This window comes from Streptomyces sp. Ncost-T10-10d, assembly GCF_900091955.1.
Taxonomy (GTDB): Bacteria; Actinomycetota; Actinomycetes; order Streptomycetales; family Streptomycetaceae; genus Streptomyces.
In genome coordinates, this window is sequence record NZ_FMDF01000129.1 from 1 (window position 1) to 57181 (window position 57181).

The 57181-nt window shown below is 69.0% G+C and carries 49 protein-coding genes and 6 pseudogenes; 25 read left to right on the forward strand and 30 right to left on the reverse strand.

All coding sequences use genetic code 11. From position 1 onward, the window contains the following. Window positions 1–799 (forward strand): MGDG synthase family glycosyltransferase (locus GA0115254_RS20340; protein ID WP_107451360.1); only part of this gene is annotated, 799 nt, incomplete at its 5' end. A 561-nt stretch (window positions 800–1360) separates the two neighbouring features. Here GA0115254_RS20340 and GA0115254_RS20350 read toward each other — a convergent pair. After that, entirely contained in the window at window positions 1361–3664 is a 2304-nt protein-coding gene (locus GA0115254_RS20350) for an FUSC family protein (protein ID WP_093896709.1), read from the reverse strand. Window positions 3665–3681: 17 nt separating this feature from the next. Here GA0115254_RS20350 and GA0115254_RS44610 point away from each other — a divergent pair, with 17 nt between their 5' ends. Beyond that, window positions 3682–3831, forward strand: coding sequence for a hypothetical protein (locus tag GA0115254_RS44610; RefSeq protein ID WP_176740207.1), 150 nt, complete (start codon window positions 3682–3684; stop codon window positions 3829–3831). A gap of 745 nt (window positions 3832–4576) precedes the next feature. Here GA0115254_RS44610 and GA0115254_RS20355 read toward each other — a convergent pair. Then, window positions 4577–5143: a GNAT family N-acetyltransferase gene (locus GA0115254_RS20355; RefSeq protein WP_093896710.1), complete on the reverse strand. Its 567-nt coding sequence runs from the start codon at window positions 5141–5143 to the stop codon at window positions 4577–4579. A 299-nt stretch (window positions 5144–5442) separates the two neighbouring features. Between GA0115254_RS20355 and GA0115254_RS46290 the strand changes: the two genes are divergently transcribed. Continuing rightward, the gene (locus tag GA0115254_RS46290; RefSeq protein ID WP_093896711.1) at window positions 5443–5625 is read left to right on the forward strand and encodes a DUF6480 family protein; all 183 of its coding nucleotides are present in this window, start codon (window positions 5443–5445) and stop codon (window positions 5623–5625) included. A 303-nt stretch (window positions 5626–5928) separates the two neighbouring features. Here GA0115254_RS46290 and GA0115254_RS20365 read toward each other — a convergent pair whose 3' ends face one another. The 3 genes from GA0115254_RS20365 to GA0115254_RS20375 all read right to left on the reverse strand — a co-directional run bounded on the left by GA0115254_RS20365 (window position 5929) and on the right by GA0115254_RS20375 (window position 8296). After that, on the reverse strand, window positions 5929–7149 hold the full coding sequence (locus GA0115254_RS20365) for a cysteine desulfurase-like protein (protein ID WP_093896712.1): 1221 nt from the start codon (window positions 7147–7149) through the stop codon (window positions 5929–5931). Window positions 7150–7616: 467 nt separating this feature from the next. Next, complete coding sequence (locus GA0115254_RS20370; protein ID WP_093896713.1) at window positions 7617–8060, reverse strand: tail fiber domain-containing protein; 444 nt, start codon at window positions 8058–8060, stop codon at window positions 7617–7619. Next, window positions 8048–8296, reverse strand: a complete 249-nt coding sequence (locus GA0115254_RS20375) for a hypothetical protein (protein ID WP_093896714.1) — start codon at window positions 8294–8296, stop codon at window positions 8048–8050. The genes GA0115254_RS20370 and GA0115254_RS20375 overlap by 13 nt, the downstream gene beginning before the upstream one ends. Before the next feature lie 84 nt (window positions 8297–8380). Between GA0115254_RS20375 and GA0115254_RS20380 the strand changes: the two genes are divergently transcribed. After that, on the forward strand, window positions 8381–8632 hold the full coding sequence (locus GA0115254_RS20380) for a hypothetical protein (RefSeq protein WP_176740208.1): 252 nt from the start codon (window positions 8381–8383) through the stop codon (window positions 8630–8632). Window positions 8633–8704: 72 nt separating this feature from the next. Here GA0115254_RS20380 and GA0115254_RS20385 read toward each other — a convergent pair whose 3' ends face one another. Continuing rightward, window positions 8705–12934: a S8 family serine peptidase gene (locus GA0115254_RS20385; RefSeq protein ID WP_176740209.1), complete on the reverse strand. Its 4230-nt coding sequence runs from the start codon at window positions 12932–12934 to the stop codon at window positions 8705–8707. A gap of 91 nt (window positions 12935–13025) precedes the next feature. On the opposite strand from GA0115254_RS20385, the gene GA0115254_RS20390 reads away from it, so the two are divergent. Together GA0115254_RS20390 and GA0115254_RS20395 are read left to right on the forward strand one after the other, a co-directional pair. After that, the gene (locus GA0115254_RS20390) at window positions 13026–13988 is read left to right on the forward strand and encodes a helix-turn-helix domain-containing protein (protein ID WP_176740210.1); all 963 of its coding nucleotides are present in this window, start codon (window positions 13026–13028) and stop codon (window positions 13986–13988) included. 56 nt (window positions 13989–14044) lie between these two features. Then, window positions 14045–14671: a prolyl oligopeptidase family protein gene (locus GA0115254_RS20395; protein WP_141720875.1), complete on the forward strand. Its 627-nt coding sequence runs from the start codon at window positions 14045–14047 to the stop codon at window positions 14669–14671. A gap of 107 nt (window positions 14672–14778) precedes the next feature. On the opposite strand, the gene GA0115254_RS20400 is transcribed toward GA0115254_RS20395, so the two are convergent. From GA0115254_RS20400 to GA0115254_RS20420, 6 genes and pseudogenes are all read right to left on the reverse strand, one after another. Continuing rightward, entirely contained in the window at window positions 14779–15108 is a 330-nt protein-coding gene (locus tag GA0115254_RS20400; RefSeq protein ID WP_093896753.1) for an antibiotic biosynthesis monooxygenase family protein, read from the reverse strand. A gap of 396 nt (window positions 15109–15504) precedes the next feature. Beyond that, a pseudogene (locus GA0115254_RS47685) lies at window positions 15505–15729 on the reverse strand (SpoIIE family protein phosphatase); the annotation flags it as partial. Window positions 15730–15733: 4 nt separating this feature from the next. Next, window positions 15734–16579 carry a phosphotransferase family protein gene (locus GA0115254_RS20410; RefSeq protein ID WP_370740908.1) on the reverse strand — a complete coding sequence of 282 codons (846 nt, stop codon included), beginning with the start codon at window positions 16577–16579 and terminating at the stop codon, window positions 15734–15736. Window positions 16580–16766: 187 nt separating this feature from the next. After that, window positions 16767–16889, reverse strand: coding sequence for a hypothetical protein (locus GA0115254_RS46295; protein WP_256102698.1), 123 nt, complete (start codon window positions 16887–16889; stop codon window positions 16767–16769). Window positions 16890–17595: 706 nt separating this feature from the next. Beyond that, on the reverse strand, window positions 17596–18594 hold the full coding sequence (gene gap, locus GA0115254_RS20415) for a type I glyceraldehyde-3-phosphate dehydrogenase (RefSeq protein ID WP_093896718.1): 999 nt from the start codon (window positions 18592–18594) through the stop codon (window positions 17596–17598). Between the two features lie 101 nt (window positions 18595–18695). Continuing rightward, window positions 18696–19652: a GlxA family transcriptional regulator gene (locus GA0115254_RS20420; protein WP_093896719.1), complete on the reverse strand. Its 957-nt coding sequence runs from the start codon at window positions 19650–19652 to the stop codon at window positions 18696–18698. On the opposite strand from GA0115254_RS20420, the pseudogene GA0115254_RS47690 reads away from it, so the two are divergent. Beyond that, window positions 19582–19820, forward strand: a pseudogene (locus tag GA0115254_RS47690) (murein biosynthesis integral membrane protein MurJ); the annotation flags it as partial. The gene GA0115254_RS20420 and the pseudogene GA0115254_RS47690 sit on opposite strands and share 71 nt — an antisense overlap. A 573-nt stretch (window positions 19821–20393) precedes the next feature. Here GA0115254_RS47690 and GA0115254_RS20425 read toward each other — a convergent pair. The 3 genes from GA0115254_RS20425 to GA0115254_RS20435 form a co-directional block, all read right to left on the reverse strand. After that, window positions 20394–21137 (reverse strand): SAM-dependent methyltransferase, encoded by a 744-nt coding sequence (locus tag GA0115254_RS20425; RefSeq protein WP_093896720.1) that lies wholly within the window; start codon window positions 21135–21137, stop codon window positions 20394–20396. Window positions 21138–21303: 166 nt separating this feature from the next. Next, window positions 21304–22194 (reverse strand): GNAT family N-acetyltransferase, encoded by an 891-nt coding sequence (locus GA0115254_RS20430; protein WP_093896755.1) that lies wholly within the window; start codon window positions 22192–22194, stop codon window positions 21304–21306. A gap of 921 nt (window positions 22195–23115) precedes the next feature. Then, window positions 23116–26817 carry a S8 family serine peptidase gene (locus GA0115254_RS20435; RefSeq protein ID WP_093896721.1) on the reverse strand — a complete coding sequence of 1234 codons (3702 nt, stop codon included), beginning with the start codon at window positions 26815–26817 and terminating at the stop codon, window positions 23116–23118. A gap of 263 nt (window positions 26818–27080) precedes the next feature. On the opposite strand from GA0115254_RS20435, the pseudogene GA0115254_RS46300 reads away from it, so the two are divergent. Continuing rightward, window positions 27081–27200, forward strand: a pseudogene (locus GA0115254_RS46300) (TrmB family transcriptional regulator); the annotation flags it as partial. A gap of 71 nt (window positions 27201–27271) precedes the next feature. Continuing rightward, complete coding sequence (locus GA0115254_RS20440) at window positions 27272–28096, forward strand: helix-turn-helix transcriptional regulator (RefSeq protein ID WP_256102699.1); 825 nt, start codon at window positions 27272–27274, stop codon at window positions 28094–28096. 428 nt (window positions 28097–28524) lie between these two features. Here the strand turns inward: GA0115254_RS20440 and arsB are convergent, their stop codons facing one another. Beyond that, window positions 28525–29652 (reverse strand): ACR3 family arsenite efflux transporter, encoded by a 1128-nt coding sequence (gene arsB / locus GA0115254_RS20445; RefSeq protein WP_176740211.1) that lies wholly within the window; start codon window positions 29650–29652, stop codon window positions 28525–28527. Beyond that, window positions 29649–29957, reverse strand: a complete 309-nt coding sequence (locus GA0115254_RS20450) for an ArsR/SmtB family transcription factor (RefSeq protein WP_093896722.1) — start codon at window positions 29955–29957, stop codon at window positions 29649–29651. Before GA0115254_RS20450 ends, arsB begins: the two co-directional genes overlap by 4 nt. Window positions 29958–30051: 94 nt before the next feature. On the opposite strand from GA0115254_RS20450, the gene GA0115254_RS20455 reads away from it, so the two are divergent. Further along, the gene (locus tag GA0115254_RS20455; RefSeq protein WP_093896723.1) at window positions 30052–30474 is read left to right on the forward strand and encodes an arsenate reductase ArsC; all 423 of its coding nucleotides are present in this window, start codon (window positions 30052–30054) and stop codon (window positions 30472–30474) included. A gap of 223 nt (window positions 30475–30697) precedes the next feature. Here the strand turns inward: GA0115254_RS20455 and GA0115254_RS20460 are convergent, their stop codons facing one another. Beyond that, on the reverse strand, window positions 30698–31066 hold the full coding sequence (locus tag GA0115254_RS20460; protein WP_093896724.1) for a hypothetical protein: 369 nt from the start codon (window positions 31064–31066) through the stop codon (window positions 30698–30700). Window positions 31067–31673: 607 nt separating this feature from the next. Here GA0115254_RS20460 and GA0115254_RS20465 point away from each other — a divergent pair. Beyond that, on the forward strand, window positions 31674–33089 hold the full coding sequence (locus tag GA0115254_RS20465; RefSeq protein WP_093896757.1) for an FtsW/RodA/SpoVE family cell cycle protein: 1416 nt from the start codon (window positions 31674–31676) through the stop codon (window positions 33087–33089). Between the two features lie 198 nt (window positions 33090–33287). Continuing rightward, window positions 33288–33560, forward strand: coding sequence for a hypothetical protein (locus tag GA0115254_RS20470; RefSeq protein ID WP_141720877.1), 273 nt, complete (start codon window positions 33288–33290; stop codon window positions 33558–33560). A gap of 6 nt (window positions 33561–33566) precedes the next feature. On the opposite strand, the gene GA0115254_RS20475 is transcribed toward GA0115254_RS20470, so the two are convergent. The 5 genes from GA0115254_RS20475 to GA0115254_RS20495 form a co-directional block, all read right to left on the reverse strand. Next, window positions 33567–34349 (reverse strand): isoprenyl transferase, encoded by a 783-nt coding sequence (locus GA0115254_RS20475; RefSeq protein WP_093896726.1) that lies wholly within the window; start codon window positions 34347–34349, stop codon window positions 33567–33569. Between the two features lie 704 nt (window positions 34350–35053). Next, window positions 35054–36226 carry an ROK family transcriptional regulator gene (locus tag GA0115254_RS20480; protein ID WP_093896727.1) on the reverse strand — a complete coding sequence of 391 codons (1173 nt, stop codon included), beginning with the start codon at window positions 36224–36226 and terminating at the stop codon, window positions 35054–35056. A 288-nt stretch (window positions 36227–36514) separates the two neighbouring features. Next, window positions 36515–39814, reverse strand: coding sequence for a PQQ-dependent sugar dehydrogenase (locus GA0115254_RS20485; RefSeq protein WP_256102700.1), 3300 nt, complete (start codon window positions 39812–39814; stop codon window positions 36515–36517). 86 nt (window positions 39815–39900) lie between these two features. Next, entirely contained in the window at window positions 39901–40869 is a 969-nt protein-coding gene (locus tag GA0115254_RS20490) for a sugar phosphate isomerase/epimerase family protein (protein WP_093896728.1), read from the reverse strand. Between the two features lie 204 nt (window positions 40870–41073). Continuing rightward, the gene (locus GA0115254_RS20495) at window positions 41074–42027 is read right to left on the reverse strand and encodes a hypothetical protein (RefSeq protein WP_093896729.1); all 954 of its coding nucleotides are present in this window, start codon (window positions 42025–42027) and stop codon (window positions 41074–41076) included. Window positions 42028–42763: 736 nt separating this feature from the next. On the opposite strand from GA0115254_RS20495, the gene GA0115254_RS20500 reads away from it, so the two are divergent. From GA0115254_RS20500 to GA0115254_RS20515, 5 genes and pseudogenes are all read left to right on the forward strand, one after another. Next, window positions 42764–43072 (forward strand): hypothetical protein, encoded by a 309-nt coding sequence (locus tag GA0115254_RS20500; RefSeq protein ID WP_093896730.1) that lies wholly within the window; start codon window positions 42764–42766, stop codon window positions 43070–43072. Between the two features lie 151 nt (window positions 43073–43223). Beyond that, a pseudogene (locus GA0115254_RS20505) lies at window positions 43224–44762 on the forward strand (non-ribosomal peptide synthetase); the annotation flags it as partial. Window positions 44763–44873: 111 nt separating this feature from the next. Then, entirely contained in the window at window positions 44874–45482 is a 609-nt protein-coding gene (locus GA0115254_RS46305; protein WP_256102706.1) for a TOPRIM nucleotidyl transferase/hydrolase domain-containing protein, read from the forward strand. 370 nt (window positions 45483–45852) lie between these two features. Continuing rightward, window positions 45853–46167, forward strand: coding sequence for a MazG nucleotide pyrophosphohydrolase domain-containing protein (locus tag GA0115254_RS20510; RefSeq protein WP_093896732.1), 315 nt, complete (start codon window positions 45853–45855; stop codon window positions 46165–46167). 356 nt (window positions 46168–46523) lie between these two features. Continuing rightward, entirely contained in the window at window positions 46524–46814 is a 291-nt protein-coding gene (locus tag GA0115254_RS20515) for a hypothetical protein (RefSeq protein ID WP_093896733.1), read from the forward strand. Here GA0115254_RS20515 and GA0115254_RS20520 read toward each other — a convergent pair. Then, on the reverse strand, window positions 46772–47347 hold the full coding sequence (locus tag GA0115254_RS20520; RefSeq protein ID WP_093896734.1) for a hypothetical protein: 576 nt from the start codon (window positions 47345–47347) through the stop codon (window positions 46772–46774). The two genes, GA0115254_RS20515 and GA0115254_RS20520, sit on opposite strands and share 43 nt — an antisense overlap. A 172-nt stretch (window positions 47348–47519) precedes the next feature. Between GA0115254_RS20520 and GA0115254_RS20525 the strand changes: the two genes are divergently transcribed. Next, on the forward strand, window positions 47520–47699 hold the full coding sequence (locus GA0115254_RS20525; protein ID WP_093896735.1) for a hypothetical protein: 180 nt from the start codon (window positions 47520–47522) through the stop codon (window positions 47697–47699). Between the two features lie 187 nt (window positions 47700–47886). Continuing rightward, a complete protein-coding gene (locus tag GA0115254_RS46310; protein ID WP_093896736.1) occupies window positions 47887–48129 on the forward strand; it encodes a hypothetical protein in 243 nt (80 codons plus the stop codon). A gap of 842 nt (window positions 48130–48971) precedes the next feature. Here GA0115254_RS46310 and GA0115254_RS47695 read toward each other — a convergent pair. From GA0115254_RS47695 to GA0115254_RS47700, 4 genes and pseudogenes are all read right to left on the reverse strand, one after another. Then, window positions 48972–49217, reverse strand: a complete 246-nt coding sequence (locus tag GA0115254_RS47695) for an HNH endonuclease (RefSeq protein ID WP_370740909.1) — start codon at window positions 49215–49217, stop codon at window positions 48972–48974. A gap of 8 nt (window positions 49218–49225) precedes the next feature. Continuing rightward, a complete protein-coding gene (locus tag GA0115254_RS43915) occupies window positions 49226–49585 on the reverse strand; it encodes a hypothetical protein (protein WP_141720879.1) in 360 nt (119 codons plus the stop codon). Window positions 49586–49720: 135 nt separating this feature from the next. Next, window positions 49721–50380 (reverse strand): annotated as a pseudogene (gene istB / locus GA0115254_RS20540) (IS21-like element helper ATPase IstB); the annotation flags it as partial. A 35-nt stretch (window positions 50381–50415) separates the two neighbouring features. Continuing rightward, window positions 50416–51045 (reverse strand): annotated as a pseudogene (locus tag GA0115254_RS47700) (transposase family protein); the annotation flags it as partial. Here GA0115254_RS47700 and GA0115254_RS20550 point away from each other — a divergent pair. The 3 genes from GA0115254_RS20550 (at window position 50945) to GA0115254_RS20560 (ending at window position 54683) form a co-directional block, all read left to right on the forward strand. Then, window positions 50945–52648 (forward strand): amidohydrolase, encoded by a 1704-nt coding sequence (locus tag GA0115254_RS20550; protein ID WP_093896737.1) that lies wholly within the window; start codon window positions 50945–50947, stop codon window positions 52646–52648. The pseudogene GA0115254_RS47700 and the gene GA0115254_RS20550 sit on opposite strands and share 101 nt — an antisense overlap. 31 nt (window positions 52649–52679) lie before the next feature. Continuing rightward, window positions 52680–53453 carry a helix-turn-helix transcriptional regulator gene (locus tag GA0115254_RS20555; protein WP_093896738.1) on the forward strand — a complete coding sequence of 258 codons (774 nt, stop codon included), beginning with the start codon at window positions 52680–52682 and terminating at the stop codon, window positions 53451–53453. A 372-nt stretch (window positions 53454–53825) separates the two neighbouring features. Then, on the forward strand, window positions 53826–54683 hold the full coding sequence (locus GA0115254_RS20560; RefSeq protein ID WP_093896739.1) for an alpha/beta fold hydrolase: 858 nt from the start codon (window positions 53826–53828) through the stop codon (window positions 54681–54683). A gap of 81 nt (window positions 54684–54764) precedes the next feature. On the opposite strand, the gene GA0115254_RS20565 is transcribed toward GA0115254_RS20560, so the two are convergent. Together GA0115254_RS20565 and GA0115254_RS47705 are read right to left on the reverse strand one after the other, a co-directional pair. Then, window positions 54765–55190, reverse strand: coding sequence for a DUF2326 domain-containing protein (locus tag GA0115254_RS20565; protein ID WP_093896740.1), 426 nt, complete (start codon window positions 55188–55190; stop codon window positions 54765–54767). A 13-nt stretch (window positions 55191–55203) separates the two neighbouring features. Beyond that, window positions 55204–55680 (reverse strand): ABC-three component system protein, encoded by a 477-nt coding sequence (locus GA0115254_RS47705; RefSeq protein ID WP_370740910.1) that lies wholly within the window; start codon window positions 55678–55680, stop codon window positions 55204–55206. On the opposite strand from GA0115254_RS47705, the gene GA0115254_RS20575 reads away from it, so the two are divergent. The 3 genes from GA0115254_RS20575 to GA0115254_RS20585 all read left to right on the forward strand — a co-directional run bounded on the left by GA0115254_RS20575 (window position 55561) and on the right by GA0115254_RS20585 (window position 56896). Next, window positions 55561–55923 carry a hypothetical protein gene (locus GA0115254_RS20575; RefSeq protein WP_093896742.1) on the forward strand — a complete coding sequence of 121 codons (363 nt, stop codon included), beginning with the start codon at window positions 55561–55563 and terminating at the stop codon, window positions 55921–55923. The genes GA0115254_RS47705 and GA0115254_RS20575 overlap by 120 nt on opposite strands. Before the next feature lie 68 nt (window positions 55924–55991). Next, the gene (locus GA0115254_RS20580; RefSeq protein ID WP_176740213.1) at window positions 55992–56648 is read left to right on the forward strand and encodes a DUF2975 domain-containing protein; all 657 of its coding nucleotides are present in this window, start codon (window positions 55992–55994) and stop codon (window positions 56646–56648) included. Beyond that, entirely contained in the window at window positions 56648–56896 is a 249-nt protein-coding gene (locus GA0115254_RS20585; RefSeq protein WP_093896744.1) for a helix-turn-helix domain-containing protein, read from the forward strand. The genes GA0115254_RS20580 and GA0115254_RS20585 overlap by 1 nt, the downstream gene beginning before the upstream one ends. The last annotated feature ends 285 nt before the right edge of the window (window positions 56897–57181 follow it).

The following is a 57181-nucleotide window of genomic DNA, read 5'->3' on the forward strand; positions in this document are numbered from 1 at the left end:
GCTGAAGCTCGTCGCACAAAAACGACCAGACGTGGTCGTACCCGTCTTCCATCTCGCCGCCCAGCTCACCGGCGGGCTCCGCTCGCGCGGCGCACTCGCGGCCCCGAGCGCTGTTGTCATCACCGATTTCGCTGTTCATCGTCAATGGCTGCATCCGGGCAACGACCTCCATCTGTGTCTCACACCCGATCTCGCGCACCAGGTCCGGCGAGCGGTACGGCGCCCGGCTGTCACCTCCGGCGCTCTGGTGGCACCCCGGTTCCACGCCCCGGCGCCCACGGCGGCGGACTGGCGGCGGCTCGACTCGCCGGACCGTCCGCCGGTGCTGATCTCTACGGGGGCCTGGGGGGCAGGCGCCCACCTGGCACAGACCACGCGGCTGGTGGCTTCAGCGGGCTACAGACCAGTCGTGCTCTGCGGCACGAACACCCGCCTGCGCAGGGACCTGGCACGCATCGCCCATGCCGATGCCAGGGGCTGGGTCGACGACATGCCAGGACTCATGACGGCCGCCCGCGCGCTCATCGACAACGCGGCAGGCCAAACAGCGCTCGAAGCGATGGCCGTCGGATTGCCGGTGGTCAGCTATCGGCCCATTCCGGGGCATGGCAGAGAGGGCGCCCGACGAATGGCCGAGCACGGTCTCACCGACTACGCACCGGACCCTTGGGCGCTGATCCGGGCCCTGGACAACCTGACCGCTTCGGGCCCGGCGCGCGAGCGGCGCATCACCACAGCCCGCAGCCTGTTCTCCGGCGCGGGCGTGCTTCCTCTCGAAGCTCTGGTCCGACCGGGCTGAACGGCCCGTCGGGAAACAATGGCCCGCCCCTCGTTCGTGGCAGGGGCTCGTAGGTTTCCGGTCCGGTGTCAGGTGCCGTACCACGTGTGCGAAGCCCGGTTCGGCGTCGGCCAGGTCTTGGCGATCGTGCAGAGTCAGGAGACTGAACCAGGCGTCGAGATCGGCCGCGAGGTTGCAGGCGAGCATCCATCCGGTGTTGACCTGTCAGGACCTGGAGGGCAGGTTCGCCAGGCCCATCGCCTTGTTCGGCGGCCTTCAGCCGGACCTGCCGCCTCAGGCGGATGCGTCGCCCGCTCGGCCCGGACCGGGTCGCTTCGCCGTCCCGCCCAGTGTGTTCCTCGGACGCTCCCTCTCCTGCGAGGCCGCCTCCTCGAGTGCGGTCAAGGTCTCCTCCCTGACCCGCATTCCGGCCGCGTCGCGATGCGCCCTTGCCGTGGTGGGGTCCCCTCTGACCGGCGACATGTGGTGAAGGGGTCCGACAGGTCCAGTCGCTCCCGTACTTCGGGATCCACCCACCGGTTTCCGTGGAATGTGGGCTGAACGCCGCGACGCCGGTCCCGGCTACGCGCCTCCGCCCCGAGACGACGCCCGGTCGGGTGTCGCGACAGACATCCCGAGCGGGCGGGCCAGGCCGATCACCCCTTCGTCCAGGCGTTGCAGATGCCGCAGGACACGGTCCGTGACGCGGTCGTGCCGGGGGGAGCCGGGCTTGTCCGTCTCCAGCATGGAGGCCAGGCTCGCGCCGGTCTCCACCACGCCGTCGCTGTCGTCGCCCTCGACACGCGCGACGAGGACGTCGATGTTGTGGGCGATGCGCCGGCCTGCTCCCTTCAGGAGGGGGTCCGCGGCGACGCTCTTGCTGTGCGGCAGGAGTTCGGCCGTCGCCGCCAGAGAACGCGCGTGGTAGGCGCACGTCTCCAGCAGCGCCACGACATAGCGAGCGGTCTGGCGGCGGGTCCGCAGCGGGGTGATCGGGTGGGTCAACGGCTGTGTGGAGGACCGCAGATCGTCCAGTGCCGTATCGAGATCCCGGGCCATGTCCAGCAGATCGAGCGCGGGCCCGCCGCTCAGCTGCTCCACTGCGGCATCGGTGACGTCACCGAGCCGGGTCAGTACCGTGCCGAGGAGTTCGTCGGTACGGCGATCGGTGTGCACCGGCAGGACCACGGCGGCCGCGATCACACCGCAGGCGGCGCCGAGCGCGGTCTCCTCGATGCGCAGGACGAGCACCGTGGAGCTGTAGGTGTTGAGCAGGGTGTACAGCAGTCCCAGTGCCGCCGTGACGAAGAAGGACATCAGGGCGTACGACAGCGGCGCGGTGAAGAACATGGCGAAGATGAACAGCAGCACGAGTGCGAATGCCGTCCAGGTGTGGTGGCCGACCAGGCCCGCCAGGCCGACACCGGCGACGACGCCGAGAACCGTGCCCAGCAGCCGACGGTAGCTCTTGACCAGGATCTCCCCGGTGGACGCCGTGTTCAGGAAGACGACCCAGCAGGTCAGCACCGCCCAGTACCAGCGCTGACTGGAGAGGAACTCCCCGCCCACGATGGCCAGCGCCGAACCCACCGACACCTGGACCGCGGCACGGGTCGTGGGACGCTCCAGTCCCTTGCGGACATCCTTGACCGGCTCGGTCTCCTCGGCGTGCGCGATGGCGACGTCCTCGGCGTCCAGTTCCTCGCGGGAACGCGTGGTCGCAGGTGTGTCGTCGGACTCGTCCTGGGGCCCGTCGAGGGCCAGCCGCAGGCCCATGACCGCGCGCGCTGCCTCCCCGATGCCGCGGAAGACGTCCTGGACGGGGGCCGAGGCGCGCGGCAGATGCTCCTCGTCCCGATAGCCGAGCAGCCGGTTGCGCAGGTGGGCCACCGCGGCGCCGCGATTGTTCGAGGCCGGGCGGGCGACGAGCAGGCGCAACGCGTTGAGATCACGTCGCAGCGTCGCGGTGATGTCGCCCTGTTTCCGCAGCTGGTTGCCGGGCGTCGGCACGGGCGCGTGCGGCAGATGAAGCGTGAGCGTATCGGCGCGTTCGGAGCTGCGCGCGGTGAGGATGAGTACGCCGAGCCGCTCTGCGGCGATCTCGGCGTCGGCGACACGGCGCTGAACGAGCAAGGCGGTGGCGCTGTCGCTGGTGCCCTCCTCCAGCCGCCCCTGGATCATCATCGCGCTCTGGTGGAGGCGCGCGGTGTGCCGGCGTACGTCCTCCAGCGCCTTCTCGACGTGGTCCGGCCCGGCGTCGAGCAACTCGATCTGGGCGGACACCAATTGAGCGAGTCGGGCGCGGAAGGCCTCGCGCAGTCGCAGCAGAATGCGTTCGGGAGTCTCAACAACCAGGCCGAACCGTACGACCGCGCTGCAGATGAACGCGACGACCAGTGTTCCGCACAGCCCCGGCAGCGAGGAGACCGCGGCCCTGACGAACAGGGACACGAAGTAGATCTGAAACCCGATGAGTCCCAGGGCCGTACCGCGATCACCGAACCGGCGGCTGTAGACCGCGGCGAAGATCAAGGCGAGGAAGAAGAGGTCGCCCGCGACGACCTCGGTGCTCAACAGCGCTCCCAGCGACATCGCCACGAGCGCCACGGGCAGGCCGAGCGCGAGCGTGATGGCCTGTTCGCGCCGCTGCTTCTCCTTGATGGCGAAGGTCGCGACCATGGCCGCGATGGCACCGGCCACCATATGGCTCACATCGGCCTTGAGCAGCGCCAGGACCGCGAGCGTGAGTGCGATGGCGCCGACTGTCCGCAGGCCGGCCATCAGCCGCAACAGTCCGGGGTCGGAGGCCGAGAACCGGTCCCAGATCCTTGTCCGGCCGGCCCGTGTCACTGTCTTCACCCTGCCGCTTTCCCCGCTCGCCGCCATAAACCGGAAGTTCCAGCATGGCACGTGTCGACGCCCTGCCCTGCCCTGCCCTGACCCCGCCGTCCCGCGGGACAAACGCCACCCTGCACACGATCTACCGGTCCGTCGGCGACGTCCGGCCAACCACGGACGTCCTCGCGCTGATTGAGGACCGCGTGACCGACTGAGCTCGGTTCGGGGGTGGGCGGCTGTGTGAGGAGCTGGACCGGAGATCGATGACATATGCCCGCCGAACCGATCCGCCTCCCGTGTGACGGGCATCCGGGAAGAAAGTTCACCCGCTGCTCCCGCCAGGCGGGAGGCAGTACTGATCGGCCTTCCCTTGCAGATCAGAGCCGTGTGGCGTGGTCTCCACGATGGATGTCGCCAAGATCAGCGCCGGGCAGATGTACCGGTACCACGTGCGTCGGGCGGTTGTCGGTGACGGCTGCCGTCCGCTCCGCACGCCGCCGCCGGACGCCCAAGAGGAAGCCGGTGTCCTGCCAGGCGACGGATGGGCCGCGGACCGGCCGTAGTTGGTCCGGTGGCGGGGGAGGAGGTCACCGAGCAGCGGCTGCGGGACCCGTTTGGGGAGGTCCCTGGCGTGCTCCGGTCGTCCGCATCCGGCTCCGATCGCTCGCCTCTGGTGCTGATGGGCCACGGTGGCGGCACGCACAAGAAGGCACCGGAACTGGTGGGCCGTGCACAGCGCCTTGTGACCAGCCGCGGTTTCAACGTCGCCACCACCGACGCGCCCGGCCCCGGCGGCCGGCTGCGCACGGCGGACGACGAGCGGGAGATCGCCGCGCTCCAAAAGGCGATGGCGGCGGGCGAGCCGGTCGGCCCGATCGTCGGCCGGTACAACGCCCACCTGGCAGAGCGTGCCGCGCCGAAGTGGCAGGCGACCGCATGCTCCAGCTGCGCGGCTGACGGCTATCGACGCTGCTCCCAGTTGGCCCGGACAAGGGCGTATTCGACCTCGCCATGCTCGGAACCTGCGATTGCCTCCGGCCAGTCCCCGGTGAAGTTCCGGAGGAACGACAGGCCCGCCTTCTCCATCACACGCCGGGATCGCGTGTTCACTGCCATCGTGTTCGCGGTGACCCGTTCCACTCCGAGGTCTGTGAACCCTTTGCCGATCAGGGCCCGCGATCCCTCCGTGGCATGCCCCTTGCCCCAGGCGGCCTTGTTCAGCCGGTAGCCGAGTTCGACCACGAGCGGGCTGTGGTCGTCAAGGGGGCGGAACTCGAACCAGCCCAGGAAGGTCCCGGTGTCCTTCTCATCAGCGGCCCAGTAGCCACGGGTACCGAAGCACGGATAGTCGTGGAGGAGCCGCGGCAGGGTCTGCGCCTGGATCGTTCGGCGGCTTGTCGGCCGGCCGCCGTTGATGAAGCGCATGACGTCGGGGTCGTTGTCCAGTGCGAACAGGCGGTCGGCGTCGGCGTCGGTGTCGGCGAACGGGCGCAGCACAAGCTGTTCGGTTTCCAGGAAGACATGCATGCCGTGATCATCACCACCGGCAACTGCACCCGCCATCGAATATTCCGGGCAGGCCGGTGGGGGGGGGGCCGGTTCACGCAGCGAGGGTTTCGGGGCGTTTGGCGAGGTGCCCGCGTTCGAAGCGGGCTCAGGCGCCGACGAGGGCGACGAGGTGGGGTGCGTTCACGGCCCGGCACCGGTTGCTGGGCGGACTCGACGAGCTTGAAGACCACAGCCAGGGCCGCCGCGCGGCTACCGACGCCCTGATCCACAGTTCTGTGCGCAATGCGAACCGGATGCGGCCGAGAGAGAATTGATGTGTGGCTATAACACTGAATCCCCCAGGGGAGACACCACCTGCCGAGGGCTCCATCAGTGAAGCCCACCAGGAACGCGCGGACGGAGGCATTTGGGAACACCCCGCCCTATGGGCAGGACTCGTTTTGCTGGGATCGGTCATCTTTGCCGCATTCTTCATCGCGCGGATCTTCGGCTACGGATGACCATCCCCAGCGACGGCCTGTGACCTGGGCATCACCTGGACTCCCCGAGGACGGGTCGGTGGTTCCAGGTGGGGCCGGGCTGCGGCCCAGGGGCGTGAGGCGGCTTGTTTCATCAGGAATATCCGGACGAGAGTCAAACGCCTGTATCGTGCACCGGAATCCTGCCGGTCTGAACGTACGCAGACTGAACGTACGCAGAGAGCCGGTCCCGGCAGCAGTTCGCGGGCGGGGCCGGTGCGGGGTCCTGACGGGCCGCACCGGCCGGATACGAAGCGGGCCCGGTGTCCAGGGGCGTGGGCCGGGTCAGCCGACGGCGGGTGCGGTGCCGAGGAAGCCGGCGAGGGCCTCCAGCAGGCGGTCGACGTCCTCGTCGTTGTTGTAGGGGGCCAGGCCGATCCGCAGTCCGCCTTCGTCGCCGAGTCCGAGCCGGCGGGACGCCTCCAGTGCGTAGAAGGACCCGGCCGGGGCGTCGACGCCCCGCTCCGCCAAGTATCGCGATGCGGCGGCGGTGCTGCGGCCGGCCAAGGTCAGCAGCAGGGTGGGGGTGCGGTGTGCGGCCCGGGAATGCACAGTGATGCCCCCGAGACCGGCGAGTCCCTGTTCGATACGGGCTCGCAGGGCGTCCTCATGCGTCTCGATCGCCATGAAGGCGGCGAGCAACCGTTCCCGCCGGGTGCCGTCGGCCCCGGGGGCCAGTGAGGCGAGGAAGTCCACTGCCGCGCCGGCCCCGGCCAGGAGTTCGTACGGCAGAGTGCCCAGTTCGAAGCGCTCGGGAACGGCATCGGTGGAGGGTCGCAACTTGTCCGGCCGCAGCGTCTCCAGCAACTCCGGACGGCTCGCCAGCACGCCCAGATGCGGGCCGAGGAATTTGTACGGCGAACAGACCAGGAAGTCGGCGCCGAGGCCGGGCAGGTCGACGGCGGCGTGCGAGGCGTAGTGCACCGCGTCGACATGCAACAGGGCTCCTGCCCGGTGCACCAGGTCGGCGAAGGCGGGAATGTCGGGGCGGGTACCGATGAGGTTGGACGCCGCGGTGACGGCGACCAGACGGGTGTGCGCGGAGAGCACGGCGGCGATGTCATCAATGGTCAGCTCACCCGTGGCCGGGTCGAACTCCGCCCATCGGACCGTGGCGCCCACGGCCTCGGCCGCGTGGATCCAGGGCCGGATGTTGGAGTCGTGGTCGAGGCGACTGACGACCACCTCGTCGCCCGGGCCCCAGCTCTTCGCCACGGTGCGGGACAGGTCGAAGGCGAGCTGGGTGGAGCTGCGGCCGAACACGATGCCACGCGGATCGGCGCCCAGCAGGTCGGCCAGCGCTCGGCGGGCGCGGGTCACGACCGCCTCCGCGTTGCGCTCGCCCTCGGTGGTGACCCCCCGGTTGGCCAGCGGGTTGGCCAGCGCGTCCGCGATGGCGTCGATCACCGGTTGCGGTGTCTGGGTGCCGCCGGGGGCGTCAAAGCGGGCGGAGCCGGCCTTGAGGGCGGGGATCCGGGCACGGACGGCGCTGACGTCGAAGGTCATGCGTACTCCTGGAGGCGAGAGGACGACGTGGGCGCCACAGTACGGAAACCGGGAGTCCTGCCGAGCGCGGGGCTGCCGTACGCGGGTACGACGGGCTCACCGCCGCCGAGGCCGCGCCGTTGCCGGGCACAGCGGGTCGGGGCGGGTCGGGTCGCCTGAGTGGAGTCATGGCCGGGCCGGGTGGCGTCAGCTCAGTCCGGTTCGGCCGGGCGAGGTGGTGTCGGGCCGGGGCATGTCGAGCAGACCGGCGCGATGGTGTGTGCTTCCCACTGTGCCGGGAAGCTTCCCCGGGAAGCTCCCGAGCGCCGTACGGTGCGCCCGGCTCAAAACCAGCGGCATACGTGGAGCGCAGCGGCTTGCGTCTCGCGATCAGCAGACGCAGCGTCGACGCGGCCGCAGGGCGTACCCGCGTCGTCCCATCCGCAACCGCTGCACCTGGTCACAGCCAGGTGCAGCGGTTGGGAAGGTCAGATCCGTGTGGTCTCCGCACCAGGTGCGTGCGCTGTCGGTTCGAGCTTCTGCGCCCGGAGTTCGCTGACCTCAGCCTGAAGATCGGTGAGTTGCCGGTGAAGTGCCTGAATCGCCACGATCGCCACGCCGTTGGCATCGGTGCAGCAGATCGTCTTGTCGTCGGCCCCCAGGCCGAGGTGGGTCTGCCAGTCCTGTGCCATCGGCCCCAGGTGACGCACTTCGTCGTTCTCCCACCGGTATCGCCATGTGCTCACCGGCAGACGGACCACTCGGGCAAGGACATCGAACCCGTTCACGCCGTCACCCGCCTCGGCGACCGTTTCGCCGGAGGCCGTGGACGTCATTCCGGCGGGAGTGGGTGTGTCGGGGTGCAGGCGCGCCCGGTAGGCCCGAATGCCGGCGGTCCGGGCGCGGTGGAGGCGTTCGGTCAGCGATCCCATCGCACCGGGCTCACGCTGGTCTTTACGGCCCGGTCGGAGAACAGCAGACTGCCCAGCGGGACGAACTGAGAGGAGGCCTCGGGGTCGTCGCCGACGGGGGCAGTGCTCTGCTCCACCGCCCGCACCTGCGCGGGCTCGGCGGCCTCGGCAGCCGAGGCTGCGCCCAGGCACACCGACACGGCGGCGATCGCAGCAGAGGACACGGCGGCAAGTCGGGTAGCTGCGGTGAGAGACATGAAGCACGCTCCGAGTTGGTCAGGGATCGGATCAAGCAGGTAACGACACCGCCCCCCGTCGGTCACGAGCTGCACGACCAGACGTTGACCGGACCCAGGTGTGTCTTCATCTCCCACGACCTGGCCGTCGTCCATCAGATCAGCGACGACGCGATCACGATGTCCGACGGCCGGGTGGTGGAACGCGGCCTGACAGCGCAGCTCCTGCGCGCGCCGGGAACGGACTGCACCAAGGCCTTGCCGGCCGCAGTACCCCACCCGGGCTGGAAGCCGCACCGGAAACCGCCGCTGAAGCGCCCGCGCCGGGCGACCCGGCCGTTGTGGTCGTTGCGCTGATCCACCGGTCGCGTCAACGCGTGGACCGGGCGCCCGGACAGAGGTTCCGTCCGGGCGCCCGGTCCGTAGTGATCAGTGGCGCAGGTTGAGACGGTGCACGCCGCCGTCGACGGTGCCGACGTAGAGCGTGCGGCCGTCGGGGCTCGCGGCCAGTTTGGTGGTGTCGGTGTTCTGAAGGCCGGTGGAGATGTTGTGCCAGGTCAGACCGTGGTCGGTGCTGCGCAGTACGCCGCGGCCGCCTTGCAGGAGGCCGCTGGCCCCGGACCTGGTGGTGGCCGCGTAGAGCGTGTCCTTGACCCGGAGCAGGTCGGAGACATGGATCGCCAGAGCGCCGGTGTCCGCGGTGCGGAAGGTCCGGCCGCCGTCGGTGCTGACGCGGACACGCTCACCGCCGATGACCATGCGCCGTCCGCCGAGGTCGATCGCGGTCACCGGGCCGTCGGCGACCTTGGTGACGGTGACCCCGCCGTCGTCGGACCGGTAGAGACCGGCGGTGTTGCCGAGCCACAGACGCAGCGGATTTGCGGGGTCGCCCGCGATGGTGTCGAAGGAGCGCTCGTGGTAGAGGTTCTTCCACGTCGCGCCGCCGTCACTGGTGGCGAACAGCCCTTGGCCCAGAAGGCTTCGGAAACTGACCATGATCCGGTTCGGGTCCGCGGGGTGGACCAGGAGCGCCGTCGGCACCTCCGATGAACTGCCCCTCTCCTCCCAGGTGGCACCGCCGTCTCCGCTGCGCTCGACGGTGAATGAGCCGAACGCGGTACGCCGCACCTTCCAGACCACCTTCGGATCCTTGGCCGACACGGCAAGCTGCGGAACAGTCACGCCCCTCATGCCCTCGCCGCCCGACTGACCCCATTCCGGGCTCGCGACGGGAAGGGCGGTGCGGTAGACCGAGCTGTCGGTGGCGGCGAGCAGATGGCCTTCACTGACAGCGAGATCGTTGACGGTCAGCCCCTGGACACCGATCCGCCGATATCCGGTGCCGTCCGCGGCACCCCGATAGAGACCGTCCTGCTCGCTGGAGACGGTGACGGAACCGTCGGCCCAACGGTCGTAGTCCACCGGTACCGCTGCGCGCGACGGCGCGGCGGCCGTGGTCCACGTCCGACCGTGGTCGCGGCTGAGACGGCCGCTGCCGGACAGCGTGCTCAGGTACAGGTCGTCACCCGAGATGGTCAGGCGGAGGCCGCCCTCCGTCATGGACAGCAGGGTGGTCCAGGTCTCCCCGCCGTCACGGGAACCGACAACTCCCCGGCCCGGGACATACACCGCCACGACCGAGGCGTCGGCGGCCAGCCCGCCGACGCCCCCGCCGGACGGGGCGAAGAGCAGGCGTGCCTCGCCGGGGTTGCCCGAGCCGATGCCGGAGCGGGCCCAGACGCCGTGATACGTCGTCATATAGAGGGTGTCACCGGTGACGGCGGCGGCGGTGATGCCGCCGGTGACGCCGGTCGGATATGTCATCCAGTGGTCGCCCGCGTCCGTGCTGACCAGCAGCGCGTCCGACGTGACCGCGACCAGGGTGCGGGTCCGTTCATCGGCGGCGAGCGCCACGATGCGGGTGTCCGGGACGTCGAGCGTGCGCCAGGTCCGCCCGTTGTCTTCGGTGCGCAGGATGGCGCCGCGACGGCTGCCGTCGTGAACGCTGTTCACGGCGTACCACCAGCGGTCGGGATTCTTCGTGTCCACCACGAGCGGACCCGTGCCGTCCGCGACCGGCAGTCGGCCCAACTGGCGCCAGGAGGCACCGTTGTCGGTGGTCAGCCAGGGAGCCGCCTTCTGGTACTGGGTGAGGACGGCCTGCTTCGGCCGACTCGGCGAGACGGCGACCGAACCGGCCTCGCTGTTGGGGCCGACCGGCTCCCAGCGGTCCCCGCGACTGTCGACCGGAGTGACCTCGAAGGCGCCGGCGCCGGTGAGCCGCTGCCCGGTGCCGGCGGTGCCGCGTACCGAGACCCGGTAGGCGCCGGCCACGCTGCCGGTCACCTCGGCCCGGTAGTAGCCGCTGGCGGGATCGAGCGTGGAAGTGACGTCGACGGACTTGCCGCGCGGCGGGGTGACGGTGACGACCGGCGGTGCGGCCAGCCGGGTCGGCGGGGCGATGTGCACAGTCGAGTGACCGTCGCTCGGGTCGGGTGCGGCCTGGACCGCCAGATACCGGACGGCGAGCAGATAGGGCACCCTGATCGCCGGTCCCCGGTCGGGAGTCGCCGTGAGACGGCCGCTGATCTCGGTGTCGGCCGCCGGTCGGGCGACGCGCAGCGAGACCGTGACGGTCGCGGTCCCCCCGGCCGGTACGGTGACCCGCTTCGCCGAGACCGTGGCCGGGCCGTCGGCCCGCAGCGAGGTCGCGATCGGCCGCTTGCCGGAGTTCCGCAGCGTCACCTTCGCGATGCCGCCGACCTGACGCCGGGACAGATCGGCGAGTCCGAACGACACCGACGCCGGCGAGGCGCTGATAGCGGCCGAGGCGGCCGCGGCCACATCGAGCCGGCCCGAGCCCTGCGTCGTGGGCCCGCTGCCGCTCAGCGGCTTCGCGGTGCCGACCAACGCGGCCTTGATCTCGGCAGGCGCCCGGCCGGGATGCAGCTGGCGCAGCAGGGCCGCCGCGCCGGCGACGTGCGGGGCCGCCATCGACGTACCCGACATGCGGTACTGGCCTGGCCCGTACAGCGACTTGGGCACGGTGGAGCGGATCTCCACGCCCGGTGCGACCAGATCGGGCTTCAAACCGAAGCTCTGTGCGGGACCGCGTGAGGAGAACGAGGCGATCCGGTCGGTGGTGTCGGTGCCGCGCAGCGTCACCGAGACCTTCCCGGCGGCGAGTCGGGCGCTCAACTCCGTGTACTGGGTCGAGTCGATGCCCATGACCACCAGGTGGTCCATGCGCAGCGAGTCGCCGGAGGCGTCGATCCGCGCGGGCGACGACGGCACTTCGGTCACTCCCGGCTCAGGGTTCACCTCCGGCGGCCGCACCCCGCCCGGCGCACCGGCGACGAACACCGGGCCGTCGTTGGAGGGCAGGCCGGCCAGCACGGCGATCGCACCACGCTTCTCCGCCTCGCGCGCCCACTCCACGGCGCTCGCCGTCAGGTACTGGGCGCTGGAGGCGACGAGCATCTGCGCCCGTACGATCTTTCCGCGTACGTCGCCGACCCGCTTCCAGTCCTCGGGGGTTCCCTCGCCGACATCGACGAGCGGCGCCGTGACGGGGTGCTCCGGCGGGTTCGCGGACAGGATGCCGCGGTAGCTCTGGATCAACTCGGGTTTCTTGCCGGCCAGATAGGCACTGGGCAGCCGTAGATTGCTCGTCGACGCGCCGACCGAGAGCACACCGTCGGCCGTGCCGGGACTGCTGACCGTACCCGCGCCCGGCCCGTCGTTGCCGGCCGCGGCCACCACGACGACACCGGCTCGCACGGCCGCGGTCGCGGCGCGGCCCAGCGGATCGGTTCCGTCGCCCGGGCCACCGAGGCTCATGTTGATGACATCGGCGCGGTGCGGGTTGGCCGGGTCGGAGGCCGCCTCGATTCCGGCGATGATGTCCGACGTGTATCCGGAGCCGTCGGCGTCCATCACCTTGTAGGCCAGCAGATTCGCGCCGGGCGCCACGCCGGTGACGCCGCCCTTCTCAGCCGCCTTGCCCGCGATGATGCCGGCGACATGGGTGCCGTGGCCGTTGTCGTCCATCGGATCCGCGTCACCGTTGACGAAGTCGTGCCCGCCGACGACCTTGTGCCCCTTGCCGAGTCCGCGGCCCAGGTCGGGATGGGTGTAATCCACACCGCTGTCCAGGATCGCGACGGTGGTTCCCTTGCCTGTGACGCGACTTCCGGCCGGGTCCTTGCGCTGCCAGACGTTGGGTGCGCCGATCAGCGGCACGCTCACGTCCGTCTTCGTCAGCACCCGGGTGTCGGGGCGGACGGCGCTGACGCCCGGCAGCGACGACAGCCGCCCCACCTCGGACGCGGGCACCGTCATTGCCACGGCATCGATGAGCAGACCCAGTTTGCGGGTCGCCGAAGGGTGCAGCCCGGCGCTCCTTGCCGAGCCGAGGAACGTTTCCTGCCGCGCGTCGAGGGCGCGGCGGGCGGCGCCGACGCCGCGGGCGGCCTCGGCGGACAGCAGCGATCCACCGGGCGCGGCGGTGACCGCTGGGTTCCCGGACAGTTCGACGAGCACTCGTTGCGACGGGTCGGGCGTGGACGCGCCGGCGGCACCTGGTGTCGCCGCCAACGTGCCGGCCAGAACAACGGCGGCGAGGGCGGCATGACGCGATCTTCGTGACTTCATTGCCATGCGTAAAGGTCCTAGTGGTGAGGGCACTTGCCGCACAACTGATCTACGTGGCCCATTGCTGCCGCTGGCACAATTGGGCCACCATCCGTCCATGACTCCCGAGACACCACAACTCACGGCGGCAGGCATCGATCCGTTCGACGAGAGCGTCTACCGCGCCGTCCTGACCCGGCGGACGGCGGCGCCTGCCGAACTCACCTCGGATCTCGACTGTTCGGCCGAGCGCGTCGCCAGGGCGCTGGACCGGCTCCGCGACCACGGGCTGGTCGGCCGGCTCGCCGGCTCCCGCCGCCGGTACGCCGCGATCGAGCCTGGTGCCGCCGTCGAGGCGCTGGTGCGGGCCAGAAGCAATGAGCTGGAGCGGGTCCGTTCGGCGGCCGACGAGCTGTCCCGGCTGTTCGCCGCCGCGCGCACCGGCGCGACCTATGAGGACGAGGTGGAGATCACCACCGGCAGCGAGGCGCTCGGCCGCTGGTTCGTCCGCCTTCAGCAGGAGGCCCACGAGGACGTGATGACCCTGGACCGGCCGCCGTACGCCCTGACCACCTCCAACCCGGTGGAGGCGACGGCGCTCGGCCGCGGCGTACGGTACCGCGCGGTCTACGCCCCCGAGGCCCTGGAATGGCCGGGCGTCCTCGACGACATCCGCGAGCTGGTCCGGCACGGCGAACAGGCCCGCGTCCTGCCCGGCCTGGGCATCAAACTCGCCATCGCCGACCGCAAGCTCGCCCTGATGCCGCTCTCCCTCGACCTCAACGACGTCCGCGCCGCGGTGATCCGCCCGTCCACCCTGCTCGATGCCCTCACCGGCTACTGGGAAATGTGCTGGAAGCAGGCCCTGCCCCTCAACGCTCCCGCCGAGGACCCCCTCGGCGAGGAGGACCGACTCGTCCTCACCCTCCTGGTCAGCGGCCTCAAGGACGAGGCGATAGCCCGCCAACTCGGCTGGTCCGTCCGCACCATGCGCCGCCGCATCAGCCGCCTGCACGACCTACTCGGCGCCGCCAACCGCTTCCAGGCCGGAGTGATCGCAGCTCGTCGCGGCTGGTTGTGAGACAGCACGACGGCAGCGGATGGGGCGTCAGTAAGTGGGTGTGGGCGGGTGCGCGGGTGCGCCATCCCGATTACTACCGGGCACTGGTGTGTCTGTCGCGCGACGGTGGTGACGCCGTTGCGGTCCGCGGGTTCGACCTCGCCGACCGGGCTTTCGTCTATGGCGGGTCCAGGGTGGGGGAGGCGAAGACGCAGACCGGATGGATCGGCGTCCGCACCGTCGTCATCGGCACGGACTTCGGGCCGGGCTCACTGACCGACGCCGGCCATCCCCGTACGGTCGCGGGTGGCGACGCGGCACCCCGCTGGAAGCAGCCGACCTGGTCTTCGAGGCCGAGACAGGAGATGTGGCGGCTTGGGGCCGACACGACACGACACCACACCACACCCGGTTTCGAACCGGACTTCGTCTCCCGGTGGCTGGACTTCTTCCGCAGCGAGATGTACCTCCTGAACCCGGGCGCCACGCTCGACAAGGTCGACGTTCCCGACGACTCCAGTGCCTGTACCCATCTCCGGCATCCGATCGTCACCTTGAAGTCCGACTGGCTCGGACAGCGGGTGGGCTCCCTACCGGCGTTCGACTTCGATGCCTTCCTGGCGGGTGACCGCACCGCAGACGTGCTGTACACCCGGAAGAGTGAACGGCTCTGGCCCGGCACTCCTGGACCCGCCACCATCTGATCCTTGAGACGTTGCGCAACGTCAGCACCCGCATCGGGATCCGCTGGTACCGCGATCCCGACCGTGATGCGAAGGCGCTGCTGAAGCTGTTCGCGCGACGTCTTGCTCTACTTGCTCGTCGGCGCCGCTTGCTGCACGACCTCGAAGGACCACAGCGTGGACCCGCTCGCCGCCGGCTTGGGGCGCTCGCCGCTCTCCGCGCCACCGCTCTGGTGGGCAGCCTTCATGGGGCCCTCCATCCAGGCATGGAAGGACTCCTCGTCACGCCACCGCGTGTAGACGAGGTAGTTGTCGGTGCCTTCGACGGGGCGGAGGAGTTCGAACCACTCGAACCCGTCGGAGTTCTCCACGGCATGGGCACGGGAGGCGAAGCGCTTCTCCAGTGTCTCTCGTTGCTCGGCGGGGACGGTCAGTACGTTGATCTTGACTACGCTCATGGCTTCATCCTGCCGCATGGCGGTCGGCAGGTCATGTTCGGACCCTGCTTGCCGGCCGACTCGGTCGCGCTGGAGGCCCGCAAGGGCGCCCAGACCGAGACCGGCCCCGCAGCAGGCTGAGCCGTCTGGGCCGCCGTGGCGGCCGTGGGACGAGGCGGAGGCGGCGGCCGACGGCGTGTGGGCGCCGATGCATTCCCCGTCCTTCATGCCGTCCGAGGGTGGCCGGGCGCTTGCGTATACGTGCGCCATGTCGCGCTCAGCGGTGCGGTGACCGTCGGACGGACAGGACCGCGACGTCGTCGTGCCGGCCGCCCTCTCCGGCGAACGCGCGCGTCGTCGTAGAAGGCGTGCGGCAGCTCGATGAGGGAGAGCGACGCGCGCTCGGTGAGGCGTTCGGTGACGGGGGCAGTACGTGCCGTCGGCGGCGCGGGTCTCGGTGAGTCCATCGGTGGTCAGCAGCAGTGTCGCGCCGGGTGGGAAGGCGAACCAGCCGACGGTCGCGGGTTCGGCGAGGCCGAGGGAAATGCCGGAGCCGAAGGTCGGCGTGATGACGGTGGCGTCATGCAGCAGCTGCGGCGCGACCTCGTGACCAGTCCCGGCTCGGCAGGCTGCCCGGCGCATGACCTCAGGTGAGAAGCCTGGACAGCCGGGCGGCTTGCCGCTCGGCCGTTCCCGGCGGGTTGCGAGGATGCCGAGGGTCGTCGAAGGACAAGAGGAACAACCACACGAGCGCCAGCAGCCTGCGACATTCCGGCAGCCGCGCGCGTTCGGCGGCGTTCAGGTCGAACAGCTCCGGGAATGCCTCGACATCGAGGGGCGGGCCCACCCAGCTGGCCACGTGTTCCGTGATCTCCGCCAGCTCGAAGGGCCGGTCGCTGAGACCGGAGTCCTCGAAGTCGACGACCCGCACGCGAGTGCCGTCCCACAGATAGTTGGCGAGGTTGCCGTCCCCCGGGCCAAAAACCATCGGGACGTCCGGCCTGCTGACTCGTTCCATGCGTGAACGGGCCAGCCATTCAAGGCCGCGGTCCATGGCCTCGCCCACCTCACCGCTGACTCGTGGTCGGGCCTGTGGCGCCCAGGCGCGGATCTGGGCGATGAGGTGATGCTGCCGGCCAGGCCGGGCGGGGACCTCGGCCAGGACATCCGCCGGCACTGCCGCATATAGCTCGCTCGCTGCCGCGGCCAGAGCCTTGAGCTGCTGATCGCTGAGCGGCTCTCCCCGCAGCGGCTCACCCGGCAGGCGCGACATCACCACCACCGGCTCCTTCGCCGCAAGGTCCGCGCGTCGAGGGACCGGGGCCAACCCCGGCGCATGCGCGGCGAGCAGCGTCAGCGCACGCCACTCCCGCTTGGACTCTTCACGGCTCTCACGCCGGAATCGCTTGATCACGCTGTCGGACCGGAGCTCGACAGTGTGAGTACTCCATGGAACAGAAGTCATGAGACGCGATCTTCCCAGCAGCCGCATGGGCACCGCCGCCTCAACCCCTAAATGGTCACTCGCAGTTGCTGAGGAGATTGCCGTCGGTCTCCGAGCCGCAGGTATGGGCGTTGAGGTCGAGCACCTCCACATCAATCGACCCATCACCCCGAGGCCGATCACGGGGGAGTAGCAGCCCGGAAGGCGAAGAGACCCGGCCATTTTCTGTTCCGGCTCATCGTTCCGACGCCCACGGTTCGCCGAGTGTTGCGGTCACATCGCTCCAGTCGGCTCCGCTGAACACCGGGCCCGGTCGGCCCGTCTTCGCCATGTCGGTCAGGACATCGAGTATTTCCACGGGCTGAGCCTGACAGGTGCCCCTGACCAGCAGTCCAGTGGTTTCGGGGTCAGCCCGCTGCGGCCTGTTCGACCGAGGGAGGGACGCTTCCGCCCCGATCGAAGGCCGCAGAGCCGCAGATGCCACGCGTCGACGGCGGTTGCGGCGGAATATCCGGCTGATGGCGATGCTCCCAGGCCGGCTGCCCGAGCCCGTCGCGCAGCCGGCCCGCACCATCGCGGCGAACCGCAAGGGACACGCAACCAGCGGCGCCCTGGTGCCGTCTCCATGGCTGGCATGTCCAGCCAGTACGGTGCCGGGAAACCGAACGGCAGGTCCTCGGTCGGTGTCGATGGAGCCAACTCCAGGCTGTCGACACGTGCGGCCTGGTCGGCGGCAATGGCGACGGCGGCTTCGAGGTCAGGGCCGGGTACACGGTGGACAGGCAGCGGGTGACCCGGACGGCGGCGTGATGCATCGGCTGAGCGTCCCCGGCCAGGATCACCAGGCCGGCAAGAGACGGTTCGGCGGCTGCTGCGCGCGGCGCCGCCTTGCCGCCCATGCTGTGCCCCAGCAGGAAGACTCGCCGACGACCAGCGGGGGGCGTCGGCGGGGGAGAGGCCGGGGCGCGCAACTGGTACCCGTCACGTAGTCGAAGGCTGCGGTATTCATGGAGCTGCCTTCGGCCAGTTCTGGGAGCAGACGGCGGGGCCGCCCCGGCGTCCGGTCAGCGGGTGGCGAGGAGCTCGAGCGTGTCGATCACGCGGTTCGAGAAGCCCCACTCGTTGTCGTACCAGGCGACCACCTTGACGTGGCGGCCGTCGACGCGGGTGAGGGCCGAGTCGAAGATCGACGAGGCGGGATTGCCCGTGATGTCGGAGGACACGAGCGGGTCGTCCGAGTACTCGAGGATGCCGGCGAGCGGCCCCTCCGCCGCGGCGCGGTACGCCGCCAGAACGTCGTCGCGCGTCACGTCGCGGGTGACGGTCGTGTTGAGTTCGACGATCGAGCCCACCGGAACCGGTACGCGGATCGAGTCGCCCGCCAGCTTGCCATCGAGGTTCGGCAGCACGAGGCCGATCGCCTTGGCAGCGCCCGTCGTGGTCGGCACGATGTTGACAGCGGCGGCGCGGGCGCGGCGGGCGTCGCGGTGCGGGCCGTCCTGCAGGTTCTGCTCCTGCGTGTAGGCGTGCACCGTCGTCATGAAGCCGTGCTCGATGCCGGCGAGTTCGTCGAGGACCGCGGCCAGCGGCGCAAGCGCGTTGGTCGTGCACGAGGCGTTCGAGATGATCGTGTGCGCGGCCGGGTCGTACGCGTCGGTGTTGACCCCGAACGCGAGCGTGACATCGGCGCCGTCCGACGGCGCACTGACGAGTACCTTCTTCGCACCTGCGTCGAGGTGGGCGCGGGCGGCCGTGGCCGACGTGAAGCGGCCGGTCGCCTCGAGCACGATGTCGACGCCGAGCTCGGCCCACGGCAGCTGCGCCGGTTCGCGCTCAGCGAGCACCGTGATGCGACGGCCGTCCACGACAAGAGCTTCCCCGTCGACGGTCACCGGGCGACCGAGCCGGCCGGCCGTCGTGTCGTAGGCGAGCAGCCGCGCGAGGGTGGCGGGCTCCGCGAGGTCGTTGACGGCGACGACCTCGAGGTCGCTGTCGCGTTCGAGCAGCGAGCGCAGCATATTGCGTCCGATGCGGCCGAACCCGTTGATGGCGATGCGAGTCATGAGTGGTGTCCCTTCGGTTCGCCATCAGGTTCGCTTGCGGCATCCGCCCGTGACAGCGGCGTGAGTGCCAGGGCTCGAAAGGATCGCGCCACGACGGCGGGCTACTCGCCCTGCGCGAAGGTGCGCCGATACTCGCTCGGCGTGGTGCTGAGGATGCGCTGGAAGTGGAGCCGCAGATTCGCACCCGTGCCGAGACCGACATCGGCGGCGATCTGTTCGACGCTCCGCTCCGAACGCTCGAGCAGCTCACGGGCCACGTCGATGCGGGCACGCATGACCCACTGCATCGGCGTGTACCCCGTGTCTTCGACGAAGCGCCGCGAGAGCGTGCGCGGCGACACCGCCGCGTGCCTGGCGAGCACCTCGAGGGTCAGGGGCTCGCCCAGCCGGTGCAACGCCCACTCGCGGGTGGCGGCGAACCGCTCGCCGAGCGGCTCGGGCACGCTGCGTGGCACGTACTGCGCCTGACCGCCGCTGCGGTAGGGGGCCGCGACCAGGCGCCGGGCCGCGTGGTTCGACGCGGCCACCCCGAGGTCGCCGCGCAGAATGTGCAGGCACAGGTCGATGCCCGAGGCGGCGCCGGCCGACGTCAGCACGCTGCCCTCGTCGACGAACAGAACGTTCTCGTCGACCTGGACGAGCGGATGCCTCGCCGTAAGTGCGCGCGTGTAGTGCCAGTGCGTCGTGGCGCGCTTGCCGTCGAGCAGCCCCGTGGCGGCGAGCGCGAAGGCGCCCGTCGAGATGGCGGCGAGCCGCGCGCCCCGATCGTGGGCCGCGATCAGCGCGTCAACGACGGTCTGCGGCGGGTCGTCGCGGTCCGGGAACCGGTAGCCGGGGATGAAGACGATGTCGGCCCACGCAAGCGCGTCGAGGCCATGAGTGACGTAGTACGACAGGCCGTCGCCGCCGGTCACGAGACCGGGTGCGGCGCCGCATACGCGCACCTCGTACGGCATGCTCGCGCGGGTCGTGAACACCTGCGCAGGAATGCCGACATCGAGCGGCTTCGCGCCCTCGAGCACAAGGACGGCGACGCGATGCAGGCGGGAGGCGGGCACGGGAACAGAGTACGGGGGTGTGGGGCCGGCCCGTTCATCCCTACTGATGGCGCTGGGCATCGTCGTGTCCCGGGTCACGGGACTCATCGGGCAGGTGCTGCAGGCCGCGCGCTGGGCACGGGTCTGCCGGCCAGTACCTGCACAACGGCCAACACGGTGCCGACCAGCACCAGATGCTTCGAACTTCGGCACGTGCATCGGACGCACCCAAGGTCGAATACGGCGCCACCGGCCGGTGGCGCCGCGGGCGACGTCGACGCCGACTTCCACCATCAGCTCGGATTCTACCAGCGAGCGTGACGTCCAGCGTCTCCCGGCTGCCCCACCCGGCCGGTCGCGCGGTGGCACGGCGGGTGAGCAGCCGACAGCGGGTGCCGGTGGCCCACCTGGGCCTGACGGATCGGCACCGCCTGCTGGTCGAAGGGGCGGGCGGATCGAGCCGACGATGGTGTGGCTTGGGGAGCGTGGGCATCGAGGTCGCGGACTGGGCGGCTCGGCACCGGCTTCTCGGGGACGACGGCCAGGCGCTGAAGGTGAACTTCACCGGCGCTGCGGGGCACTTCGGCGAACTCCATGACGAAGCACGCTACCGACGCAGGCACTTGAGCGCCTCCGCCGTCGGCCCTGGGACCGACGGCGGAGGCAACACCAGCCGGGGTTTGGAGAACAAGATCAGACGTTGTCCCGTGACCTGGGAAGAGGCAGCCCAGTTGCCGCCCGATTCTGGGTGGCGGAGCTGTGTCAGAGGTGGTCGGGCGTCCGGCTGAGTACGAGGGAGACGAAGCCGAAGGTGTCCCGGTAGATGCGCAGCCATTCGGTCCGGCGGGTGTTCGCCGTGGTGAGCGCGTCGGGGCTGTCCGGATCGGCCGGGTGGTCGAGGGCCCAGGAGGCGAGCGACCCCCAGCAGGCCCATTCGTAGTCGTCCAGCTCGTGCCGTGTGCTGATGTGCCCGTGGATCGGTGTCCATCCGTCGGCGACGATGCGGTCCACGGTGGTCGCCAGGTCGGTGAGGTCCCCGAGCATGTCGATGGCCTCGTGGGACGGGGTGCGGTCCCAGAATCCTTCACCGATCAGGACGCGGCCGCCGGGCGCCAGGTGCTTGCGGGCCGCGGCGAGGGTGGGCAGCAGACCGCCGAAGGCGTGCGTGGCCCCGACGCTGATCACCAGCTGGAACGGTTGTGCGGGTACGAAGTCTTCGGCTTTCTGGTGGTGGAGGACGAGGCGGCCCTCCACGCCGCGGTCACGCGCCCCCTGCCGGGCCTGGGCCAGGGCGTCGGCGGAGATGTCCACGCCCTCGGCGTGCAGGTGAGGTCGTGCGGCCAGGGCGCGCAGGAGCCATTCCCCGCTGCCGCAGCCGAGGTCGAGCATCCGCTCGTCGCCTCGGGGCAGCCCATGTTCCAGGAGTCGACGCACCGAGGCATCGTCGAGCGGGGACTTGATCGGGTGATCGGTGTGGGCGATACGGGAGATCTGTTCGCGGTTCACGTGCGAGCCTTTCCACGACGGAGCGCACCTCGTTCCACTCCGGGGGAGTGCTGCGAGGTGCCCGTCGATCCTTGAGGTTCTGACGAAGGGGTGGGTTGCGTCAGCGGGCCGATGCCGAATGGCGTGCGGACGGGCCTCGCTGACGCTGCGTCTGATCCTTGGCCGGCTAGTGCGGCGAGAGATCGAGCTTGTAATGGACGGTCCGATGGGTCGGCGTGTAGCCGAGCGCGTCGTTGATCGCTCGCATCGGGAGGTTGCCGTCGGCGGTGTCGGTGCGCAGGCCGTCGAGGTTGGGGTGACGGTCGTCGGCTTGAATGATGGCGGACGCCTTCATCCACCGGCCGAGGCCGTATCCGCGGTGCTCGGGCAGGACGCCGGTGCCGTAGTGCTGGCCGTCGCCGGTGCCGTCGCCGGGGACGACCAGTTCGGTGAATCCGGCGATCGAGCCGTCGGCCTCGTCGATGGCGACGACGGTGTGCAGCACATCGCCGCGCTGGGCGACGGCCGCAGCCGCGGCCCGGACGCGATCCACGTCCCAGTCCATCGTGCCGTAGTCGGTGCTGCCCATCGGCATGTCATCCATGGCGCGGCGTGACCGCGCGAATGTGTCGGCGAGATCGTCCGGGACGGTGCCGTCCCATGAGGACAGTCGATAGCCGGGATGGGGCCGATCGACGATCGCCGTGAGCGCCGACAGGTTCGCGCCGGCCAGGTTCAGCCGGGTGAACGTCATCGTCAGGGCTTCATCGAAGCCTCTGGCCTGTAGGAACCGTGCACCGGGGGAACCGGGTTCGGCCTGCGCCGCGAGTGAGCGGCGGCCGTCCGCACGCGCGGCGTGCGCGGCGGCGTTCAGCAGCAGCGTTCCCGTGCCGTGTCTGCGCTCGGACGCGTGGACGTGCAGGTCCATCTCGGCATAGTGCTTCTGCCCAGGCGTGCTGAACAGCCGCAGAAACACCGAACCGACAGGGATCCCCTCGGCGTCGGACGCCAGCCACGCAAGGCGGCGGCTGGACGGCCTGTGCTCAGGATCGATCAGTGAGGTGATGTGAATGGACAGGATGACTCCAGAGTGAGGTGGCAAACGTCGAAACCGGGTTTGGCAGCTCAACAGTCGTACGCATCTGCTGCACACCTCCTCCTCGCCAATGGGCCCGCCGTGTCGCGGCCAGCTGAACGTAGCGACCCTGGTTACGCGAGCGCAAACCATTTCCTCCGACCGCGGTCCGCACGCGGTTGCCGCCCCGACCACACGCTGCCGACCCGAAGCCTTCCATGCGGGATCGTCGAGCCGGCACAAGCGTCTGGCGCCGGGCCGCACTGCCAACTCGGCACGCTCGGCGGCCCTCCGCGGCGGCAGCCCGAGGTCGTACTCACCGGCGAGCAACAGCACTGGGTTCCAAGACGGTCCCAGGTCCCGGCCGGCCACATCGGCGCTGTGCCCAGCCGCTCGTACAACGCGATGCTCACCAGCCCGTACCGACCGTGCCCGGCCGACGCGCTGCCCGGTCCGCACTCGCGGTCGGGGCAGTCGCCGACGGCAATGGCCTCGTCGAGAGTAGCGAAGCTGCCGCGCTTCTCGCGGGCGTTCTCGTGCTCACCTCCCCGGACCACGCAGGCCCCGGCGCCGCCGGGCTCTGCGCGCAGCGGCGTCGCAGGCGCTCCGGCTGCTGACGGCCGTCGTCGACGACTGGGGCGCTGAGTAGGGCGTATGCAGGGCTCTGGCTCCGCACCGGGGGCACAAGTCCTGGGTGTTCATGCCCTGTTGAGGGCCGTGTCCGGAGCCGATGCGGGCGGATCGGAGGCCGGGGCCCTCGGTCGGCACCTGAATGATGCTGATCCCCTTGCTGGGCGCGCCGCGTGGGTTCGACGCATCGGGTCGCCCAGCAGTGGCCGGATACCAGGTGTGGCCCGCCCATGTCACCGTCGCTGGGTGGACGCGCATGCCGGGGCGCCTGCGGTGCAGGCGCCCCGGCATCGGTCAGCGGCGGATCTGGTAGGCGCGGGTCACCGTCTGCTCGATGGTGTTGCCATCGGCATCGGTGGCCTGCACGCGCAGCGACACGAAGTCCGCGTTCGCGGGGTTGCCGATCGTGCCGTCGAGGCCGGCGTCGAGCCGGACCTGCCGCCAGTTGGTGCCGTCGTCGTACGAGGCCCACAGCTTCGCCCCGGCGAGCTTCAGACCGTTCAGGCCCTTGGGGTGGCGCACGCCCAGTCCGATGCGGGTGGTGGAGTGCGGCCGGGCGCTGTTGGCCTGGTCGACGTCGAGTCGGTAGTCGACCGACAGGACGGGGAGCAGGGTCGGTCCTTCCTGCCGCTCGGAGTGGAAGCGCCAGTCGGTGTGCACCTTGGTGGAGGTCGTCCAGCCGGGGGCGTCCCGCTGCACGTCGGTGACCACGCGGTATTCGGCGCGCTGTGCCGTCATCGGGAAGGCGACGGGCGCCGAACGGACGCTGCCGAGGAGCTGGCCGTCCCGGTAGACGGTGGACAGCGCCTTGTCGCTGCCGGCTTCGGCGGAGAAGGACTGGTCCGGCGCGGTGTCGAGCAGACCGCTCGACATGACCACACCGACATCGCCCTGCCGGACGGCCGAGTTGGACTGTGCGTCCAGCAGCGCGGTGCGGACCACGGCCTTGTTCCAGTCGCGGTGAACGCGCTGTCCGGCCTTGAGCGTCGAGGTGTTCGTCACCTTCCAGGAGCCGTCCGACGTCCACACGGGACCTGCCTTCACCGCTTCCCAGGTGGGCACGTCTGCGGAGACGTACTCGGTCCGGGAGCGCGGCAGGACCACCCGGTCGAAGCCGAAGTACGCCGTCGGCTGCATCGGCGAGCGCGTCAGCCGGGCGTATCCGCCTTCGGTGGCCGGCGTCGAGGCGTGGAACGAGGAGTCCACGGTGGCCAGTTCCTCGTCGCGTACCCGGTAGCGCTGGTCGGCGGGGATGCCGCCCTTGCGGTACTTCAGCAGCTCGTAGGAGTACGGGCTCACCGCCGTACCGGAGATCCTGATCACGGCGTTGTCCAGGGCCGCCAGCTCCTCGCCCTGGGTGCCGGAGAGGGTCATCGCCGGGATCTTGGTGGCCGTCGGGCCCCAGTTGCCTGCGAGCCAGTTCTCGGGGATGTCGTTGTAGATGAGGACGGCGAGCGCACCGGCGCTCGCGGCGTCGTCGACCTGCTCTCTCACCGTGCGCTCGGCGCTCCGCTTCACCAGGGCGAGCTTGCCCCGGACGTCCTCGCCGGCCTTCGCCACGCGCAGGACGCGGGTGCCGTCGATACGTGCGGAGCCCGTCCAGCCCTCGAGGTAGGCCGCGTCCAGGGTCCGGTTTCCGTGCCCGACGAGGCGGGCGTCGAGTGCGGGTGCGCCGAGCGACCAGCCGACGCGCGATTCGAAGCGCCCGTTCGCGGTCTGCGACGGGATGGAGTACACGGCCGTCTCGCCGTCCAGCCACGTCTCGCGGTCGTGGATGAGGTCATCGTCCACGGCCTGGAAGTTCAGACCGATGCGGGCGCGGTTGGTCTCCGTCGGCCGGGAGGTGGTCATGGTGACCGGGCCGGCCTTGGCGCCGTCCAGGGTGAAGGTCCGATCGGAGTCGATCACCGTGCCCGGCTGGGCGGCGTAGGTGTACTCCTCCAGCCGGCTCCAGTCGGAGTTGTAGTGGAAGATCTCCGAGATGAAGGCGTGCTCGCCGCGCGGTACCCGCACCACGACGGTCCCGTCGGCTGCGACCGGGTACGTCTCAGGCAGTCCGTAGCGGCCCAGTTGCCAGGCGGTGACCGCGGCGATGCCGCTCGTCGGCTTGCCGTCGCGGTCGAGCACCTTCAGCGTGACGTCGAAGCGCTGTACGTCCCGGCCGAAGCCGACCGCTGTCACTGCTGCCGTCCGCCCGTCGGCGGAGACCGCGGTGACGTGCGCGCCGTGGGATCCGGTCGTCACGCCGGCGGTGTTGAGGGTGAGGTCGACCTCGGCGGTGCCGTGCGCCGGCACGGTCACCGAGTCGGCTCCCAGGCTGAGTACTCCGGCCGGCAGTTCCTCGCCCGCGTTCTCGACCTTCAGGGCGAGGGTGACCGGCTGGTCGCCGTCGTTGACGTACTCGATCTTCTTCCCGACCGGGGCGGTGGCGTCCCAGTCCCGCAGTCCGAAGTCGGCCGTGCCACTGGCTGATACGGGCTGCCGGAGTGCGCGTGCCACGTCCACACGACCGGCGCCCTGGGCGTAGACGGAGGTGGCGGCGGTGGTCTTGGCCGTACTGATCAGCTGGCTCTTCAAACGGGCCGCCGTCCAGTCGGGGTGGCGCTGCGCGAGGATCGCGGCGGCGCCGGCCACGTGCGGCGTGGCCATGGAGGTGCCACTCGCGGTGGTGTACGAGCCGTCCACCGGCGTGCCCATCGTCGTACCGGCGGCGCGGGCAGCGGCGATCCGCGAGCCAGGCGCGGTGATCTCCGGCTTGAGCCCGCCGTTACCGCCTCGCGGGCCCCGGCTGGAGAAGTCGGTGACCGCGTCGGTGGAGTCCACGGCGCCGACCGTCAGCGCCGCGTCGGCGGCTCCGGGTGTGCCGACGGACGTCGCCGCGGGCCCGCTGTTGCCCGCCGCGATGGTGAACAGCACGCCGGTTTCTGCCGTCAGTTCGTTGACCGCCATCGACATGGGGTCGGTGCCGTCGGCGCCTTCCCCGCCGCCCAGGCTCATGGAGATGACCTTCGCCCCCGAGTGCGCGGCCCAGTCCATCCCTTCGATGATCGAGGACTCCGGGCCGCTGCCGCCGTCGTCGAGCACCTTGCCCACGATCAGTCCGGCGCCCGGTGCCACGCCCCGGTACTTCCCGCCGGAGGCGGCTCCGCTTCCCACGATGGTGGAGGCGACGTGGGTGCCGTGGCCGTGGCCGTCGCGCACCGTCTCGCCGGGGACGAAGCTGCGGCTTTCCACGATGCGGTCGGCGAGGTCGGGGTGCGTGGCGTCGACACCGGTGTCCAGCACCGCGACCTTCACGCCGGTGCCGTCGAAACCGTCCTTCCACGCCTCCGGGGCGCCGATCTGCGGGACGCTCTTGTCGAGGAGCACCTTGACCTGCCCGTCCAGCCAGAGGCGCTGGACGCCGCCCGACAGGCGGGCCTTGGGGGTACCTGCGCGGGCGCTGTCGTCGTCGATGGCCTCCCAGAACGCAGCGCCCTTGCGCTTGTCGGCGCTGACGGCGGCTCCGCGTACGCCAGGGAGCTTCCGTGTGAGGCGGGCTCCGCCGGGTGCGGTGTCCTTGGCACCGGACGCGTAGCGCACGATCATCGGGGTCGACGCGTGGTGGGCATCGTCGTACCCCTGGGCGATGAGCTGGGTGACGTTGAACAGCCGGCCGTCCACCTGGCCGTTGTGCACCAGTGCTTCGACGTCGCGCGGGATCACGTACACATCGGTGCCGACGGTGTACGTCCGCAGCTCGGCCGCACTGCGGTGGTACGGGGTGATGTTGACGGCGAGGGTCTTGCCCGCCCTCGTGGCCACCGTCACCTGGTCTCCGGTGACGAGGGTGACCTTCGCGGTGCGGACTCCTGCCTGGGACGGGGTGGTTACCGCCTCCTCCCCGGTCTTCGGTGCGGGGGCGGCACCGTACACCAGGCCGCCGCCGGCCAGGGTGGTGGCCATGGTGGTCGCCAAGGTGAAGCTGAGCAATGCGGCTCTTCGCCTGAAACGCATGCTGAACGCTCTCCTTCCGCCGGCAGGGAGGGTTCCGCGACCGGCGGGTCAAGCCTTGGCAGGAAGGGGCACCGACGCTACGGCCGCGCCTGACGAAGAAGTGACATGTCCGCTCGCCGCCACTTTGCGCATATCGAAGTCGGAGGGTCGTCGCGTGTGATAGCGCGGGCATCGCCCTGGTGTGCGGGTGTGGTTAGATCACGCTGTTTCCGGTGGGTGGTACATCGGTTGGGGTGGGTGGGGGCGTCGTGAGAGGCGGACACATGCTGCAGGCCGCGGGGATCGGGGCGGGGGAGGAGCGGGTGTACCGCTTCCTCGTCGGGGTGCGTGAGGCTGATGCCGCGGTGATCGCGGAGCAGCTGGGGCTCGAAGTGGGGCAGGCACACAGGCTGTTGGCCTCGCTCCACGACAAGGGGCTGGTGGGACGGGTGGCTGTTTCGCCGGCGGGGGCGCGGTGCGCTATGTGCCGGTGGCGCCCGATGCGGCGCTGCGTCCGTTGCTGCTGCGTGGACATGAGGCGCTGGAGTCGGCGCGGCGGGGGGTGGAGCAGCTCACCGAGGAGTACCGGGCCGGGGGGCGGCGGCATGACGCGGGGCAGCTTGTCGAGGTGATCACGGGGGTGAGTGTGATCCGGCAGCGGCTGCGTCATATGGCGTACGGGGCCAGTGAGATGCGGTGGCTCTGCAAGGCCGGCCATGTGGCCATGCCTGCGGCGGAGAACGACGAGGAGTGGGAGCTGCTCGCCCGTGGGGTGCGGTACGAGGCTATCTACGAGCGCGCGCTGCTGGAGGAGCCCGGCATGGTCGACAACGTTGCGCGGAGCATCCGCGCAGGTGAGCAGGCGCGGGCTACCGGGACGCTGCCGGTGCGGATGGTGATAGCGGACGGTTCGATCGCCATCTGCCCGCTGATGCACGGCGGTTCGGGTGGTTCGCTGGGTGAACCGACGGCCGCGGTGGTACACGGCAGCAGCCTGCTCGACGCGCTGATCGCGCTGTTCGAGAGCCAGTGGGCGGCGGCGTCGCCGCTGCACGTCACGGACTCCGGTGAGCTGGCCGACTTCGGTGGCAGTCCGCGGCCCGGTGCGAACGTCGCCGACGACGAGCGGTATCTGCTGTCCCTGGTCGTCGCCGGGGTCGCGGACAAGGCGATCGCCTCGCAGCTACGAGTCAGCCAGCGCACGGTGCAGCGCCGGATCCAGGTGCTGATGCAGCGCGCCGGCGCCGCGACGCGGACGCAGTTGGTGTGGCAGGCGGCGCGGCGGGGGTGGCTGTCATGAGATACGAGCCGCTGTTCCCGTACCGCAGCGAATGTCGGTGCGTCCGTCAGGTCGGTTGTCGGTCGACCTGACGGACGCACCCTGGGGCGGCGGCACGATCGTGGGTGTAGGTGAGCTGCGCGCTCTGCGGGTCGACGACGCGCAAACCGCCTCGAGCGGGGCCAGGGCGGCGATGAGGGCACCTGCCGCTATGAGCGCGGCGGGGCGGGAGCCGTGGGTGCATCGGTGACCTCTTCGAGAGCGTGCGGGCATGGAGCGCGCGGTTCGGATCAAGACTCCGGCTTCCGAGGCCCGTGTGTCACCTGTTGCGGGTGCCGTGATTGCGACATGTCGTCTCTACGACAAGGGGAGGGGGCGGCCCTTTGGGGTATCGCGGCCGGGGCCCGTGGGGCTGTTCATTCCCGCAGTGAGGCAGTCGAGGCAGTGCATCAGCCGTCCCTTCCGGCGGTGGTCAGTGCCGTGGGCATGAACTTCTTGCGCCAGGCCAGTGCGACGTACACGAGTGCGATCAGGACGGGCACCTCGATGAGCGGGCCGACGACTCCGGACAGGGCCTGGCCGGAGGTGACGCCGAAGGTGGCGATGGCGACGGCGATGGCCAGTTCGAAGTTGTTGCCCGCGGCCGTGAACGCCAGTGTGGCCGTGCGGTCGTAGGCCATACCTAGGGCCTTGCCGAGGAGGAAGGTGCCGAAGAACATGATCGCGAAGTAGACGAGCAGCGGCAGTGCGATCCGGGCCACGTCCAGGGGCTGGGAGGTGATCGTCTTCCCCTGGAGGGCGAACAGGATGACGATCGTGAAGAGCAGCCCGTACAGAGCCCAGGGGCCGATCTTCGGCAGGAACTTCGCTTCGTAGCCTTCGCGGCCCATCTTCTGCTCGCCGATGCGGCGGGTGAGGAAGCCGGCCAGCAGCGGGATGCCGAGGAACACGATGACGTTGAGGGCGATGTGCCACACGGCGACGTCCAGTCCCTGGCCGTCGCCGAGGTTCAGCCACCGGGGCAGCAGATCGAGGTAGAACCAGCCCAGCAGGCCGAACGCGATGACCTGGAACACGCTGTTGAGTGCGACGAGGACGGCGGCGGCTTCGCGATCGCCGCAGGCGAGGTCGTTCCAGATGATGACCATGGCGATGCAGCGCGCGAGGCCGACGATGATCAGGCCGGTGCGGTACTCGGGCAGGTCGGGCAGGAAGATCCATGCGAGGGCGAACATGACCGCGGGTCCGATGATCCAGTTGATGACCAGCGAGGAGACCATCAGCTTGCGGTCACCGGTGACGGTGTCGAGCTTGTCGTAGCGGACCTTGGCCAGCACCGGATACATCATGACGAGCAGGCCGAGCGCGATCGGCAGGGAGATCCCGCCGACCTCGATCTTCGCCAGTGCGTCGTTCATCCCGGGGATCAGGCGCCCCAGGCCCAGGCCGACGGCCATGGCGAGCAGGATCCACACCGCGAGGTAGCGGTCGAGCGTGGAGAGCTTCCTGACGATCGAGTCGTCCCCGCCCGCTGCTTGGTCGGCAGCGGTGGCCGTCGTGGTACGCGCGGTGGTCACGGGCAGGCCCTCTTGTTCTCGGCGGCGCTGCGGGCGGACTCGGCCAGCGCGGCGAACTGCTCGGAGAGGCCGGCCAGAACCTCGGGGCGCAGCTTGTAGTAGGTGAAGCGGCCGCACGGCTCCGTCTCGACCACACCTGCCTCGCGCAGGACCTTCATGTGGTTGGACAGGTTGGTCTGCTTCGCTCCGGTCTCCTCGACCAGGTGCGTCGTGCAGAGCGTCTCGCGCGCCAGCAGGGTCACGATCTGGAGGCGGAGCGGATCGCCCAGCACCCGGATCAGATCAGGATCGACTGAAGTCAGCATGCACTGATACTTTCACATCATCGCCTGCTGATACCAGCGGGGAATGAAGTCATTGGCGGCTGATCCGGCCGTGCGACGAGAGAGAGCGATCACCATGGCCGAGTCTTCCGGCAAGCCGTCCGTCCTGTTCGTCTGCGTCCACAACGCCGGCCGATCCCAGATGGCTGCCGCATGGCTGACCCACTTGGCAGGGGACCGCGTCGAGGTCCGCTCCGCCGGCTCCAGTCCCGGCGTCTCCGTCAACCCCGCCGCCGTCGAAGCGATGGCCGAGGTCGGCATCGACATCTCCGCCGAGTCCCCGAAGATCCTCACCATCGACGCGGTCCGTGAGTCCGACGTGTGCGTCACCATGGGCTGCGGCGACACCTGCCCCGTCTTCCCCGGCAAGCGCTACCTCGACTGGAAGCTCGACGACCCGGCCGGACAGGGCGTGGCGGCCGTCCGCCCCATCCGAGACAGAATCAAGAACCTCGTCGAGGGTCTCATCGCAGAGATCGCTCCGGAGGCCAAGGCGTGAGCGGGATACGCGACGTCGCATGATCGGCTCCGGCCCGCCGGCTGTACCGCCGCCCTCACAGGCGGGATGGGAGCGGCGGTAGCCAATTCACCTCTCGCCGCAGGCCGACCCGAGACGCCTCCGCCGTCACCACTTGCTGTGCGCTACGAAGCCACTGTGTTCATCGCAGCGGTCCATGATTGGCTGTGAGAGCCGCGCGGCGCCCGTCGAGCCCGCACGAGGTTCATCGCAGTGGTTCCACGGGTGGCCATGGAGCCCAGGAAAGAGCTTCACGCCAGCCCGGCCGCGCAAACGCCCAGTGCTGAAGCACCTCGGCAACAGGTTCCACGGCAAACACCTCGTGCTCGCGCGGCACGTGGGCCTGGAAGTGCCGGTCTGGGCCACCCTCGCGGTATTCAACCTGGTAGCTCAAGTCGTCGTTGAGATAGACCTGCATGTAGTGCTGGCCGACAGGTTCGGTGTCGAGCCGCTGGACAACGACAAAACGCCAGGTCAGGCTCATATCGGCCAGCAGATCGTGCAACTTTTCCTCGGACGGGTCGTCCCACGCCGTCCCGTCCCACTCAATCGCCCGCAGCGCAGGTGTTGTCATGATGGCGACTGTACTGGCCGACCATGCTGCTGATATCAGCGGGCGGCCGCTCATGAATCAGGCCCTGGTGCCGTTACCTCCGATGCGGAGTGGGCCCTGACCGAATCCCTGCTACCGCCCTTGGCTTGTGACCCCCCGGCCGGCGGCCATCCGGAGAAACACCCCGGCGGGCCGCAGAAGCGTCCCGGGACAGGGCCCTCCGAAGACGGCAGGCTCCGCTTCGTCCGTACGGCGGTCTCTCTTCGCGGGCGCGGGGTCGCCGAGCAGCTTTGGCGCGCGTTGCGTCCAACTCGACGTCACCGACGACGCGTCCGTGGAGGCCGCAGTGAAGGCCATCGAGGCTGTCGGAGGGCTGGACGTACTGATCGACAACGCAGGCATCCAAGAAGAGATGGGTTCGCACCACAGGAACCACGCACACTTCCTTTACGTCTTAGGCGACATTCGAGGCGACAGCACCGCCGGCTCCATCGGCTTCGACGTCGTCTTCCCTGTCCAAGACCACTACCGCACCCAGCCCCCGCCCCGGCCTCTCGCAGGAAGAGCAGAGAAGGTCATCTCGCTGTGCGGTATGCAGGAGGCAAGCCGTGAGGGGCCCTGTCGCACAATGAGCACTACTACGAACACGTCGGCGCACCACACATCCACGATCGGCGCGCCGATCCGGCGCAACACCGAACTCGCGCTGCTGGCGTTCGCCGTCGTCATCCCGGTGTTCGCCTACGCCAATGCGGGCCTGGCCATCAACAACCAGGTGCCGTCCGGACTGCTGAGCTACGGCCTGGGCCTGGGCCTGCTGGCCGGCGTCGCCCATGTCTTCGTGCGGAAGTTCGCGCCGTACGCGGACCCGCTGCTGCTGCCCCTGGCCACACTCCTGAACGGGCTCGGCCTGGTCGTCATCTGGCGACTGGACCAGTCCGAGCTGCTGCAGTCGATCAAGCAGGCGGGAACGGCCGCGCCGCGGCAACTCATGTACACGGCGATAGGCATTGCGCTCTTCGTCGTTGTCCTGATCTTCCTCAAGGACCACCGCGTCCTGCAGCGCTACACCTACATCTCCATGGTGGGTGCACTGTTCTTGCTGCTGCTCCCGCTGGTCCCGGGCCTGGGCGCGAACATATACGGCGCCAGGATCTGGATCCACGTCGGCAGCTTCAGTATCCAGCCCGGTGAGTTCGCGAAGATCGTGCTCGCGGTCTTCTTCGCCGGCTACCTGATGGTCAAGCGTGACGCACTGGCCCTGGCCAGCCGCCGCGTCATGGGCCTGTACCTGCCGCGCGGCCGCGACCTCGGCCCGATCCTGGTCGTCTGGTTCCTCTCGATCCTGATCCTGGTCTTCGAGACCGATCTCGGCACGTCGCTGCTGTTCTTCGGAATGTTCGTCATCATGCTGTACGTCGCCACCAGGCGGACGAGCTGGATTGTCTTCGGTCTGCTGATGTCCGCGGCCGGCGCCGTCGGTGTCGCCTGCTTCGAGTCGCACGTTCAGCAGCGTGTGCAGGCCTGGATCGACCCGATGAAGGAGTACATCCTCAGTCGGCAGGGCGTGGCCGGCCACTCCGAACAGTCGATGCAGGCGCTGTGGGCGTTCGGCTCCGGCGGCACCCTCGGCACCGGCCTCGGCCAGGGCCGTTCCGATCTCATCCGGTTCGCCGCCAACTCCGACTTCGTCCTCGCCACCTTCGGCGAGGAACTGGGCCTGACAGGCATCATGGCGATCCTGCTGATCTACGGCCTGATCGTGGAGCGTGGCGTGCGCACCGCCCTCGCCGCCCGCGACCCGTTCGGCAAGCTGCTCGCCATCGGTCTGTCGGGCGCGTTCGCGCTGCAGGTTTTTGTCGTTGCCGGCGGTGTGATGGGTCTGATCCCGCTGACCGGTATGACGATGCCGTTCCTGGCGTACGGCGGTTCCTCCGTCATTGCCAACTGGGCTCTGGTCGGCATCCTGATCTGCATCAGCCACAGTGCGCGCCGTCCGGCACCCGCCTCCAACCCCGACATGGCCCAGGTCGTCCACAGGTGAACAAGCCGCCGGACGGCGACTGGATCGACTGGGTCCGTCAGGTCGTGGCGTGCTTCCTTCAGATGGAGCGTGAAGGCTGTCCGTCGCCGATCGAGTGTTTCAACTTGACGGTCGATCAGCGTGGTTGAGTTACTTGGCGGCCGGGTGAGCAGACCTTCGAGGGCGATGCGGAACGCGCTCAGTGGTGCCTTCCAGCGCATGGTTCAGCGGCGTAGCCCCATGCTCGTCGGGGTCCAGCGAAAGCAGCGCCATCACCCCCTGACCCCCGACAGATGCGTGCCGCCCCGGCTCGCTTTCGACCATCGCTCCCACCTGTACTCGCTCGGCTGTGTGCTCTACGAGTCGGTCACCGAGCGGCGGCCCCTCTCCGGCATGTCCTGGCACCTGGTCCACCAGCACATCAACGAGCAGCTACGGGCCCTCCGTCGCGGAGCCACCAGCCTGCGCACAGTCGGTGATGCCCGGCGCTGAAGGTGATCATTTACCGAATCGCCGTTCGCGATTCGCGTACGAGCGAAGTGCGCGCAGGAAATCCACGTGACGGAACGCCGGCCAGTAGCAGTCCACCCAGTGCATCTCGGCGTACGCGGACTGCCAGAGAAGGAAGCCGGACAGCCGCTGCTCGCCGGAGGTTCGGATGATGAAGTCGGTGTGGTCGGTGATCGGCGAGTACAGATGCCGGGAGATGTCCTCGATCTCGAACCGCTCGACCAGGTCGGCCGGGTCGCCACCAGCCGCAATGTGTTCCTCGAACGCGCTCTTCACCGCATCGACGATCTCCCGTCGGCCGCCGTAGCCCACCGCGACGTCCACCTTGAGCCCGCCACGCCCGGCCGTCGCGTCGGCGGCCTCCTTGAGTACCCGGGCGCTGACGCCGGGCAGCATGTCGAGCGAGCCGATCACCTGGACCTCCCAGGGACGAGCTTCGGCCGTGATGTCCCGGACGGTCGCTTCGATGATGTCGATCAGCGGGCCGAGCTGTTCGGCAGGGCGCCCAAGGTTGTCGTCGGAGAGCATGAAGAGGGTCACGTGCTCGATTCCTGCGGCAGTACACCAGCCAAGGAACTCGGTCACCTTGGCGCTGCCCGCCCGATACCCCTCCCGGACGTCCGCGTGTCCCGCCTGTCGGGCCCAGCGCCGGTTGCCATCGAGCATGATTCCGACGTGCTGCGGGCGTGGCAGCCCCGCCAGGGTGGCGGCCAGTCGGCGCTCGTACACCGCCTCGATCGGCCGTCGGAGGAACAGCGGGAGCAGCTTCATGAACCATCTCCATCGCGTCGTAGAACCCCGGCGGACCCTACCAGGGGCTCCTTTTTCCGCAAGGCGAGGCGCGGTGGTGTCCCTCTCCTGGTTCGATACCGTCGAGGAACGAGACACTGCTGGTGGTTTTGCAGATGCCGTCGCTGGTGGGCTCATCGGGAACGCGGGAGCACTGGGCGCGTCCCGCCTCGTCTGGGCGAACCCAAGAATCACCCAGTGGCGTCGACGGGTGCGACGGGATGCCTGCGGCGAATTCGGAGCCGGGTTGCTGCGTGCCGTTCGGGCGGGGACGGTCCTCTGCAGCCACGGGGGAGTTTCGGGGTGGGTCTTGGCGGAGCGCTGTCCGCGCCACCAATGGTGAAGGAGGGTGCGCATCGACATTGGTGGTACTGGAAGAGCGGGTGAGGGCTTCGTGGGCCGGCCAGGAAGGCAGCTCGTGGATGCGGTGAGCTTTTGCCAACCCGCTTGCTCGTTGGGTGAGTTGGTAGGTGTGCCGTGCGCTGGGAAAGAGGAAGATCCTGGAGGAAGGAATGCAACAGACTCATCACTACAGGCCTTCGTGCTGAGCTTGCGTGTTCCTTGGTCGGATCACACGCTCAGTCGAAGACCGCTTGCACGCAGGGAAGTTACTGGACCAGGTGATCAAGTACGAGAAGCCGTTCGACACCCGAGGTTGGAGACCGAGCCGGTTCCGGGTCGTGCGGTCAGGGCTCCTCGCCGTATGCGAGTTCGCTCGCCAGGAGCGCGGCGCCCACGACCCCTGCGCGGGGGCCGAGTTCGGACATGACGATCGGTAGATTGCCGGTGGCGAGGGGAAGTGAGCGTTTGTACACGACGCTGCGGATCTCGGCGAGCAGGGGATAGCCGAGCCCGGTCAGACCGCCGCCGATCACGATCATCGACGGGTTCATGAAGCTGACCAGCGTGGCGAGGACCTGCCCGACCCGGTGGCCGCCGGACCGGATCAGGTTGACGCTCGTGTTGTCGCCGCCGTCCGCGCACTCCGCGACATCCAGGGCGGTCAACACCCCCCGCTCGGCGAGCCGTTCGGCGAGGGCGGGTGACTGGCCGGACTTCGCGGCCTCCGTGGCGTCCCTGGACAGCGCCACCCCGCCGAAGTATGCCTCCAGGCAGCCGGTGTTCCCGCAGGAGCAGACGGGCCCGTCCGTCTCGGCCTCGACCTGGACGTGTCCGATGTCGCCGGCGCACCCCTCCGCGCCCCGGTAGATACGGCCGTGGTGCTGCATGCCGGAGCCGATACCGCTGCCGATCTTCACGAAGAGCAGATGGTCGACGGTTCTTGCGACCCCGCTGTGCTGCTCCCCGAGGGCCATCACGTTGACGTCGTTGTCGACCACGACGGGGCAGCCGTGTGCGCGGGCGAGGGTGTCGCGTACCGGAAAGCGGTTCCAGCCCACCATGATCGGCGGCGAGACGGGTACGCCCTCCCGGAAGCTGACCGGTCCCGGCAGGCCGATGCCGATGGCGTCGAGCCGCGTGTAGTGCCCCTGGTCGGCCATCGCGCGCAGGAGTTCGCTGACGCGCCCGAGCACGGCGACCGGTCCGGAGCGGATGTCTGCCGGCTCGGAGCAGGAGGCCACCGGCGCGAGCGCGCCGTCGGTGATCTCGATGTCGACGGAGCTGGCGCCCAGATCGACAGCGGCGAACCGCACACCGGGGTCGAGCTGGACGAGGGTGGAGCGCCGCCCGCCGCGCGATGCGGCGGGGCCTGCCTCGCGGACCCGCCCGGCGGCGACCATGCGGTCGAGTTCGCCGAGCAGCCGCGGGCGCGGAACCTCCAGCCGGTCCGCGAGTTGCGCGCGGGACAGCGGGCCGTTGTCACGCAGCAGACTCAACACGCGGTACTGGATGTTCACGGAGTCACTTCCTCTGGGCGCCTTCGGACAGCTTTCGGGAGTTGTCGCGGGGGCGGTACGGGGGCGGGCACTGTACTGCCCGGCAGGGCCTGTGCTCTCGGGGCCGCGGGGGCGCAGGGGCGCGGGCGACTTCCGGCAACTTTTTCACAGAACGCCGAAAGTTGCCGCCTCGTTGATGGAACTCCTACCGGCGGGACCCCACGGCCCGGAGGCAGGCCCCTGTCACGGAGTCCGGGCACGGAGCTGCCCCGCCGGTGTGACAGCGGGGCAGCTCCGTCTGTCGAGGCGTCAGCCGGTGGCGCCTCCCTTCAGCGCCCGCGCGTCCCGTGCCAGGGCCGCGCCTGCCGCGCTGTCCGGCACCAGGGCGGTGTCGGACGTGTAGCCGGCGAACGATTCCAGCACCGCCGCGGCCTGACTTGTACGGCCGGCGTCGGCGTGCGCCTCGGCCTGGGTGAGCCGTACGGTCAGCCGCTGCTGTCCCTGCGCCGTGATCAGGCCGTCGGCCCGAAGCTGGGTGATCAGCGCGCGGATGTCCGCGTAGGAGGTACGGGTCGTGAAGGCCACCGTCTTTGTGGTGGTGTTGCCGGCCTTGTCCCGGGCCCTGACCGTGAGGTCATGGTTCCCCAGCGGCAGCCGCCACAGCTCCAGGGCCTGGCCGGCGGTGATGGCCCTGCCGTCGAGCGTGGCCGTCGCGGTGGCCCCGCCGGACACCGCGTCCTGTGCCGAGAAGGCCGGCGTCGGGCGCTTGGAGTCCCCGTAGACGCCGTCGGCGTCGAGACCGCTCACCGCCACCGTGGGACCGGTGCGGTCGATCCGTACGGTGAGCGAGCCCACTTCGGAGACGTTGCCGCCGTTGTCGGTCGCCCGGTAACGGACGGTGGTGGCACCCTCATTCGACAGGGTGACGGCCGCGTTGGCCGACTGCCATGTCGTCCCGCCGTCGACCGAGTACTGACGGCTGGCGACCGTTCCGTTGTCGGTCGCCGAGACCGCGAGTGACACGTTGCTGGTGTACCAGCCGTCGTCCCCGTTGGGCCGGGGCGGGTTGAGCGTGGCGGTGACCTTGGGCGCGGTCTTGTCCGCGACGCCCGCGCCCTGGAAGGTCAGCGAGTCCAGCTCGATACCCCCGGAGCTGGTGACGAAGACCTCGCCGCTGCCCGAAGGGGCGTCCGTCAGCGGGGTGGTGACGGACTGCCAGCCCTCTCCGGCCGGAACCGACACCGTGGCGAACGGCTCCGCGTCGGCCGCGCCCCAGCGCAGCGCCAGGGTGCCGGCGCCACTGGCACGGGTCTTCACCCCGGTGATCCCGGCGAACGACACCGGGTCGTACGCGATCCAGTCACTCGCGTCGAAGGAGGTCAGCTTGCGTTGTCCGGACGCCGTGGTGTCGTCCGTGATTGTGACGCCCTCCGCCGAGTCGTAGTGCTCGGCCTGCATGACGGCCGGGTTGAGCACCACCTGGGCGTCACCGGTCGCCGGCGGAACGCCGCCCGCGCCCTTGTCGGTGTAGGCGATCCCGAGGACGCCGAAGACGTTCTCGGTGTCACCGTGCCCCGCGTCGGTCGGGGTCACGACGCCGCCCGTGCAGCCGGTGCCGCTGTTGACCGGGTGCCCGTGCTGGTTGTGCCCGAGACCGAAGGTCCAGGCGGCCTTGGCGCAGTCCGGCGTGGTGCCGTCCTCCGGGTCCTCGACGGCTATGCCGTACGGCACGGCGTCGCCCCAGTTGAAGAACCCGCCGTCGGGCGGCGAGGTGATCCGTACCGTCGGCGCCGTGTTGCCCACAGTGATCTGACGGCTCGACAGGCCGAACTTGCCCTGCGGGTCGGAGACCTTCAGCCGCGCCTGGAACTGCCCGTTCTCCGGATACGTACGGCTGGCCGTGGGCCCGGTGGCGTCGAAGGTGCCGTCGCCGTCGAGGTCCCACTGATAGGTGAGATCGCCGTTCTCCGGGTCGCTGGAGGCGGTGGCGCTGAACGAGACCTCCAGCGGGGCCTGGCCGGACGTCTTGTCGGCCTTGATCACGGCGGTGGGTGCCTTGTTGCCCTCGGCGTAGTCGATCCGGTAGAGACCCGCGTCCGGATTCTGCCGGAAGAAGCCGTCGCCGTAGTCGAGGACGTAGAGTGCGCCGTCCGGACCGAACTCCAGGTCCATCGGGTTGTCCCACGGCGGGATGCCGTTCTGTGAACGCTCACTGTTGGGCAGGACGTTCTCCAGCTTGCTCACGGGACCGTCCGGCCCGTCGAGCGTGAACGCGGCGACGTAGTCCTGGGAGAACTCCGCGAAGAACGCCTTTCCGTCCCAGTACTCGGGGAACTTGCCCGGTGAGGGGTTGCCCGCGTCGTAGTGGTAGACCGGACCGCCCATCGGGGCCTGGCCGCCGGGACCGCCGGGACCGCGGAAGGCCGTCAGCTCGGGCCAGGGCTGGTCGGTGTCCCGGTCGCCGTACCAGAGCGTGGCCGGCACGGAGGCGGGCAGCTCGGTCAGGCCGGTGTTCCAGCGGGAGTCGTTGACCGGCGCCGCGCAGTCGAAGGCGGGGCCGGGCGTGAGGGTGGCGAAGTCGAAGTCCCGGTAGGGCTTGCTGTTGTCACCCGTGCAGAACGGCCAGCCGCTGTTCATGGCCTTGGTCGTGGTCTGCCACTCGACGTATCCCATCGGTCCACGGTTCGGGTCCGCGGTACCGGCATCGGGGCCGTAGTCGCCCCACATCACGGCGTCGGTCTTGCGGTCCACCGCCAGCCGGAAGGGATTGCGCAGGCCCATCACGAAGATCTCGGGACGGGTCTTGGCCGTGCCGGGCTCGAAGAGGTTCCCCTCCGGGATGGTGTAACCGCCGTCCTCCTGGACGTTGATACGCAGGATCTTGCCCCGCAGGTCGTTGGTGTTGCCCGCGCCGCGGCGCTCGTCGAGTCCCGGGTTGTAGCCGGCCGCGTCGTTGATCGGCGTGTAGCCGTTGACGTTCGGGCCCGATGCAGGGGTGTTGCCGCCGGTCGCGAGGTAGAGGTTCCCCTCCCCGTCGAAGTCCACGTCACCGGCGACGTGGCAGCACTGGCCGCGGTTGGTGTCGACCCGGATGATCTCCTGCGCGGTGGAGAGATCGAGTTTGTCGCCGGTCCACTTGAAACGGGTCAGGGTGTCGTACCCCTCCCATTGCTTCCAGTACGAGTCGTTCTGCCCGGCGGGCAGTTGGAGCGGGGCGGAGCCGGCCGGGGTGTTCAGCGGCGGCGAATAGTACAGGTAGACCCACTTGTTGGTGGCGAAATCCGGGTCGAGCGTGACCGTCTGCAACCCCATCTCGGAGTTCTGGTACACGTCGACGTGGTTGACGACCTTCGTGACACCGGTGCCGGGGTCGGTGAGCCGTACGTCGCCGTTGCGGGCGGTGTGCAGGACACGGTTGTCGGGCAGTACGGCGAGGTCGATCGGCTCGCCGGTGTCCTTCGTCAGGGTGACTTTCTCGTAGTTCGACCAGTCCAGAGCGTGTTCGTGGTCCGGGTGCGCCTGGGCGGCGGGCGCGACGGCCACACCGCCCAGTGCGGGCAGTGCCACGAGCAGGACCCCCGTGATCAGGCGTCTCAGGGTGCGGTGCACGGTGATTGCGTCTCCTCGGTTGCTGGCGGTATGGAGCGGACACGGGGGCGCCTCCGCGCGGAGGCGCCTGTCTTCTTCGGGGCCTCTCAGCCGAGGAGTCCCTTGAGCGCTGTGAAGCTGCGCTCCGCCGCGCCGAACGAACCCGGCGGATTGGGCAGGGTGCTGGGCGCGGTGTCCTGCTCCCAGATGCCGACGTGGGAGGCGCGCGGCCCGATGTCGCGGACGAACCTCTCGTACGGAAGGTCACCGGCGCCGAACTCGACTATGTCGAAACCGTTGGCGTTCGCCGCGTTGGCGTCGCCGTCCTTCATGTGGAACAGCGGGTAGCGGTAGGGCTGGTTGCGCACGTACGCGGCGGGGTCGAATCCGGGCCAGCGGTACTGGCCCACGTACGCCCAGTAGATGTCCAGCTCCAGATAGACATGGCGCGGGTCGGTGTTCTTGAGGAACACGTCGTACAGCCGGACGGACGGCTGGTCGGTGGCGAACGCGAACTCGCCCGCGTGGTTGTGCTGGTAGAGCTTCAGGCCACGTGCGGTCGCCGCGGCACCCCAGACGTTGAACTCGTCGGCGGCGGCGCGGTAGCCCGCGACGGTGTTGACGTTCGAGGGTGCGTTGGCGGTGCCCACATGCGGCATTCCGAGGATCTGCGCGGCGTCCAGCTCGGCCTGGAGGTTGGTGCGCAGATTGCCGATGCCGACGTGGCTGCCGACGGCGCGCAGTCCGTGGTCGTCGAGCAGCTTGCGGATCTCCGGGAGGGTGATCTGCCGACCCAGGATGGAGGTGGACTGGGTGTATCCGGCGAACTCGATCTCCTTGTAGCCGATCCGGGCCAGTTCGGCGAGGACGACGGCGAACCCGAGCGCACTGACCTTGTCGCGGATGCTGTAGAGCTGGATGCCGATGCGGTCCTTGGGGATGGACAGACTGTTCGGCGCGGCGGTGGCGGAGGTCGCGGCGGCCCCGGTGACGGAAGCGGCGGCGAGTGCCACGGTGGTGCCGGCGGTGGCGCGCAGGAAGTCCCTGCGGTCGAAGGATTTGTGAATATGGCTCACGGTCACTCCTGGGAAATGAGGAGAAGAGGGCACGGACCGGGCAGCTGCGGTGGGCGCCGCGACGGCGGATCCACGGGCTCCGGAACAGTGGAGCGAGCGTGGCTGGGTGGGTGTCGGTGGGAGGGGGACCGCCGCGCGGTGCGGAGGTACGGCGACGGGGGCGGCCGGTGTCGCCGCGTGTGCCGCTGCCTGTGCCGCTCGGCGTCAGAGGTGTGACCTGCCTGCCTCGTGGGCGTCGGCCCGCGCCGCGGCGGCCCGGGCGGCGGCCTTCCCGGCGAGGTCGGCACCACGGTCCTGCGGCGCCGCCTTCCTGGCCGAGAGGGAGGACGACGCGCCGACGGCAGCGGTCTCTCCGGTGACGGTGCCACGGATACGCGCCAACTCGCCCACGACCAGGACGGGGTCGTTACCGGTCGCGGTGAGCCCGCCGCGCACGATCGCGTTGTCGAGCACCGCCTTCGCGGTGTTGTCGGTGACCGCGAGGTTGCCGCCGAAGTACGAGGCGCCCGCGCAGGATCCGAGCAGGCCCTCGCCGCCGAGCTGGAGGTTGTCGGCGTTGCCCGCGTACTTCGCGGCGCCGTAGACCTCGCTGGCGCAGAACACGCCGCCGAGAGTGTTCCCGTTGACGGTGAGCGCGCCCTTGACGGTGGTGTCGTACACGTCGCTGTACTGGTTGCCGTCACCCGTCAGCGAGCCGCTGAGGGTGCTGCCGGAGATGTACAGCTCGCCGGCCTCGGCGCTGACGTTTCCACCGAGCGTCGAGTCCACTGCGTAGACGAATCCCTCGGTGGCGTCGACCTCCTTGAGGTTGCTCGTCTCCAGGTGCGCGCCGAAAGCGGAATTGGTGGTCAGCGCGCCCTTGACGGTGGTGTCGGTGAGGTCGAGATAGGCGTCTTCCTCGACGGTGACCGCGCCGTTGAAGGTGGCGCCCGCCGCCACGAGGTCGGCTCCGGCCTCGACCGTCACCGTGCCCTTGACCTTCGTGCCGGTGAGGGTGCAGGACTTCCCGGCCGGTACGACCAGATCGTTGCTGACGGTCACGGCCCCGCCGTCACCGACACAGGTGGTGTAGAGCGCGGCCTGGGCGGAGCCGGAGAAGGCCAGCAGGCTGCCGGATGCCACCAGTGAGGCCGTGGCGATGAACGTACGGATCTTCATGTCGCTTCCCTTCCGCTGCGGTCACGGCAGAGTCGGTGACCCGGCCGGTTTCCCCGTGTTTCGACGGGGTGCTGAAACGGTGCGTGAGCGGCGACCGCCGTGACGGCGATCGCGCGGTGCCTCGTGAAGGGCGGTGGCCCGGCCATGGGGGGAGAGACGTGGAAAGACTCGTGAGGTGAAGGGCGTTCGAGTGAATGCCGATCTGCTGCGGTGTTACCGCGACGAAACACATGTCTCGGTGGGCAGCGAGATTAGAGCGCTGCGCGGAGGACTGTCCAGAGGTTCGGTACGAATCTCTGGAACTTTCTAATGATTCATCAAAAGATGTGAGCTGCCGGCGAAAAGGAGGACGGAGTGTCCGGGGCGTCGGAGGGCAACGGCGGGGCTGCGTCGCCGCATTCGCAGTCGCGAAGGGGGTGGGAGGTGGCCGCTACGGCTCATCGGAAGTAACGCGCCTTGGCCACAGCTGAGTTGAGGTCAGTGGGGAAGGGTGACTGGGACTGCTCGGTCGCTGCGGCCGGGAAGTCGCAGCAGAGGGGGGCGAGGCTGAGGGCTCCGCAGCCGGTGATGTCGTTCGGGTGCGGGCCGTTCAAGTGAGCGGTGTAGCAAGGGTGGTTGGTGTTACCTTGGACCGGGAGCAGCGGATCTTCGTGCGCGGCAACAGCGAGGTCCGCGCGGCCGCGGTGGATGAATCGGGCGTGGGGCTTCGAGGTGGAGGAAAGTCCATACCAAGGACGTGGTGGTGGACCGTGCGTACCCGGTGGGTCTCGCGACCGGGTTCCGCGTCCTGGGGCCGAACCCTCACCAGGAACCGTATCCCGCGTTGCTGGGCGGCGTGATCGGCCGGTTTCGGTTCGATTTCGACGGCTATGTGACTGTCGAACCCGACTACCGTCTGCGGCCACATGCGGACAGCGCACCGCCGTTGTTCCTCAGCGGTCTGTGCGAGTCGAGCCACGGCATCGGTGATGCGGGATCGTTCAGTCTGCTTCCGCTCCGTGCCGTGACGATTCTGGGCGGGTTGCGCAAGCAAGGGACTGCCTGACCGCGACGAGCTGGTCTCCGGTACTGAAAGGGATGGGTTCGATCATTCTGTTGCAGCTGATCGATGCGGACGAACTGGAAGTCGAGGTTCCAGACCTCACCGGCTCTCCGGAGCGGGAGACCGAAGCGGCGCTTGACAAGGCGGGCATCTGATGTCAACTGGGGATTGGCGGAACGCGACCATCACCGACCTGTTCGACGAACAAGTACGGCATCGCCCCGAGGCGACAGCCCTGCGCTTCGACGGTGCCGACATGACATACGCGGAGCTCGACGAGCGGGCCGAGCGACTGGCTCGGCACTTGCGCTCGCGCGGAGTCGGTGCGGAGAGCGTGGTCGGGCTGTTCGTCGAGCGCTCGTTCGAGATGGTGATCGCGCTCGTAGGCATCTTGAAGACGGGCGGCGCCTACCTGCCCGTGCATCCGAACGAGCCCACCGAGCGGTTCCGGTACATGCTGGAACAGGCTGACTCCCGCGTCCTGCTCACCCATGATCGCCTGATCGACAGGGTTCCCGAGGTCGACGCCGCAGTGGTGAACCTTGACCTCGAGTCGGAGATGCCTCCCGACGCGGGGCCGATCGAGCCCGGCACCACTCCTGACAACGTGGCCTGTGTCTGTTACACGTCCGGCTCAACCGGCATGCCCAAGGGTGTCGCCGTGCGGCACCGGGATGTGGTGCGGCTGGTGCAGGACGGCGACTACGCCTCGTTGACCTCAGCCGAGACATTTCTGCAGTTCTGCTCGTTGAGGTTCGACCCCTCCGCCTTCGAGATCTGGGGATCGCTGCTCAACGGAGCCCGTTTGGTCATCTATCCACCGGGCCCCGTGTTGATGCACGAACTGGCGGAGTTCCTCGAACGGGAAGAGATCACCACTTTGTGGCTGACGACCGGCTTGTTCCACCGCCTGGTCGATGGCCACCTGGAGAACCTCGGCGGGCTGCGCCAACTGCTCGCCCGCGGGGAACCACTGTCGCCCGTCCACATCAACGCGCTTCGCCGCGCCTATCCGGACCTGCTGCTGGTCAACGGGTACCGGCCCACGGAGGACACCCTCCCCGATCCGTTCCGTCCCGGCGAGCGGATGTACAGCATCGGAGACGTGGTCCGGCTCAACGAAGACGGCGCGCTCGACTTCCGCGGCCGGGCTGACGACCAGGTCAAGGTGGACGGCTACCGGTTCGAGCCCGGTGAGATCGCGGCGGCGCTGGCCGGACAGACGCAGGTGAAGGAGGCCGTCGTCGTGGCCCGCGACGATGTCACTCCCGGACGGAAGGTCCTCGTCGCATACGTCGTGCTCCACGGCAGCACCGAACGGCTGGTACCGAAGCTGCGCCTGGCTCTGCACAACACGCTGCCGAGGTACATGCATCCGTCCGTGATCGTCGTGATGGACGAGTTCCCCCCGACCCTGGGCTCGAAGACCGATCGGCGGACCCTGCCGGCACCCAAGAAGTTGCCGCGGACCGCGGACCCAGAGTACGCAGCTCCACGCACACACGTGGAAGAGCTTCTGGCAGATCTCCTGGCCGACGCGCTCGTCCTGCAGGAGGTCGGTATGCACGACGACTTCTTCGAGATCGGGGGCAACTCCCTGCTCGCCACGGATCTCCTCGCCCACATCCGCGGCGTGCTCCACGTTGATTTGCCGACGGCCGAGTTCTTCGAGAACGCAACCGTCGCCGGGCTGACGGCGATGGTCGAGAGCCACTCGCCGGAACTGGCTGGTACATCCGGCCAGGCAGGTTCCGAATTGCCTCAGGCCTCGTTGCGGTCTTGGCCGTCCACAGCGGACGAGTCCATGGGGTCGTTCCGTGAGGCGGTCACCGCGTGGGCGGCCGGTGGCCCCGGCGACCTGGCGCGCGAGCTGGCCGAGCGGTTGCCCGTCCGGGCAGCCGTCCTGCTCGAAGGGCCGAGCGACGTCGCCGCGGTCAACGCGTTGGCCGCGAGCCGCGGCCGGGACCTGGCCGCCGAGGGAGTCTGCGTCCTGTCGATAGGCGGTGCGATGGGCGTCGGTCGCTTCGCCCGCTTCCTCGGGCCACCCGGCTTGGGCCTCCGTCTCACGGGAATGTGCGATGAGCTGGAGCGTGGCTACTACGCCCGCGGCTGGGAGCGGGCCGGTGTTGCGCAGCAAGGGTTCTTCGTCTGCGCGGCGGATCTGGAGGACGAGCTCATCCGCGCGCTGGGCGTGGCACGGGTGGCCGAGCTCGTCCGGGAGGAGGGCGACCTGCGCGCCCTCCAGATCTTCCTGCGCCAGCCCGCACAACAGGGACGTACCGCACAGCAGCAGTTTCGGCGCTTCCTCGGCACGAAGAGAGGGCGCAAGATCCACTACGGCCGTGTCCTCGTCGAGGCCCTCACCCCCGACCGCGTACCCGCCCCACTCGACGGCCTGCTCACCAGCCTCTGACCGCCGAGCCACGCAAATCCCGGCAGAAGAACTGGGGTGAGCACGGGGATCTGCTCGAAGAAGCGAGCAGGGGATGAGCTCGAGCAGTTCGCTCGCGTCGGCGCCGAGCCGGGTGAGGCGGGCGACCAGGTGACCGGGCTGGCTGCGCATGCGCACCGGTCGTCCGGAGCGTTCACCTCGCTTCGCGTTCACCCCACAGTCCAGGACTTCGCCCCCGGGAGTACTGCTCACGATGGTGCACCGTGTGCGCCCCGACCCTGCGCAGTCACGGATGGCTCCCGACCCGCACTTCATCGACCCTGCCTGCTGCTGCGCGACACCCCGATCGCAGCGCAGAGGTTACGCAGGGCGCATATGGAAAGGCTGAGACATGGACCTCAATGAACTTCAGCGCCGGGCCCTGCGCATCCATGACCTCTACGACGAGCTGAACCTGAGGGAACGTGGCCGGGTGTGGACACGCGAGGAGTTCATGCTCGGCTTCGTCGGCGACGTCGGTGATCTGGCAAAGCTCGTCATGGCACAGGAAGGCGCCCGTGACATGCCGGGCGGCCGTCCCGCTCTGGAGCACGAACTCGCGGACTGCCTCTGGTCCGTGCTGATCCTCGCGCACCGGTACAACGTGGATCTGAACGCCGCGTTCCTGCGCACGATGGACGAGCTCGACAGGGCTCATCGGAACTGATCGCGGCAATGGTCCAAGTGACTCCCGACGCCGTCTGTGATGTCACGCCAATACCGGAATGGCAGAGTCGGCTGACGGTGATGTGGAGCCGTTTCCCTCCGCCAGGTGCCCCCGGACATCAAGTGACCTCCACATGGCGATGATATGGCGGTTGCTTCGGGCCCGCTCAAGCCCGGGGTTCGACCCTGGCGAGTGACAAAGAGGGCTTTCACGTTCGCACCGTGTGATGTGTCGTGCCCCTGCTGAGCAAGGAGTACCTGTGGTGAACGGCTTTTCAACTCGGTGAGATCCCGCACGGCTTCGCGTTCACCGAGACCGGCGGTCTCATCCACTACAAGCACACCATCATCCTGACCGTGCCGTCGCCCAACGCCGGCCCGTGGGGCGACTCGTGGCTCGGCTTCGGCTGCCTCTGGGCGGACACCGAGCTCGGCGTGAGCATTTACACCGGCAGCAGCTGGGGCGGCGTGCCGCCCCGAACCGTCCCGGACAACGGCAACTGCCTCGGCGAGCGGCTCTCCGCCGGAACCCGGAAGGTCGTCATCGGCCGTATGAAGGAGGACGGTGGGGACTCGGCGGACAACGCGGGACCCACGGTGCGTGGCTATGCGACCCCGACTGCACGCCTCTGGGTCCGGAAGCGGTAGACCGCCCAGCCGACACCGAGTACGGCGGCCATCCAGACGATGACCTCGGCGACAACGATTGCCGGGGTCAGCGTGAGATGCGGCCTGGGCGGCATCACAACCATCTGCACCGCAGCGCCCACCGGAACTGTCAACGCGGCCAGCAAACCGATCAGTCCGGGTCGCCTGATGGCTGCACCCACCGCGCCCAGGACCAACCCCAACGGCAGACCCGCCAACACCCACTTGACCAGATCCGTACCGGCCTCCCAGACGAAGAGGTCCGTCACGTAGTACGCCACCGTGGCCCCGACCAGCGCCAGAGCTCCAACCAGCGCGCCTCGGGTCAGTGTCCCGGCCAGCCAGCCCGTCACCACCGCCAGCGCTGCCCAGGACCAGCCGGCATCCATCAGAAGGCTCAGCACCTTGGCAGCCTTGCCCCAGACGGTGCCCGGCATTCCGAGCCCCCCGTACGGAGACGAAAGCGCGTTGACGAGCGATGTAGCCGCCCCGAACCCCACCCCGAAAACGAGGCCCCGCACCATGATCTTCATACCGGGAGGATATCCGCAGGTCTGCTGCCGGCCTCGAAGGCGAAGTCATCACGCCGGATCTCACACGGAGAAGGAGGAGAAGAAGAGAGGACGAGACGTCGGCGGCAAGCGGGATCCCGCAGACACCGAGGACGCGGGCAATGAGGGCCCCACCCGGCCGAAGGACCCGGTCATGGTGGGGGAGGAGTTCGGCATGTGGGAGACAGACGAATTCGGCAGTGAGCATGAGGGCCGGCCTGACGTTCTGCCGGCCGACGGCGCCGAGCCGGGCCAGGTCCACTTCGACGCGGGGAGCGGGCCGCGCGTTCGTGATGCCTTTCATCGTCAGCCTCGTGAAGACCGGGCCGGCTGAGCAAGCCCGGGAGCCGAGCGCAGGCGCGAGGACGCTATGCGAGTGATTCCGGCCGAACGATCGGGTTGCAGTCCACGCGCTGCCGGAGGATCGGTGCGCCCTTTCGCTAATGTCCAGGGCGCCGCGCCTTCGCGGACGAAGGCGTAGGCGCCCAGCTCATCAATTCCCGCAGCAAGGATGATCACCCATGGCCGTGTGTGAGGTCTGCCACAACGAATACGAGCAGGCGTTCGAGGTGCGTGCCGCCGGAGGGGCGGTCCACGTCTTCGACAGCATCGAGTGCGCCGCCCAGAAGATCGCCCCAACCTGTGTCAACTGCCGGTGCCGCATTCTCGGCCACGGCCTGCAAGCCGACGGACAGTTCTTCTGTTGCGCGCACTGCGCGCGTGAGAAGGGTTTGACCCAGTCCCAGCTCGTCGATCACGCCTGAGCCCCTCGGCCGGTTCCGCCGGAGCACACCACCAGCGCGCCATCGAAGGAGCAGGTCGCGTGGCAACTGCCTCGCCGAAATCGGCGAAGTGACGGCACTGGATCAGCAACCTGCGCCCCGACCGATGGCGGTCCGGCCGGCCGGGTGCGCTGACGGTCAGATCCTCGTCGAGCGTTGAGTGCGGACTTTGCCGGCAGCCCGAGGACAGCCGTTTGCATGAAAGCGGTTCTACATCGCAGGAAGAACGGTGTTCGTGCTGTTTCAGTTCTCCACGATCTGGAGCCGGCCGTGGATCTCCTGGCGCAGTCCGGGGCTGGCGAGACAGTCGCACGCGAACACCGTGCGCACGGCGCGGCCCTGGCTGCCACGTCCGTGGTCATGCCCGCGCGCTGTACTGGTGGCGCGCGGTCCGCAAGGATCCAACCGTGAACGAATTCATAGCCAGCTTGCTCGGTGCCTTGGGGGGTGGCAGTTTCGCTGTCATCGGCGCTCGGGTTCAGACACGCGGCGCCTACGCTCACGCGAATGCCGCCCGGGAGGCTGTGAGGTATCAGGACCTGCAGTGGACTGCGCGGCGACCGGCGCAACGCCTACGCTGTCCTGTCCGGCGCCGAGGTGCGCAGGCAATCACGGTGGGCGGCGACTCAGGTCTCCACGGCCCGGCCGAACCCCTGCCTCAGGGCCCTGGTGGGCCGTTGGCGAGGTGCCTGCTGAGCAGGCCCTCTTCCAACGACCCCCAGCCCGAACGACGGGTGGGACTTTCGCCGCACGTCACTCTCCAGTGACTACTCCGTGAGTGCTGGGACAGGTCTCTTGTCGTGGATGTCCGTGTGACAAGTCCCTTAGGCCACAAGAGTCTTGCGGTGTCGCGCGGCCATGAGATCTGCCCACGGCGGCCGGTTGCCCGGTCGTCCGAGGTCCGCGAGCTCGGCGACGTGATGAACTTCCACCTCGTCGATCCGCCTGCAGGAATCGCACCGTCCTGCGAGGCGACTTCGATGCTGTCGGTGTACTCCTTTGAGTGCTCCACCAAGTACAGAGATACGTGCACCAGTGGCCGTTGGTCGGTCGTCATCTGAGTTGGACAACTCTCAGCTCACCAGGAAACCGGCCGCGCTTTTTCTGTCAGCGTGAGCGTCAGACAGCCGATCCAATCGCCGCTGTCTGGGTAGTCCCAGTTGTCGGCATCGGCCAGCAGCGTTGGCAGGTCCTCTCGCGTAATGGGCTTGCCGGGCTGGAAACCGCAACTCCCATCAGGAGCCGTCCAGGGAATGATGCGACAGACCTCTATCCAACCTCTGTCAACGAGAGACAGGAGGATCGGGGCCAGCTCTGCGGCAGATGCCGATACGAGGGGTTCATCTAGATCACCGCGGACACCTGGGAGTATGTCGATCTCGAACGCGTTGAGCATGAATGCGCTCTCTGAGGAGGACAAGCCGTCGGGAGGGTTCACTTCAAGATCATCCCACCGCTGGTGGAAGCCTCAGCCAGAGGGTCCCGGCCCAGAGCCAGGCGGCTCTGGGCCGGGGTGCCTGTCGTCCAACTTCGGTGGATTCGCCCTCGGCTCAGTGTCACAAGGCAACCTGTCTCAGGCCGCGTCGTCGCGGTCTCGTTCGATGGCGGCGAGCCGGTTCTTGAGGCGGTAGCTGGGGCCGTTGATGGAGATGACGTCGCAGTGGTGGAGAAGGCGGTCGAGGATGGCGGTGGCGAGGACTTCGTCACCGAACACCTGTCCCCATTCGCTGAAGGTTTTGTTCGAGGTCAGGATGATCGAGCCCTTTTCGTAGCGCTTTGAGATCACCTGGAAGACTAGGTTGGCCTCGGCGCGTTCGAGGGGCTGGTAGCCCACCTCGGCGACCACGAGAACAGCCGGGCGGAGGTAGCTGCCGAGTTTGCTGGTCAGGCGCCCGGCGGCCTCGGCGGTCCTGAGGTTGCGGACCATGTCGTCAAGGCTCGTGAAGTAGATCGAGTAGCCGGCCCGGCAGGCTGCGACCGCGAGAGCGACGGCGAGGTGTGTCTTGCCCACTCCCGGAGGCCCGAGCAGGGCAGCGTTGGCCTTGGCCTCGACGAAGGAGAGGGTGGCGAGGTCCTTGACTTTGCGCGGGTCGAGTTCGGGCTGGAACGAGAAGTCGTAGTCCTCGATCGTCTTGTGGTGCGGCAGTTTCGAGATCCGCAGGCCGGTGCGGAAGCGGCGGTCGTCGCGGACGGCGAGTTCTTCGGAGAGGACCAGGTCGATGAGGTCGAGGTAGCCCATCGCCGCGAACAACGAACGTTCTCGCAGTACAGTCGCCGCACCGTCAGCTCGATCAGTACCGGCCGATCCCCGACCGGCGTGTCGGCAAGGCTTCTTCCGTACGTGCTGTGCACCCGGTTGGACACCACCGCACACCCGGGACACGGCACCGCGGCCTCCCGGGTTTTTGCCACCATACGAATCACTCCGCACTCGAAGAACACGCGCTCCACCAGCAACTCGCTGAGGTGCGGAAACAGGTCACCGACCAGCGCATCACACCGCACCACGGTCCCAGATGACGCTATGCCGCCGAGACGGAACCCCGTTGATCGCCTTCGCTGAGTAGGCCCGGAGCGCGGTGCCGGGATTGCTCCCGGTCCGTTTCTCCGGACCTCTCGCCGAACCCGCCGTGCGCCTCTCAACGCAACACGATTCCGAGCACAAGGCGTCAGCCTGCCACTGCGAGGGTGCGTATCGGTGGGATGACCGATGTGCGGGGGGTGGGGGCATGGCCATAGTCCTCGGGAGATTGTTCGCGGGTGGCCGTGGTGCGCCCGGTTTTCGAAAGGACCTTCTGTGGACACATATGCGGATCTGGTGTTTTTTGGCGGGCGAGTGGTCACCGTCGATGCGGAGTTCTCCGTCGCCTCGGCCCTGGCAGTGACCGGTGGGGTCATCAGTGCCGTCGGTGAGCGGGACGACGTCGCGCCGCTCGTCGGACCCGGCACCCGCGTCGTCGACCTGCGAGGGGCGACGCTGCTTCCCGGTATCAACGATTCCCATCTGCACGGATGCGCCTTCGGCATGTCGACGCCGCCGCTCTCCCTCGACCTCGGCCATCCCGCCGTGTCCTCCCTCGCGGACGTGGCCGAGGCGGTACGGAAGGCCGTCGGGCGGGTTCCGGGCGGGCAGTGGATCACGGGGCACGGCTGGGACACCGGTTACCTCGACGAGTGCGTCTCCGATCCGTCGCGGCTGCCCTCGCGGCGCGACCTCGACGTCGTGAGTCCGGACCACCCCGTCGTCCTGTACTCCTTCTCCGGGCACGCCACCTGGGTCAACTCCAAGGCACTGGAACTCATCGGGATCGGCCGGCACACTGCCGCGCCGCCCGGCGGGGCCATCGTCATGGACGAAGCCGGGGAGCCGACCGGGCTGCTCCACGAGGGGGCCCAGGCACTCGTCCAGAACGTGCTGCCGCCGCTCAGCCGACAGGAGCGGACCGACGCGATCAAGTCGACCCTCGCCACGCTTGCCCGGCTCGGCGTGACCAGCTACACCGAGCCCGGACTCGGCCCCGGCGGCGACGGCATCATGCGGGGCGCGCTCGGCGCGGAAACCCTCGACGTCTACCGCCGGCTGCTGGCCGACGGCGAACTGACCGCCCGCCTCGGCGTCCTGCTCCTGCCCACAGGTATGGCCAGCACCGCCGAGGAGTTCGCCCGCACCCTCACCGCCCTCGGCGAGTCCGGTGATGCCGATCCGCGTCGCCTCGCGATCCACGGGGTCAAGATCTTCGCCGACGGCATCGTCCCCAACAAGACGTCCTGGATGCACGAGCCGTACGTCGGCGGCGGCTGTGGCTCCCTGTGCGTCGGCGGCGAGACCGACGCCGAGCGGACCGCCGAGATCGACACCATGATCCGGCATGCCCACGCCGCCGGGCACCAGTTGGGTGTCCACGTCACCGGCGACCGGGCGTGCGACACTGTTGCGGACGCCTTCGCCGCTGCCGTGGCCGAGCACCCGCGGCCCGACGCCCGCCACTACGTCATCCATGGCGACTTCCTTACCGCGCACAGCATGAAGGTGCTGGCCGCGCACGGCTTCGGCGTCAACATGAACCCCACCATCAAGTGGACCGTCGCCGACATGGAGGAGGAGTTCGTCGGCGCCGAGCGGGCCGCGTACGCATGGCCCTACCGCGATGCCATCGACGCCGGCGTGCGGGTCGCGAGCGGCTCCGACGCGCCCGTCACGTCCCCGGACTGGCGGCAGGGCATCGCGACCATGGTGCTGCGCGAGTCGAAGGCCGCCGGCCGGGTCAGCGGCCCGGAGCAGCGCATCGGCCTGGCCGAGGCGATCCGTACGTACACGATCGACGCGGCCTGGCAGGACTTCGCCGACGACTGGAAGGGCTCCCTGGAGCCGGGCAAGGTCGCCGACCTCTGCGTGCTCGACGGGGACCTGCTCATCGCCGACCCCCACGACATCCCGGAGATGCCCGTCGTCCTCACCGTCGTGGACGGGCAGGTCGTGCACGACACCCTTCGCGATTGACGTATTCCGGGCAGATGATCATGCTTGGAGGATGGCAGCGGAGCGGAGCAGGGCAGACATCCTGGACGCGGCCGTCCACGTCCGTGAGGCCGCCAGGAGCGCCACGAGCGGCGCGGCCGGCGTCGACACGGTCCTGGCGGCGTTGTCGGAGGTGATGGAGTACGACCACGCCTCCTTGGCCCGGTGGGATCCGCTGCGCCGGCGCCACACCACCCTGGCCGGGAGCTACCCGGACGACGCCACCGCCTACATCGAGACCCGCCTCCACCACGACCCGGTGTTCCCGGTGCTGCGCAGCCCGGCCCGAGGCGGTCTCTGGCTCAGGGACGTCCCCCGGCAGCTCCTGGCGGCATCCCCTGGTTTTCAGGAGGTGTTGTGTCCCCTCGGTATCGAGGACGGCGTGGCTCAGTGCCTTTTCGCCGCCGACGGCCGGTACGTCGGGATGCTGAACGTCAGCACCCGCCGGCAGCGGCGCGCGCCCGATCCGGCGCGCGCCGTGGTCACCCTGCTCACCGAGGCCCTCGCCGCCGCCGTCGGCCCCCGCACAGGCCCGCCGTCCGAGGAGATCGCTGCGGCCGACACCGCCGCGGACGCGCGGCGGCCTGGCGGACTCTCGCCACGGGAGCTCCAGGTGCTGGCCGAACTGACCGCCGGCCGCACCAACCGGGAGATCGCCGAGCGGCTGTACATCACGCCGCGCACCGTAGGAACCCACATCGAGCACATCCTCGCCAAGCTCGACCTCCCCAACCGCGCGGCCGCCGCCGCCCGAGCCGCCGCTTGGGGAATCGAACCCTCCCGCTGACGCGAGCCCGACAGCGCAAAACGCTCGGCTTGCGGGCATGCCCTGCGGGACACTCCGTTTCCTCACCTGCTGGGGCGACAGCAGCGGGTTGAGGCATGTCCAGTGCGGTCCCACGCCTGCGGGCTGGACGATCTTGTGCTGCCGTGCGCGCTGCCCGCTCCGTGCTCAACCCGCCAACAAGGCAAGGAGCGCTTCATCCGGCCGGTGAGCGCTTCACTTGGCCAGTCCTGAGGACCGCGGCCGCGTCCTGGAATCCTGGGCCGCGTGTCTGACCGCCCCCTTGCCCTTGCCTCTTCCGTACTGAGAGGTCTTTTGCGTGGCCCATCGGCGTTCACTGGAATAGATTGGGACGATCTGTCACATGGGGGTGTGATGCCACAGATCGTGCTGTCGTCGGGAACGATCGACTATCAAGACACTGGCGGCGACGGGCCGGTGCTGGTGTTCTGCCACGGCCTGCCGATGAACGAGACACAGTGGCGCAAAGTGATACCCCTGCTGAATGGGTATCGCTGCATTCTGCCCACGCTGCCCCTCGGCGGACATCGCCAACCGATGACCCCGGACGCCGACCTGTCGCAGCGCGGTGTCGCACTGCTCTTGGGCGAGTTCATCGAAGGGCTCGACCTTGATGACGTGACACTCGTCCTCAACGACTGGGGCGGTGGCCAGTTCCTGGTGTCGGAGGGGAAATCCCAGCGGGTCGCGCGCCTGGTGCTGGTGGCCTGCGAGGCGTTCGACAATTTTCCCCCTGGACCCGCCAAAGCGGCGGCCGCAGTGTGCAGGGTTCCCGGTGGCGTCTGGCTCCTGACGCGCCTCATGCGTATCCCCTCGTTCCGGAACAACCGCAACGGATACGGCGGGATGAGCCTGCGCGGGATCCCGGACGAGATCATGGACGGCTGGTTCGCCCCCGCAACCCGCAGCAGGGCCATTCGCAGGGATTTCGCCAAGTTCGCCACCTCGGCGCCCAAGCGTGAAACCTTGCTGGCCTGGAGCGAGCGACTGCGTGGCTTCGACCGCCCGGTACTGGTCGTCTGGGCGACCGAGGACAGATTGATGCCGCGTGAGCACGGCCGTCGACTGGCCGAGCTGTACCCGCAGGGCCGGTTGGTCGAGATCGCTGACTCGTCCACCCTCGTCCCTGAGGACCAGCCCGAACGACTCGCCGAAGTGCTCACCGACTTCCTGATCCAGACCGGAGCGGAGCCGGTCCGACACGCCGGCTGAGTCGAGAGCGGTAGGCGGACCTGACCACCCCCAACCACCACGCTCGCCAACTGAAGTGCTCACACCGGCCAACTGTGCCGCTCAGTCACAAGGCTCCGCCTGGCGCTGTGCGACGGAGGTCTGCCTCGTGCCGATGGTTTTGGAGCGGAAGCCGAAGATGAGGCCGCCGGTTTCGTGTTCGCCGGTGAGGCGGGGGTTGCGGATGTATGGCTCGGGATCGAAGCCGGGTCGGGAAGCCATGCCCGGGCTGTCGGTGTTGATCGCGACGATGTACTGCAGGTTCTCCTCCTCGGTGACTTCGGCGGCAACTTTCGGTGCAGCGGCGACTTGCCGGTCGCCGGCACCGTCGTAGGGGTGGCTGTCGTGGATGAGGAAGTCGGGGTCACGGCCGTGCCGGTGTGCCAGGACGCGAGGGGCAGGTCGAAACAGAAGATGCTTGCTGATGCATCGGCTGCCGTCGCTGTCGATGCACGGAGTGATGGTCAGGTTGTTGCGGCCGGCCTCGATGGCGAGGTAGGTCTCACGTCATTCCCCGTAGAGATGCTGGGCGTAGTGAGAGAACAGCAGGATGGCTTCGTCGGTTTGCCGACGGCACTCCTGGAGATCGGTGTCGACTGCCTGCCGCAGTTCCATGCTTTTCGCGGTGATCTGCCGGGCACTGGCTTCGAGGGTCTGTGCCGCTTCGAAGCGGTGACGCAGAGCGCTGGAGCGCGGCCTCTTCGCGCCCAAGAGTCGTCTGTACGGACGTGAGAGCCTCCGGAGTTCCTCCCTCGGCTGGATCTCGAAGGAGGCGAGCCTGGTCCTCGCCCAAGCGCGCCCGCTCGGAGTGGCATGAACGGAGCCGTTCAGCGAGCTCGGCCATCTCTTCACCCAGGAAGTGCCGACTTACGGACCACTGGGTGATGGATGGTTTCACATCCTCGAACCGCCGACGGACCTGATCGTCGAGGGCGATGCCGAGCTCGCGATGGACAGGCTCGAGGTAGTCGACCTCGATATCCGTGGTCTCGGCGACAGGTGCCTGGAGCTCCTCGAGATTGTGCCGGTCGATCACATCCTCCTGCGCCGGCTGCTTGATACGGCGGCTGGCCTGGTCCGCTCTGTCCTTGAGATGTTCGTATTCGGGGACGACCTGAAAGGCCCCCGATTCGGGGAGAGGCGCGGCGCGGCATGGGGGCTCATTGACGGGTGCCCGGAGGGGTTGACCAGTGCCACACTCGCTCTTATCGTTCTTCGATAACATCGATTTTCGATACGAGGGGGCGGTTGCTGATGCCTGCTGAGGTGCAGAGAATCAAGGGGACCAAGTTGCCGGACGCACCGCCGTCGAGCGGCGACCACACCGAGGCCAGGCTGCTGGAGCCGGTCGCCACTGTGGTCCGGGGCGTCTACCGACTGTTTCTCGTGGGCCTCGTCGTCGGTGCCGTGGGACCCCTGGTCGGCACCAAGCTGGGCCTGACGTGGGGTGGTCCGAACGTGTGTGCCGAGTCCCGCTCGGACTTCAGCACGGACGGGTTCACCGGCAGGTTCCGGCCCCATGCGGGGGTCGAGGTCATGACCCGCCCGTCCTACTGCACTGATCACGCCGACGGTGCTCAGCGGCTGTTCGACTTCCTCGGCGGCTTCCCCTCGTTGCTGCTGGTCCTGGGTATCCTGTTCCTGCTCAACCGCTTGATACAGGGAGCGTCCCGCGAGGGCGTCTTCACCACACGGACCGCCGAGCACCTGCGGATCGCCGGCTGGTGGCTGCTTCTCGGCTGCCTGGTCGCAGAGGTGGTGGAAGCCGGCGCGCACGCGGCGCTACTGGCGACCCTGACCCAGGACTACACCTTCACTGCGGACAGTTGGCTGGCGGCCTGGCAGCCGCCCTACGCACTCGTCTTCACGGCCCTGGGCATCCTCACGTTCGCCCGCATCATGCGCGCCGGGGTGGCCATGCGGGAGGATCTGGAAGGGACGGTGTGATGGCGCCGGACGACAATGACAGCCACGCGATCGAGGTCCATCTCGACCGCATGCTCAGCGAGCGCGGCATGACCCTCGCGGAGCTCGCCTCCCGGGTGGGCGTGACCAATGTGAACCTGTCCATCCTGAAGAACGGCCGGGCCCGCGCGATCCGCTTCACCACGCTGACCCGCATCTGCGAGGTCCTCGACTGCCAGCCAGGCGACCTGCTTACGTACCGAGGCGCCGAAGACGAGCGGCGTCGGTAGGCAGCGCCAACGGCCGGCCCTGCCGGTGCCGGGGCCGCGCAGGACGGTGGCCCGCCGTGAGGGCGGGGTGCCGGTGGAGGCCCTCGGCGTGGACTTCCGGTGGATCGAGGTGGCCGGTGTAGCCCCGTCGCCCCGGAGCAGGTGTAGTTTCCTGAAGCCCTCCCGCAGGGCGGGCGGTATCCTGCGGTCGGCGTCCCGGCTCGCCATCCACGCCGGTGTCGGAAACGCCTGCCGGATCACCACCCACTCCGCATCACTCATGTCTGTGCCGTGACAGGGCTCCCG

Coding starts and splice junctions, on each gene's coding strand:
- GA0115254_RS20350 (WP_093896709.1), bottom strand. CDS start 3,664: ATGGCGGCGAGCGGGGAAAGCGGCAGGGTGAAGACAGTGACACGGGCC.
- GA0115254_RS44610 (WP_176740207.1), top strand. CDS start 3,682: ATGGCACGTGTCGACGCCCTGCCCTGCCCTGCCCTGACCCCGCCGTCC.
- GA0115254_RS20355 (WP_093896710.1), bottom strand. CDS start 5,143: ATGCATGTCTTCCTGGAAACCGAACAGCTTGTGCTGCGCCCGTTCGCC.
- GA0115254_RS20365 (WP_093896712.1), bottom strand. CDS start 7,149: ATGACCTTCGACGTCAGCGCCGTCCGTGCCCGGATCCCCGCCCTCAAG.
- GA0115254_RS20370 (WP_093896713.1), bottom strand. CDS start 8,060: ATGGGATCGCTGACCGAACGCCTCCACCGCGCCCGGACCGCCGGCATT.
- GA0115254_RS20375 (WP_093896714.1), bottom strand. CDS start 8,296: ATGTCTCTCACCGCAGCTACCCGACTTGCCGCCGTGTCCTCTGCTGCG.
- GA0115254_RS20385 (WP_176740209.1), bottom strand. CDS start 12,934: ATGGCAATGAAGTCACGAAGATCGCGTCATGCCGCCCTCGCCGCCGTT.
- GA0115254_RS20390 (WP_176740210.1), top strand. CDS start 13,026: ATGACTCCCGAGACACCACAACTCACGGCGGCAGGCATCGATCCGTTC.
- GA0115254_RS20400 (WP_093896753.1), bottom strand. CDS start 15,108: ATGAGCGTAGTCAAGATCAACGTACTGACCGTCCCCGCCGAGCAACGA.
- GA0115254_RS20410 (WP_370740908.1), bottom strand. CDS start 16,579: ATGCGGCTGCTGGGAAGATCGCGTCTCATGACTTCTGTTCCATGGAGT.
- gap (WP_093896718.1), bottom strand. CDS start 18,594: ATGACTCGCATCGCCATCAACGGGTTCGGCCGCATCGGACGCAATATG.
- GA0115254_RS20435 (WP_093896721.1), bottom strand. CDS start 26,817: ATGCGTTTCAGGCGAAGAGCCGCATTGCTCAGCTTCACCTTGGCGACC.
- GA0115254_RS20450 (WP_093896722.1), bottom strand. CDS start 29,957: ATGCTGACTTCAGTCGATCCTGATCTGATCCGGGTGCTGGGCGATCCG.
- GA0115254_RS20455 (WP_093896723.1), top strand. CDS start 30,052: ATGGCCGAGTCTTCCGGCAAGCCGTCCGTCCTGTTCGTCTGCGTCCAC.
- GA0115254_RS20460 (WP_093896724.1), bottom strand. CDS start 31,066: ATGACAACACCTGCGCTGCGGGCGATTGAGTGGGACGGGACGGCGTGG.
- GA0115254_RS20465 (WP_093896757.1), top strand. CDS start 31,674: ATGAGCACTACTACGAACACGTCGGCGCACCACACATCCACGATCGGC.
- GA0115254_RS20470 (WP_141720877.1), top strand. CDS start 33,288: ATGGTTCAGCGGCGTAGCCCCATGCTCGTCGGGGTCCAGCGAAAGCAG.
- GA0115254_RS20475 (WP_093896726.1), bottom strand. CDS start 34,349: ATGAAGCTGCTCCCGCTGTTCCTCCGACGGCCGATCGAGGCGGTGTAC.
- GA0115254_RS20495 (WP_093896729.1), bottom strand. CDS start 42,027: ATGAAGATCCGTACGTTCATCGCCACGGCCTCACTGGTGGCATCCGGC.
- GA0115254_RS46305 (WP_256102706.1), top strand. CDS start 44,874: ATGGGGTCGTTCCGTGAGGCGGTCACCGCGTGGGCGGCCGGTGGCCCC.
- GA0115254_RS20510 (WP_093896732.1), top strand. CDS start 45,853: ATGGACCTCAATGAACTTCAGCGCCGGGCCCTGCGCATCCATGACCTC.
- GA0115254_RS20520 (WP_093896734.1), bottom strand. CDS start 47,347: ATGAAGATCATGGTGCGGGGCCTCGTTTTCGGGGTGGGGTTCGGGGCG.
- GA0115254_RS20525 (WP_093896735.1), top strand. CDS start 47,520: ATGGTGGGGGAGGAGTTCGGCATGTGGGAGACAGACGAATTCGGCAGT.
- GA0115254_RS46310 (WP_093896736.1), top strand. CDS start 47,887: ATGGCCGTGTGTGAGGTCTGCCACAACGAATACGAGCAGGCGTTCGAG.
- GA0115254_RS20555 (WP_093896738.1), top strand. CDS start 52,680: ATGGCAGCGGAGCGGAGCAGGGCAGACATCCTGGACGCGGCCGTCCAC.
- GA0115254_RS20560 (WP_093896739.1), top strand. CDS start 53,826: ATGCCACAGATCGTGCTGTCGTCGGGAACGATCGACTATCAAGACACT.
- GA0115254_RS20585 (WP_093896744.1), top strand. CDS start 56,648: ATGGCGCCGGACGACAATGACAGCCACGCGATCGAGGTCCATCTCGAC.